Raw genomic sequence first — 57671 nt, 5'->3', positions numbered from 1 at the left:
TGCAGACGCTCTTCAGGGGCGTGTCAGTGGCGTTCATGTTGAGAACAGCGGCGTCCCCGGGGGAAGCGTGAAAATCCGCATCCGCGGTGCTAACTCCATCAGCAAAAGCAACGACCCTTTGTATGTGGTTGACGGAATCGTCCGCGAAAGCGGTTTGGACGGTATCAATCCCGAGGACATCCGTTCGATGCAGGTTCTCAAAGATGCATCGTCCACTGCCATATACGGTTCCAGGGGTTCGAACGGAGTCGTTCTGATCACTACCAAGAGTGGTAAGGCCGGTGTGCGTGAAATTATGTTCGACGCATCAGTGGGAGTTTCCAATGTATATAAGAGATACGATATCCTTGGAGCATACGATTACGCTCTGGCGCTCAAGGAGGTCAAAGGTATTGATTTCTCAAACGAAGAGATGCAATCCTATCAGAACGGAACGGCGGGCATCGACTGGCAGGATGAGATTTTCCGTACGGGGATCACCCAGAATTACAAGTTGGCTCTTTCCAATGGTAGCGAGAAGACCCAATATTACATTTCCGCCAACTACATGAGCCAGGAAGGTGTGGTCATTGAATCGAAGAACGAGCGTTATCAGGCGAAGGCGAATCTTTCCTCACAGCTTACCGACTGGCTGCATATCACGGCTGACATCAATGCTTCCCACGGTGTGCGTCGCGGGGGATCTTTTGCCTCCGGTAAGGATAATCCGATCTGGATTGCTTTGAACTATTCGCCTACCATGACGATGATGGCCGAAAACGGGAACTATAACACCGATACTTATAATTCCATAGCTTCCAACCCGGTCGGTATCCTAAAGCTGCAGTCGGGAGAGACAATGACCAATGTTTTCAACGGACGTGTTGATTTGCGCCTTGATATAATGAAGGGGCTGACATTCACCACAACCAATGGCGTGGACTATTATGACGGGAAAAGTTATAGTTTCAGCTCCAAACGAGTGGGGACCAAGAGTGGTATGGGCAACAATGACACTTACCGCCTGATGCTGCAGAGTTCCAACAACCTGACATATACGGGTTCTTGGAACGACCATCATCTGACAGCCACGGCCGTATATGAGGTGACCTCCTCCGAAACCAGGACAATGGGTATAACCGGTAACAACCTCCTGACCGAGGGTGTGGGCTGGTGGAATGTGGGTATGGCTTCCTCTCGTGATGCAAACAATGGTTACGAGCAATGGGCGTTGATGTCGGGAGTGGCCCGTGTCATGTACAATTATAAGGATCGTTATATGCTTACCGGAACATTTCGTGCCGACGGTTCTTCTCGCTTTGCCAAAAAGAAATGGGGGTACTTTCCTTCTATTGCCGCAGCTTGGACGTTGAGCAATGAGGATTTCATGAAGGATGTTTCCTCGGTTCAGGACATTAAACTTCGCGCCAGTTATGGTATTGTGGGTAGCCAGGCTATCAGTCCTTACGCGACCATGGGCCTTATGAGTGCTACTGCATACAATTTTGGAACCAACAGTAATTTTACCGGTTATTGGGCAAATGACATAGCGACTCCTGAGCTTACGTGGGAGAAGACCAAACAGTTCGACCTGGGCTTGGAGTTCTCCCTGTTTGACAGGCGGCTGAATTTCAGTGTGGACTATTTCTATAAGCGTACTACAGATGCGTTGCTTAAAAGAAGTATCCCCGGATATGTCGGCGGTAACTCTTTTTGGGTGAATGACGGCGAAATCAGTAATCGTGGTATTGATTTGAGCGTGACCGCCCGGATTATGCAGAATGACCGGTTCCAATGGACCTCCACCTTGAACGGTACTTATTTGAAGAACCGCGTGGAACGCCTTTCCGGTGGTGAGAATGATTTCATCAACGGCTCCAGTCCGGCTGCCGGTATGGTTGATTATGCCACCATTATCAAGCCGGGTGAGGCCATCGGTACTTTTTGGGGATATGAATGGACCGGCTTAGATGAAAAGGGACATGACACTTACACGGATGTAGATGGAAATCAGATGATAGACGGTGGCGACCGCAAGGTCATCGGCAAGGCCAATCCCGATTTCACCCTGGGATGGAATAACTCCCTGTCTTATAAAAACTGGGATCTGAACCTGTTCTTCAACGGATCTTTCGGAGCCAAACGTTTGAATCTTGTAAGATATACGATGGCTTCGGCCGAAGGGAATTCCCGCTTTGTAACTCTGGCAGACGCCTATCTGAAGGGATTCGACAAGATTGGCTCTTCGGCAACATACCCGAGCCTGACCGAAGGTGGAAATAATCTGCAGCCGGTTTCAACCAAATGGCTGGAGAACGCGGACTTCCTTCGTCTGGAGAATATCAGTCTTTCATACACTTTCCCCAAAAAGACAACGGGATTCGCTGATTTGCGGCTTACTTTCAGCTGTCAGAACCTTTTTACAATAACCGGGTACAAGGGGATGGATCCGGCCGGTACTACCTTCTCGAACAGCAGCGTTGACGTTGACGCGGGTATTGACATGGGAGCCTATCCTTCCCCAAGAACATTCACATTCGGTCTCCGGATGAATTTTTAAATCTAAAATAGAAGAACTTATGAAAATAAAAATAATAGCAGGCACTATGGTTGCCCTGTCATTTTCACTGATGTCGTGCAGTGATTTCTTAACGGAAGATCCCAGGGGAAAACTCACTCCGGAAAACTTCTTCTCTACCCAGGATGAATTGAACATGAGCATATATGCCCTTTACCAGAAAGTCAATCTTTCACAGATATATACGAACATGCAGCTGCCCCAGTGGCAGGGGGATGATATAACGACCAATCCGGGGAGCAACAAACAGCCTGCCGCAGAAATGGACAAGTTTGCCGCAGCAAACAACAACAAGGGTGTCAAAGATGCGTGGAACATGCATTATGCCATTGTAAAGGCTGCCAATTTGATCATACAGGGGGCCTCTAAAACACCTACCACTCAAGATGAGATAAATATCGCCCTCGGGCAGGCTAAATTCTGGAGGGCATACGCTTATTTTACCTTGGTGCGACTTTGGGGACCGCTGCCGATGAATCTGGACAATGTCAACGATGATTATACCAAACCTCTATCCCCCGTGGAAGAAGTGTATGGTCATATTGTGCAGGACCTGACCGAAGCTGAGGCCGTATTGCCTACGGGTTACAGTGGCAGCCCCCGCTTTCTGAACGGAGTGAATGTGTATGTAACCCGGCAGGCAGCCAAATCTACTTTGGCAGCAGTGTATATGGCTATGGCCGGCTGGCCGATGAACAAAACGGAATATTACGCAAAGGCTGCTGAAAAGGCGAAGGAGGTCATTGAGGGTGTGAACAGAGGTGAATACGAGTATAAGCTCGATAAGGATTACAAAGATGTGTATGCTATGAGCAATAACTATAATAATGAGACGGTGCTCGGCATAAACTATTCACCGTTCGTGGATTGGGCCCAGGATTCGGAGCTTACTTCATGTAACCAGTTTGAATCGCTGGGCGGTTGGGGAGACGCCTGGGGTGAAATTCGTTTCTGGAAGGAGTTTCCTGACGGTCCGAGAAAAGATGCGACTTATGATCCCAAGATTCGTCTGAAAGACGGAACGTTGGTTGACTGGTGGGAGTTGAAGGAGGACGGTACCCCTGTCGTTCCGGAACATCACCCCATGTTCAGTATATTCTCCGTCAACTGGGATCCTGCGTCAAAAGTGAATACCAGTGCCCCGTATGATTATACAAAACCGGCCAGTCAGAACATGTGTAATGACCATCGGCATAGAATCATTCGTTATTCGGAGGTTTTGTTGTGGTATGCGGAGGCCAAGGCCAGGACGGGGCAGACGGACGAGTTGGCATTCAAGTGTCTGAATGATGTCCGCGAGCGTGCCGGACTGGAACCGCTCACCGGACTTTCTGCAGATGACCTTGCCGAAGCGGCTTATAAGGAGCATGGTTGGGAGGTGGCAGGCTACTGGGTGGCCCTTGTCACACGCCGTGCGGACCAGTTCCGTATGAACAGGCTGAAAGACACCTTTAAGGAAAGAGCGGAGAACACGGCTGTTGAAGTCGCCGACGGGATCCTGGTAAAGGAGTCTGTAGAATATACGAACAGGACATGGAGTGACAATCTGATGTATCTTCCATATCCTGATATGGATTCCCAGAAAAACCCGAATCTGGTAAGGTGATTTTTTATTTTAAGCCAGAGGGCTACCCGCCAATCACCCGTTGATTGGCGGGTAGCTCCTCTGATTTTCAATGTATAATTTTTTAATATCATGTACTAAATTTTGAATTGTTTTTTCCGTGTTCTCTGCTCCTGCCTTTCCGGTCATATGTTTTCGGAAAGAAGGGTATGTGACTTGCACGTGACTTTTAAGCTGATAGGGGAATGGGGTGTGGAGATCGTTCCCGTGGCATTATTGTTCATTCTTATGTTTTTCTCCCTTTTGGAAACTCAGGAGGTATCATTCCTGTCCCCATTGATATCCATGTTTGCGGATAGTCATTTGTAACGTGCTTGCGGCATGATAATGTCGGAAATCACGGACAAACGCATAATAGGTACACATTCGATTTTTAGTAATAACGGATTGGAATCATGAACATTCTGAAGTTACAAGGATTGGACGGTCGGCTTTTTGACCTTGTCGCCCCTTTGGTAATGAACCCGGCCGTATTGCGGCAAAATAATAATTACCCTTTCAAAACGACGCGTAACCATGTCTGGTACATTGCCATGGATGAGCAAAGGGTGTTGGGATTCATGCCCGTGAAAATGACCTTGACAAACAATTGCATAGATAACTACTATATTAGCGGGGATAACTCCTCTGTAATAGAGGTGTTATTGGACCGTATTATCCATGATTTTTCTTCTGATGGTTCCCTTGTGGCCGTTGTACACGAACGCCACGTGGAAGACTTTTCAATGAAGAATTTTATCCCCTGTGTCGAGTGGAAGAAGTATGTCAAGATGCGTTATCATGAAGGAGGTGGGGCATGATGCGCCGGATGGATGTCCACGAGGCCGCCAACCGGAGATTGAAGATCATCTTTGACTATTTTGATTACGTGTATGTCTCTTTTTCCGGTGGCAAGGATAGCGGTATCCTTCTCCATTTGTGCATGGATTATATCCGCATGCATGCACCCGGTAGAAAACTGGGTGTGTTCCACATGGATTACGAGGTGCAGTACCGCCAGAGCACGGAGTACGTGGAAAGGATGTTTTCCAACAACCGGGATATCCTTGAAGTGTTCCACTGTTGTGTCCCCTTCAAGGTACCCACATGTACTTCCATGTACCAGCAGTACTGGCGTCCCTGGCAAGAGGGGTACCAGAATATCTGGGTTCGCCAGATGCCGGGCACCGCTCTTAGCGTGAAAGATTTTGATTTCTGGAACGACAGCCTGTGGGATTACGACTTCCAGTCTCTTTTCCCTTCCTGGATACGTCGTAAGAAGGGATGCAAGCGTGTTTGCTGCCTCGTGGGGATCCGCACGCAGGAGAGCTTCAACCGGTGGCGGGCGATTCATTCCGACAAGAATTACCGTAAGCTGGCCAACTACAAGTGGACTCACCGTGTAGGATATTACACTTATAACGCCTACCCGATATACGACTGGAAGACAACGGACGTGTGGACGGGGTATGCCCGGTATGGTTGGGATTATAACCGTTTGTATGACTTGTATTACCAGGCCGGGATTCCCTTGTCCCGCCAGAGGGTGGCCAGCCCGTTTATCTCACAGGCCGTTTCGACCCTGCATCTTTATAAAGTTATTGATCCGGATACCTGGGGACGCATGGTCAGCCGGGTCAACGGCGTCAGTTTCGCCGGAATGTACGGGAACACGGTTGCGATGGGCTGGCGCTCCATCAGTTGTCCGGACGGGTTCACGTGGAAAGAGTACATGTACTTCCTCCTTGACACGCTTCCCCGGGCGACAAGGGAGAACTACCTGGAGAAACTGAGGGTGAGCCAGAAATTCTGGAGGGAAAAAGGAGGCTGCCTGAGAGAGGAAACGATTGGGAAGCTGCGTGCGGCCGGTGTACCGTTCACGGTGGAAGAATGCACGGCATACCGGACTGACAAGAGGCCCGTCCGCATGGAGTATATAGACGAGATAGATATCCCTGAATTTCGTGAAATACCCACTTACAAACGAATGTGCGTCTGCATCCTGAAAAACGATCATACCTGCAAGTATATGGGTTTCACGCAGACCAAACGGGAGAGGGAGATGAAAGAGAGAGTTTTGAAAAGATATAAATTGTGATTGTCATGTCAAGTTTTAAAAGTCCGGCGTATAACGTCAAGGCCGTGCCAGTCGAGAAAATCGTGGCCAACAGCTATAACCCGAATGTCGTTGCTCCCCCGGAGATGAAACTGTTGGAACTGTCCATCTGGGAAGACGGTTACACGATGCCCCTCGTGTGTTATTACCGGGAAGAAGAGGATATCTACGAGCTGGTTGACGGTTACCACCGCTATCTGGTTATGAAAACATCCGGCAGGATTTACAAGCGCGAGAACGGATTGCTGCCTGTAACGGTCATAAACAAAGACATCTCGAACAGGATGGCCTCGACTATCCGTCATAACAGGGCCAGGGGAATGCACTCGCTGGAACTTATGACAGGTATTGTGGCGGAACTGTCAAAATCGGGTATGTCCGACAGCTGGATCATGCGCAACATAGGCATGGACAAGAACGAGTTACTCCGTTTCAAACAAATCTCAGGTCTGGCTGAATTGTTTCGTGACAGGAGTTTCGGGCTCTCAGACGACTGGTTGGAGGAATAAAACGGTCTGTCTGGTATCCGTAACAAATATACATGGTGTTTATGCTTGCAAATCATTATTTGTAGGTATTGCGAGTGATGATTAAAACCGTTAATTTTGCAAACTAATGGATCGTACGAAAAAAAGACAGAGACAGCGGGCTGTCATAGCATGTATGTTGTTGCTGACATTGATGCCCTTTTTCCTCGTGAAAGCTTTTCATGTTCACGGGGAACATTCGTGCGTATCCTATAACGAACAGGGACACTCCCGTCACGATTCTCCTGAAAATTGTACCATCTGTCTCTTTACGCTCTCCCCGTTTGTCGAGGCAGGGATTTTTATATACGATTATATTCCGACTAGCAGGCCTGTAAGGTATCTTATCTCCGGGGAAACAGATGTCATCGTCATTCTTTTCCCGCATTTCCTCCGTGCACCCCCTGTGTGTTTGTCATAACTCCCTTGAGGGATTCGCATGCCATCACTGTGATTGCGTGCAGGGGCTTTTCATGTCCTGTCTTAACAGATTATAACCCGTTTATATTTTTTCAAGTATGACATTTCATGCATATCTCCAGTATGTGTGCCTGCTTGTTGTCTGCCTATGTACCCTCCCTTCTCCCATGGAAGCACGGGTACAGGCTGACCGGCAATCGACGGGTACACGCGATACTCTGCTGGTCATTGACCAGGAAAGCGGGCTTCCCATTGAAGGGGCCTATATCCTGACCGGGGAACGGTTACTTGTCAGCTCCCCCCGTGGAATGATTGTTTTCGGTCATGGAACGTGTTTCATGGATACGGTCCTCGTGCAGTGCCTGGGTTACGGTTCCCGGCGTGTGCCTTTGAACGAGGTATTCAAAGAAAGCAGCATACATACCGTATGTCTCTCCCCGGACATACAAAAACTCGGGGAAGTGGTCGTGACCGGTGAACGTGCCGGGGCGTCACCCAACGTGGTGAGCCGGCGCCTTTCATCTCCCGAGATCAGGAACGCGCTGGGAACCTCGCTTGCCACCCTGCTCGAACGTGTCAGCGGGGTAAGTTCCATCAGCACGGGAACCACTGTATCCAAACCCGTTATCCAAGGAATGTACGGGAACCGGATACTGATCATCCATAACGGTGCCCGCCAGACTGGGCAGCAATGGGGGGCCGACCACGCTCCCGAAGTGGACATGAACGGCAGCTCCTCTGTTTCGGTAATCAAGGGCTCCGATGCGGTAAGATACGGTTCGGATGCCCTTGGAGGGATTATCGTCATGGAGCAGTCTCCGCTTCCTTTCAGAAAACGCTCCCTTCAAGGGGGAATCTCCGCACTTTACGGAAGTAACGGGCGTCGCTACGTGGCTACCGGACAGCTCGAAGGTGCTTTTCCCGGTGATTTCGCTTGGCGTCTGCAGGGAACCTGGTCAAATTCCGGGGACCGTTCCACTGCGCACTATCTTCTGAACAACACGGGAACCAGAGAGTATCACGCTTCTGCCTCTCTGGGCTATGACCGCGGACGTCTGAGAGTGGAAGGTTTCTACAGCCGCTTCTACAGCCGGACAGGGGTGATGCTCAGCGCCCAGATGGGTAGCGAGGACCTGCTGGCGGAACGTATCCGGCTTGGTCGCCCCCTGCACACGGATCCCTTCTCCCGTGGTATCAGGGCTCCCTGCCAGGAGGTCACCCATCAGATCGCATTCGGCAGGATGCGGCTCGGCATGAAGAAGGGGGGAAGTCTTCACTGGCAAAGTACCTGGCAGAAGGACGATAGGCAGGAAAACCGTGTCCGGCGGCTGGATTCTAACATTCCGGCGGTTTCCCTGCACCTGAATTCATTCCAGCATCTTCTGCGCTGGAAGCGGGATTACCGCTCCTGGCAGGTCGAGGCGGGAGGTCAGGTCATGTTCATCGAGAACCACAGCCGCGCGGGTACCGGATTCGTGCCCGTTATCCCGAACTACACGGAGACACAGGCAGGGATATACGGAATCGGGAAATATCACCTGGCCAGGGGAGGCGTTGAAGCAGGCCTCCGCCTGGATATGCAGGAAACCCGTGCCAGTGGTTATGACTGGACGGGAAGCCCCTATGGCGGGATAAGAAAGTTTAACAACGTGTCCTACAGCCTGGGAGGACACTATCAACTTTCCAGACGCTGGAGGCTCACCTCCAACTTCGGTCTGGCTTGGCGTGCCCCTCACGTGTATGAACTGTACAGCAACGGGAACGAGCTCGGGTCTGGGATGTTTGTCAGGGGAGACTCTGCGATGCACTCGGAAAGAAGCTACAAATGGATATCTTCCCTCCGTTACGGCGACGGGATGTTCAGCGTCTGTCTGGACGGTTACCTGCAATGGGTGGACGGCTATATCTATGACGGGCCGGAGAAAGAGACAGTCACCGTGATTTCGGGGGCATACCCGGTCTTCCAGTACAGGCAGACCCCGGCTTTCTTCCGCGGTATGGACTTTGACCTGCGTTTCACTCCGGGCGGTTCATGGGACTACCATGCCGTCGTCTCCTTTATACGGGCAAACGAACGGACAAAGGGTAATTATCTTCCTTATATTCCCTCCTTCCGTTTCAGCCATGAACTTGCGTGGATCCACGAGACGAAATCGCATCTCAGGCTGCGTCTGAACATCAGGCACCGTTTCACCGCAAAACAGAGGCGGTTTGATCCGGACACGGATCTTATCCCGTATACTCCCCCGGCGTACCATCTCCTCGGGTTCGACGCTGGTCTTGAACTTCCCGTGAAACGGGGACACCAGGTCCGGTTCATGCTGTCGGCAGACAACCTCCTGAACCGTGAGTACAAGGAATACACCAACCGCTCGCGTTACTATGCGCATGATATAGGACGTGATGTGCGTTGCGGTGTAAACTGGATTTTTTAATTTATAAGAACTATAATCAACACTAATAAATAAAAAGAAAAATGAGAACAATTGCATGTAAAACCGTGTGGGCACTTCTGATAGGAGTGTCCCTTGTCCTGTCGCTGAACTCTTGCAGCAAGGATCCTGTAATACCAGAAGACGAGACGAAGAACAAACTGCATGAGGACCCGGCAAAAATGACCGTCCGCCTCGTTGAATGCCACCTGCACGCTGACTGGAACGAGATACAGAAGGCCGGAGGTCCCCACCAAAATCCGGAATCCCCGGCCAGGTATATGAAACGTGTCCAGGAGATCACTTATGAACTGAAGACCGGCAGTGGATGGACCCTTGCTGAAGGAAGCCAGGGCAAGTTTTACGTTCAGAAAAACGGCGAATATAAAAATGGAAACAACTTTACCCCGGCCCCGGTTTACCTGATGTTTATCTATTACTACAATTCCAAAGGAGAGTTGATGAACGGCCAGTTTGTGGAGAACGGGCAGGAGAATATCCACCAGCATTTCTTCACCCCGGAGAACGTGAGACCTACCTTTGACGGGAAACCAGAAGCTGACGACAATGATCCGGATGCACTGGTGGATTATCTCTACGTGGATACCACGCCCTGGGACAAGACCAAACATGACAACGAGGCGGAAATTACGGGAGGCACTAACCCGGTAGGATTAAAAGGAGTTATCCGGTTCCTGAAGGACCGCAAGGAGTTTGATCTGAAACTCCGCCTGTATCACGGCTACAATTCTAAAAGGAACCCGCAGACAAACGGCTTTGACCCGTTCTACAAGCCCTCCGGGGTATTGATCCAGCGTGGAACATGGGATATTAACCTGAGCATCCCGGTAGTGGTGTTTTGGAGCCGCGAGGAGTTTGTTGATGTGGACCCGGAGGCAGATGTGAACCTGATCGGGGAGGATAGCCTGGATGAAGACAGCAACCGCACGCTACACTCCATCATGAAAACCTTCAATCTTACATGGAAGAAGGCGCTTGAGGAGTTCATCTCCTATACCTACCAGACGGGGGATGTGGAAGCTGGATCCATATGGCTTTGATCATCTCGCGTAGGATGGAATTCTCTCTTTATCAATCTACAGGCGGCAGGTGGGGCCGCCTTTTTTCTCTTGTGCAGCGAAAAAATCCCATCTGCCATGTTTAATCCCCGTGGTTTACTTGGGGATGTATTGGGACATGCTTTACCATCTCACCCTGTTCCATTTTTCATGTTTGGCAAGTTGAAAAAAATCCTATACATACAAGACGTACCGTTCCCTTACCGACGGGTCTGGAACCGACTTCCCGTCTTTCGTGCAATTTTCCCGCTTGGTTACTGAACTTTTTTGGTCTTTTTCCGATTTGATGCATATAAGTTTATGCTTCCTTTCCAGGAAACAAGGAAGCGTCAAATGTCTAACTAATAAAAAACTTATGGCAACAGTTAAAACAGTATTGGTAAAAGGAAGGAGCAACCGGTCCGGCAAATTCCCGTTAGTCGTGCAGGTTCTTCACAAGGAAGGAAAAAGGTTGTTTATACAGGATTCAGTATCTCGGATACCCTGTTTGATCCCGTAAAAGGGAGGGTTATCGACGGCGGGGAAAACACCCTGGAGTCGATTCGGAGGATTAACCACAGGTGCGAAAGTATCTCAAGGGTACTGTTAAAGTGTATTTCAATGATAGAGAAGAAATCCCGGGAATACGAAATAGAGGACGTGTTCAGGACTTACGGCGTGTTAACCCGCGAAGCCGGTTTTTATTTCTATTTTTCACGGAAAATCCGGGAACTTCGTGAAAGCGGTCATGAGGGAACAGCCCGGGCATACGCCTCCAGCCTGCGTTCCATGCAGAGGTACCTGGGAAAAAAGGATTTTCCTTTCATAAAACTCTCTTCCCGGATCATTTCCGACTACCAGGGGAAACTACTCGCTTCGGGTATATGCGATAACACCATTGGTTTTTATCTGCATAATATCAAGGCTCTTTTCAGGAAGGGATGTCGGGAGATGGGCCTGGAACTTCCTTGCCCATTTCGCGATATAAGCATTAAAACGGAAAAAACTCTCAAACGCTCCCTTGATCCGGTTGTGATTAAAACACTATCCGCAATTGAACTGGAAAAGGACAGCCCGTTATCTCTTGCCCGGGACATTTTCATGTTCAGCTTTTACACGCGTGGAATGTCATTCGTCGATATTGCATTGCTAAAAAAGAGGCATGTTTTCCCGGGTGAAATCTGTTACAGGCGTCACAAGACCGATCAATTGATGCGGGTAGGTATAAACAAGGAGATCAGTCGTATCCTGGAAAGATACAAGAATGTACCGGGAGAATATATCTTCCCGTTGTTTCCGGCAGAACGGGATCCGTACGCTGGTTATAGAAACGCCTACCATAGGATTCGTTACTCCCTGGGAAAGATTTCCCGGGTCATTGGTTTGGAATTCCCGCTGAGACTTCACGCGGCCCGTCATTCATGGGCCACGATAGCCAAGGTGAACGGTGCCTCGCTTCATGTTATTGGTGAGTGTCTGGGGCATACGTCGGAAAAAACGACCCGAATCTATCTGAAAGAACTGGATCATTCCGCACTGGATGCGGTTAATAATCAAGTGGCTGACTTCATTTTAGCGGTGGATGATTGACCGGGCCCGACCGCGAAAGATATCAGCTCAAATTCTTCAGTTCCCGTCTGGACGATGGACGGCGGTTAACCATTCCCAAAGAGGCTTTTACCACCGATAATTTAACCATTCCCGGATGTTTCTGTAAATCCCGCCTTGGTGCACGTGGCGGGATTATACAGGAAAAAAGGAACACCTTTATTTAGCTAATTTATCTTATACCGTCTTCAATTGAAAGATGGCTACGAGAGGGATTTACATGTTATGGTATCTACGTTTTGGACCGGCGTCTGTTGGGTAAACAAATGATTTAATGGAGTAATAATATTTTTCTACATTAGTTAAATTCTATTATCTAAGATATTTTTTTACTTTAATTATAGTATATTATCACAATATACGTATATTTGTTCTGTTTCTTCACTCTCTCCCGTAGAGAGTGGAAAATCAAAAAAACTTACAGCATGTGTTAAAAAATAGCGTAATCCTTTTTTTTATTTGGATTACGCTGCAAATTTAAAGACAATAATTTTGTTGGCTGTTTCCGTTTTGGCTTTATTATTTATCAATTTCTTATCTCCCCCATTCAGAGATTGTTTAACCGCCTTTTATCTGCTGTCTTAACTCTCTGGGAGAACATCCCAGACATCTTTTGCAAAATCTGGAGAAGTGTGCAAGAGAGGAAAACTCCAGTTCATTGGCAATGGTTCCCAACGGCAGGTCTGTAACTGAAAGTTTGTATTTGATTTCTCCCAACAACTGTTTCTGCATCCATTCGGCTGGAGCCTCTCCAAACTCCGCGGAAAACTGTCTTTTGAAGGCGGAAAGGGAGATATCACAGGCCGATGCGAGTTCTTTTACGGTCCTGCAACTTTTGTAATTGTTCAAGACCTTATTTTTGAAGTCTTGCGAACGGCCTATAATCATATAGAAAAAATTCGCAAGTTCCTGTCTGGAATAGTAAAAGCGAATGTTCCAGAAAAGTTCCTTGAGTTTTATTTCGTGAAAATGGATACAGTTCGCTCCATCTTCCAGATAACACACCAGTAGTTCAAGAAATTTGCATAACCGATCCCTGATTTCAAGAGGTTCCATACGATATTCGACAATTTCCCTCAGGTGGTATAACTCTGAAAAGGAGGCCCTTTGACAGGGCCATACCCCCCCCTCGAACAGGGCAGCCACGACTTCACATTTTTCCAGTGATTGGGTGTTAAACAGGCTGTCACGGCAAAAAAAGACCATCTCTCCTGATGAAACAGTGAACTGAAAACCGTTGCAGGAGAATTGCAGACTTCCCTTGAGTACGAACAGGATACAATCTTTTACCAATTCCTCCTCGTGGTTCAATCCTTCGTCAAATTTATAATACCGGAATCCCTCCTGCATAGATTTTGAGTAATTATAACAAGACGTGTGCTCGTTCAAATAAAAAAGTTCCATTGTTTCTGTTTTTGTTGCCTAATGAAAATATTAGTAATCTTATTTTCAGTTAGTTATATGATAAAATCTGTCCATGTTTCATCTTTTATTTCTTTTTGGCATCTATAACCGCTTTCCAGAGCGGATTTTGAAAAATTTTCCACTCTCTACGGGAGAGAGTGGAAAATAAGAAAGTCATCGAATAAAGGTTTACATTATGCGAATGAGTCATGAGATATTCAACATGGAATGGTCCAACAGGGATTCGATTTACCTGCATACTCGGGACGGTGTCCTCTATTCGGCTTTCGCCGGATCGGCTGAAAGACTTTTAAGTCTCGTGGGCGGGTTGCGTCCCTGCAGGTCCTTCTGGTGCGGGCAGGAGTTTCCGGCCGTCCACTCTATACGTGCAAGAAAGATTCTGGAGTTTTTTCCGGGAAGCTGCATTTTTATTAATGATTATTACATAAGGATAACTTTGGCTTGTCCTCTTATAAAATAAAGTAACGAAACAATGAATAACAGTATGATGAAACCGTTTTTTCTTCTGGTGTTTTTGCTTTGTTCGGCTGGTGCCTTCTCTCAAAAGGTTGCCTTGAAGAACAATCTGGCCTACGATGCCTTGAAAACTCCCAACCTCTCCTTGGAGTTCTCCATGGGGCGTAAATGGACCCTTGACACACAGGTGGGTATGAATTTCTTTTTCTACACGCGGGACGCCACGTCTTCCCGGTACAAGGCAAAGAAGTTCAGTCACTGGCTTGTCCAGCCGGAGCTCCGTTATTGGACCTGTGACGTTTTCAACGGCTGGTTCTTCGGGTTGCATGCCCATGGCGGCCAGATGAATATCGGAGGTGTCGATGTCCCCTTCGTGCTTCAGAAAGGGGACGGAAACATGAAGGACCACCGTTACGAGGGTTATTTCTGGGGAGGCGGGTTGAGCGCCGGTTACCAGTGGGTGCTTTCCAACCGTTTCAATATCGAGGCCTCCTTGGGTATCGGTTACGTGCACGCCCGTTATGACAAGTACAAGTGTACCACCTGCGGGCAGAAGCTGGGCAAGGGGGATGCGGACTACATAGGTCCCACCAGGGCCGCCATTTCAATTATTTACATGTTGAAATAACTCCCTGAATCCGGGGACACAATTTTTTATTCTATCATGCTAAAAATGTATATCAATGAAACCTTACCATATTAACAAGAAGCAAATCCTTATCATGGGCTGCCTGGGAATGTTTCCCTTGTTTTCTTCCGCCCAGGACATTTTATCAACGTCAGGTACCTCGCGTTGGGATTATTCAAACAGCCGTGTGGAGCGTGAACCGGGTAGAGATGCGTTGGATATTACTTTCAGTGTCTTCCCTCTGGCAGGGCTTGGAAGCCAGGAAGTCGCTTACCTGTTCCCCGTCTATGTCTCGGCTGACGGGCGTGACAGCGTCCGCCTCGAACCGGTCTGCGTGGCCGGCAAGAGAAGATATAAGGTGATCAAGCGTCGAAAGGCGTTGGGCAACCTGAAACCCGGTAACCCCGGATCCGGCGAGGTCCGTTCCGCCAAGGTGCTGGAAAGTTCGGGCCTGACTGTGAAAAGGAGCGTCCCTTTTGAACGGTGGATGGCTGACGGGCGTCTCGTTGTCAGGGAGGTGTCGTACGGCTGTGCCGAGTGCGGCACGAACGAGAGCGAGGATATTGCCTTTCAGGCCGGTATCCCCCTCTTCGGGGAAAAGGATTATGCTTACAGTTTCATCGAACCGGAAAAGGTCATGATCAAATGCTACAAGGATTCCTTCGACTGTAAGGTGGTCTTTCCTGTTGCACGCCACGACCTGCAGGAAGATTTTGCAGGCAATGCTCAGGAGCTTGACAGGCTGAAGAAGTTTCTCTCGGAGAACCTGAATATTCAAGGAACGTCACTCAAGGAGGTACATATAAAAGGCTATGCCTCTCCCGAGGGGAGCTTCGATTACAACAGGTCCCTCGCGCAACGACGCACCCAAACCCTTTCAGATTATATTTCGCGTCAATACCCCGCCTTGAAAAATGCACCGGTTTATCGTACCGAGGGTATCGGGGAGGACTGGGAGGGTCTTAAATCGATGGTCAGCGGCTCCACCCTCGTCAACAGGGACGAAATTCTTTTTATCATCGGACATAACGAGCGTGACACGGAACGCGAGGAGGCCATCCGTGCCTTGGATGACGGCAGGAGCTATCGCCTCCTCCTCGAAGAGTTCTACCCGGGACTGCGGCGCACGACTTTCAGTCTCAGTTTTGACGTGAGACCTTACACGGTGGAGGAACTTCCCGAAATTTTTGAAACGAAACCCGAGTGTCTCAGTCAGCACGAGATGTACCAGCTGGCCGGACTGTACGCTTCCCGGGGGATGTCTCCCCTTCCGGTGTACGAGAGGGCCTACGGGCAGTTCCCGGATGACGCCGTGGCAATCCTGAATTACGCCAACGCCCTGTTGAAATACGGGCAGGATGCGGACGGCGCGTTGCGGGTGTTGGAACCGGTAACGAATGACAGCCGTGCTTTCTTTCCCATGGCCGTTGCCTATAACATGAAAGGTGACTGGAGGAAGGCGGAAGAATTGATCAAGAAAGCCGGTATGGCCCAGGGCAAACAAAAACTCTCAGGGGAGCCCGGGGACGGTGGAAACAATCAGCAGATAGAGATGTAACTCAGACATAGTTATATATAGTATTAGTAATCTTAATTTAAAAACAATTCGAATTATGAAAGTAATGAAGTATTTTGCAGTGGCCTCGTTGGCGTTGTTCGCTGCATGTAACAACGAAGAGAATCCGGTAGCGCCGGAGAGTGGCAACCAACCGGTTGATGTGGTGATGTCAGTGGCATTACCCGGTCCGGGCACACGTGCCGCCATGGGCGAATTGCAGAACACCGCCAACGACCAGGATGCGGCATCGGTTGAAAAACTGCATGTGTACTTGGTGGCTGGGGAAGACATTGTCCTGTCGAAGGAATTTACAAAAGATACTGATGATTTTACCAAGCTGACTTCGGCTACTGCCGTGGGTGCAGAGGCAACGACGGGAGGTTATAAATTCCTTGACGTGGACAATGGCGTGACAAAGGCACTTGTTATCGCTAACCCTCAGGGAGCGTTGATTGACGGTGAGGGAAAGACTGTTGCTGAAATCAGCAAACAACAGCTGAAAGCCCAAATTAATGAAGTGATTTATGCCGGTTCTGAAACACTTACCACTGTTGGCGCCGAGCCTTATGGCGTCAATCCTCAGGAAGACAAACGTACCGTGAAGAAGGCCGAGCTCACCTTGACCGCCAGCATGAACCGCTTCCAGGTGACCGGTACCAAGTTTGTTAAGGTTATCTGGAAAGACGGGAAAAAGACCGAGGCTGAACAATGGTGCACGACTTGGCTGGCCAAGGATGAAAATAAGGGAAAGAGCAGTGCCGAAGCGTGGGCCGCTTTCAAGGCTGATGCCGCAGGCTTCAACGGCCAGACATGGGACGGCAAGTCCGACATTGCCCAACAGGCCAGCCTGAGTCAATGGCTGCAGGTTGTCGAAGTGACCACTGCAAACCAAGGTATCCTGATGAACCGTTTCAGCAGAACGCTCTCTGTTCCTCAACTTACAGTGGAAGAAGAGGCAAACTGGTTCTGGGCCAAGACCTACGCCGGAGACCGCTATAAATTCGAAGACGGCACGTTCAAACCCGACGGTAACACGGACTTGTCGGAAGTGGCCTCCTATTTCAATGCAGCGGGTTTCGATTTCGCACAGGGGGCAAAGGCCGCAGCGTTTAACTTCTTCGTGAACGGCATTACGGGTTACGGTAAGGAAAACAACGCTCCAAAACTTGCTTTCGTTTTCAAGACAGGTGACGACGGCGTATCCGCCGACAGACGTTTTGTCGTTATATCCGGTTACGCGAAGGCAGAAGGTGAAACTGCAGGCACGACGGATCTGGAAGCCGGCAAGGGCGGTTACCTGATCAATCTGGATCTCGCTGCGCTGAACGGGGGCCAGGGTATCCTCGTGGATGTTGACCCGAGCATTCCTGAAGGTGTGACTCCCGAACCGGGCGGACAGGGGGATTTGGAGGACGAGAACGTGAACGTCATCGTCCGTGTCGAGGTGCAGCCTTGGACCGCTGTGAACGTATTCCCCATCCTTGACTGATACAGATAGAGAGTAATAGCCGCTTGCCGGAGCGCTTTTCCCGTATCGGCCCTGACAGGCCGGTACCGGAATCCGCCCCGCACTCTCGGGGAGGGGAAAGTTTGTCCCCTCCCTTTTTTATTACCCGCGGGAGGGAAACGTGTCCTCTCTTTCGGGAAAATTACAGTATTGATTTATAATAATTAGTGTAAAGTATGAACATAAGAAACATACCGACCTGGCTGGGCCTGTTGGCCGCTTTATACCTCGTGACCGCATGTGACCGGGTGTATGACGACCTGAGCGGCTGCCTTGGCAACACGATCGTCTTCTCCTACCTGGCCGATGACAACCGGGAACATCTGCAGGAATACGTGGATGACATTGACGTCTTCATCTTTGACGTCGGGAACGGGGCCTTGGTGGAGAAACACCACCTGGAGGGAGAACAGCTGCTTTCACCGCTGGAGGTCAGGCTCCCGGAAGGTGATTATAAAGTAGTGGCCGTGGGCAACGCGTTGAACGAGACGGTTATCGGGGATGGTGCTTACGGTGAAGCGTCGGTTTCCCGGCCCGAACTGGCGGAAAAGGACGGACCGGCGGCCGGCACGTTTGACAGGCTATACCTTGGGGAAACCACCATCACGTCGAAGGTCATGAACGACTCCCGTGACGTGGTAAGACTTTATTCCCAGCACGTGAAAATCCATGCGGTAGTCCTTCCCGACGACGATGAGAACGCCGGGACCTGGTACGAACAGAACAAGGGGACGGGCTTCCGCCTGACGATGGAAACGCTCTCAGCCCGTTTCTCCTTTTCCGGGCAGCGTTCCGGAGAAACATCCTTCGACCTTCCGTTTTACACGGGAGGAAAAAACGACCGTTTCGTGCTTGATTTCAATACCCTGCGCTTCAAGGACGGGGACCCGCTGACGATCCGTCTTATGCAGGGAGATAAGGTTCTCTGCACGGTAGATGTCGCGGAATATATCGCTCTGTATCCCGACCAGATACGGATAACGGGGCGGCAGGAAGCGGTGCTTCCACTGTTCTTCCGCCAGAATCCCCGTTCTCTGACAGTAAGTGTAAAACCCTGGGAAGCCGTTGACGTGGTTCCCATAACCGATTGATGAATATTATGCTGAAAGATACTAAATATACTTGCACGGTAAGGGCCTTGAGGAACTTTGTGATGATGGTGTTGCCGCTCTTTTTCCTTGCCCTGACAGGATGCCGGAACGAAGAAGATATCCCGGAACGGCTTTCCGGAGAGGATGACGTGACCGTCAGGCTGAACCTGTCAACCCGTGGCGTAACAGCCGGGGGAAGTGAGATGCTGGACCTTTATTCCTCCGATCCGGCCAACTGGTATAAAACCGGCACACTGTTTCCCCAAGCCCCCGCACAGCCCAGAATAGCACTTATGGTTTTCAACAAGGAGCAGAACCGGTATGTGTACAGTCGCCTGCTTCCTTTCAGTTCGGGCAACGCGGAGGGGGAATATCAAACCAAGATACGCATCCCCAAAGGCGAGAGTGAATTCTATGCTTTCTATGCCCCCAACCAGACAGGAAAGGACCTGCCCTATTATACGCCCGGAGGAATCCTGCAGAACGCGGTTCCATGGGACTTCCTCGGGGAAGGCATGGAGGAGGTGGACAGGGAGGATATTGTCGAAGCCGCATTCCCTGCCATCATCAGGGAGCAGGATGATGGCAGTCTCGGCATTCCGGTGGACAACCCGTATGATGGTGTGACTCCTTCCCCGTCGGATGAGAAGATTATAGATTGGACAACAACTTCCAATATCTCTTGGGATGACGCTCCCGGAATATCCAACAGTTTGCATATGGGCATGCTTTCGGGAAAGCTGTCCACGGCCGTCCAGCCCGCTTCCGGGGAGCAGGTGCAGGATATCACAATCCCGCTGTTCCGTGATTTCTCCCGTGTCAGGATATACATCGCAAGCATTGCCCCCTTTGAGCAGATCATTTATAATTATAAAAGGATTGCCTTTTTGAACTTTCCGGTACTGATGTCTCCCTCTTTCAGGGAGAATGACTCGGACGGCGGCCAGCTTGCAGGATCCACCCCGGGAGCGGGAAAGAACACGGAGCATACGGGCACGTATTCCTATGGAATAAAAAATGAAGCGCAACTGACCATCTACGAGGCCCCCCTCAATGCCGGCGGAGAGATTGACTATACGAAAATGGACGCCCAAAAATACGAGCAGTTCTTCCTTCCCCAGTACCTGGCCCCGTATATTCCGGAAGCCAATTCCTGGCAGGAAGGACACCCTCACCCGAAGATACAGCTGACAGTGGAGTATTATACAGGAGGAGACATCTCACAGACCAGGACAAGGACCTTTTTGCTTGACATTGGCGAGGAAAGTTCTCCCGGGGTGTATTCCGGCCCCATTTACCCGAACCGGGATTATAAGGTATTCATGGTCTTGCCGGAAGCCGCGGACAGAGAGATTATCTACCGGGTCGAATCCTGGGAGCGGAAGGATGTGGAGTTCCCTCCTTTTCAGTGATGTTCACGATTTTGTCATTATAAATTTTTATTATATATGAAAGCATATAGGCTGAAAATAACTTGTTTCATTCTTTTGTTACTGCCCGTTCTTACCTGCTGTACGGACGAGGAGCTGCTTCGGGGCAGCGGTGTCCCGGAAGGCGTGCCCACGACGGTAGACATCAGCGTAGGTACGGCAGCCAACAGGTCCAAGACACGTTCGGGCCTGCCGGAAGGCGAGGAGAGAAAGATATACGACCTTTACCTGTGGGTTTTCGATTCCCGCGGCGGCGTGGAGTTCTCCCGGGAGTATCCCCGTGCGGAGCTTTATCAGGCCGCTGCTGCCTTGGAAACGGCAACCGGCGAGAAGGACACGGATGCACCCACGAGCATGGGATTGCTGAAAAACATCCCCATTACCTCGGGAGAGAAGACGCTGGTCCTGCTGGCGAACTATAAATCGGATGGTGACGGGCTGTTTCAGGTAGAGCCCGGGATCCTGGCTGGCGTGTCGTCCCTTTCGGACATTCAGAGGGTCAAGGCGGAGATGACCGCCCGTACCCTGTTCCGACCGAACGGGAACCTGCTGATGTCAGTTACCAAGACGGAGGAGATCAGTCCCGACACCAGGCGTCTCGAGGTCTCCCTGAAACGTGCGGAGGCGAAAATCACGGTCAACCTGAAAACCGGGGAGGGGCTCACGTTCGTGCCCGGGACATGGAGAGTCGGTAACGTGCCGGCTTCGACCTTTGTCACCGAGCATGTTAAGGGCAGTGACGCCGGGGCTCCTTGGGATGCCGGCGGGATGGAGATGGATTCGTACTGGTTGTCCGAATTATTCCAGTTCGAGGGCGACGCTACTACTACTACTACTACGTTTTACCTTCCGGAGAACCGGAAATTGGCAAAAAAAATGATAACTCCCGCCTCTCCCGGTTACAATGCGGAGAGGAAGGGGTATGACCTGCGGCAGAAACAAGTGAAGTCTCCCGTTCCCGATGCTACGGAGAAGCCGAACGTGCAGAACGGAGCTACAGAATACGCTCCGGATCTGGCTCCCTACATCGAGTTCACGGGTGAGTTACGCCAGGATATGACAACCGGTGAAGTCTCAACGGAGCGTTTCGGGAGGGTGACCTACCGCGTTTACTTGGGATACACGGCGGAGAATGATCCGGTCAACGATTATGATATAGAACGTAACGTGCACTATACCTATAACGTGACGATCAAGGGGATGAACGACCTGGTAGTGGAGGCGATGTCCGACAAGGACCGGGAAGAGGAGCCCGCTCCCGGGGTGGAAGGCCTTGTATATGACGCTCACCGCTCCTTCAGTTTTGACTGCCATTATGAACAGGGCCTGATGCGTTTCAACAAGGACGAGCTTGCCATCTTCAATCCGGATGGCAGTTTGAAGGACGACGCGATGATCTCCTTTGCCATACGCACCCCGTTCTGTGACAAGATAGTCTCTTACACGAGGGCGGAGCTGGAACAGCTGGAGGATAACGGATACGTTCCTTCAGGGGAGAAGAAGGCAGACACTGGTTGGCTCGCGTTCTTCATCCACCCGAGCACCCTGTCTGACAATGGAAACGAAACCATGGAATATTACTCCAACACGGGGGTGCATCTGCTTTCGCTGGAACAGTTTCTTTACCGACTTGTCAAAGAGCCCGATTATGTATTTAATGCCTCCACGGGGCTTTGCAAGGTGACGGTTTACGCCAACGAGTATTTCTACGAGCGGAACCCCATGCAGGATGGCGCCCCCGAGGACAAGAACTTGTGGAAAACCTTTGCCAACGCCCCGGATCGGACTTTCGACCTGCTGGTGAACACGTCGCATGAAATCTCCCCCGACGGGCAGTCACGTTATCACCAGGCTGTCGTTTCCATCCGTCAGATGTCCATCAAGACGGTGTTTACGGAGGGACCCGAAGGCATGCGTGTCTGGGGGGTGGAAAACGTGAACGAGACACCGGACCTGGACTTTATGACACCTGCAGTCAGTGAGGCACGCTATTATTATAACAAATATTATTCCAACGGCTGGTCGAATACCTGGAAACTGATCGGAAAGTCGGGATTGATCGGCGGGTTCACGGGGGAAGTCATGAACGACCCGATCAGGAGCAATCATGACCGGTTGTGGCAGGCTATGACGAAAGTGGAGAACGGGAAGTTGACGCTCAACAAGGATTATTACCAAGTCGCTCTGAGAAACTATCACACGGAATACGCCATCTATACTCCGTTTATACGAAACCGGGACAATGACCGTGACGGGAGGATGCAGGCTTCCGAAATGCAGTGGTACATCCCCTCGGTAGCCGAGAGTAACATGCTTCTCGTGGGGGAACGGGCGTTGCCGTTACATTCCAGGCTGCACGGGCACGCCCCCTCGGACAACGCCACTGCATTTTATACATCAAAAGCCTTTATGGGAAGCACGAACATTTCTGGTTTTAGCGCTAACACTTATATCAACATTATGGAGAGTCGTAGCATGACTCCCATGGACAACTTTGATTATTACAAGGGAGGGAACTCACCCGGGGACCGTACCCCCTACTCGGAGGTGAGGCTGATCAGGGATCTGGGGATACTGGAGCCTGGGGGAACAAGCTATCATATAGATGAACTGGACAAAGAGTTGAACACGACTTTAGTCAACAACAGGACGAGAGAGGAATACCTGGTCTTCAGGGCGGATAACCTGCCATATAGTGTGGTCAGATCGGTGAGAGCCATTTACGAGTTACCCGCACACGACGAGCACTCCCAGTCCAATACTATTTACAAGAACGGGTTCGAGGTGGCCAAGTATATTGCCAATAAGACAGATAAGCCCAAGGATTTGAATAATCCCAATAGGGAGAGCGAGTATTACTTCGAGGATTGGAGCACGCTGATGGCGGACATCGAACAGGGAAACAGCCCGTGCGCCTATTATTACCAGGAGGCGGACAAGAGCGATCAGGGAACCTGGCGCGTGCCCAACGAGGTGGAGTTGAAAATCATGTGCGGGAGCCTGTTTGACTGGGATGACCGTGAGAAAAATGAGGTTTACACATTCGGTAATGACCTTCTTTCCCTGAAAACGACAGATACCAAGGTTTACCATTCCCGAACGGGATTCTCCAAGCGAAACATGGACGGGGCAAGATCGTTCAGTGCCGGCTACCAGATGTATTTTGACGGTTATGTCCGATGGGTCACGACCGTGGATACCCAATGGGCGGGTGACAATGACAGGCTTGTGAATAACAGGAAGGGATACGTGCGTTGCGTGAGGGACCTTGAATAGTCTGGCCCGGGGATTGGGGAAGAAATTTCCCAGTTTTGTAAGTGTGACCGGAGGAAGCCGTATCATGGCTTTTCTCCGGTCTTTTCGATATGAGGAAAAGGTTTTTCATCGTAAAGGGCCGAAAGGAAAAACTGCGACCGAATCAAGCGAAGCATAAAAATAAACCGGGCAGCGTGAAGGCACTCACGTGCCCCATAATTAAGGAATAACATGATAGAAACGTACTTTAACAACTTGATGCAGGAGGTCGAACGTAAGATGGGCATCGAATCTTCCCGTATGGAGGGAGAGCAAGTGATACGGACTTGTCAGGAGATGGTTTCTTTTTGAGGGAGCGATCCCGTGAGTTGAAGGACTATGTCCTGAACCACCCATTCTCCAACGTGGAAGAGGAAATCTGCTTTTTCAAGTATTACAAGCCTGCCCTGACGGGACGCCTGCTGTATTATTACCGGGTATACCAGATCGAGAGCGGTTGTTCATGTTGCCCGGAGATTGCCCGGATGCATTACCGCAAGGCCATGAAAGAATACCAGCGGAAACTGGAACGATACCTTCCCTTTTACCAGTATTACCGGAGCGGGGCGACTTACCGGGACCATTACTATTTCTGCCGTGCCAAAAAGGAGCTGAGCCCGGAAAGCGGAAGTTTTATGCTGGAGGAGGATTCGGTAATGTCAACCGGTTATGACTTGTTGGCCCCAAGACTGATAGCGGCGGAAATGTTACTTGGTTATCTGAACCGGAAAGTGCTGCTGGCAATGGAGGGGGCGTATGCCGTGCAGGAAAAGGAGCACCATTGGACGGACCGGAAGGCGGCTGCCGTGGAACTGATATATGGCATTTGGGCGATGGGTAGCGTGGATAACGGGAGGGTGAGCATTGTCGAGCTCGTGATGCTGTTCGAACAAATGTTCCATATCGACTTGGGAGACGTGTACCACACGTTTATCTCCATGCGTAACCGGAAGAACAGCCGGACAACTTACCTTGATCAAATGAAGGAACGTTTGTTGAAACGAATGGACGAAACGGACGGATAACCTTTTGTAAAACAAGGAAGGGACTGGCAGGTTCATAGCAAGTTGCCAAATCACCTTCCCCGATACGCCATTTGGTGAAAATACAGTATATAGCCACCGTATATAGCCCGAATAAGGCCCCGCGGCGTTTTTTTATGGAAAAATGTAATATGTTTATGGATACATTTTTTGGTATTTTTTATTTATACAAAAACAATGTTCTGCCTTCCAATGCAGCATCATTCGACAGCTTCCTTACCATCAAGAAAAATTATGCAATGCTCGTACGTTTTGAAACCGTAACTTAGTCACAAAGCAGACTGAAAGGAAGTAAGGAATAGCACTACCATCCAACTAAAGAAGCCATAGAAGCGAAGATGATTCATCACTTCGTCTTGTTCATGTTTGTGCCCTATCAAATTTGTCGATGTTTTTTCAATTGCTCGGTTTGTTTATTGAGCAAGTTGATTATTTCACTCTTCTGCCTGCTTTCTGCTGCGGTACTCAAAATCGCCTATAGAATCGGTCAGGTTTTAGATGAATCTGTCATTCTTCTGCTTGTCCCTGCATCAGCATATAGGGTATTTCATACTGTTGTCCTGTTAATATTGCATGCGTTCAGTTCAAGAGTATGAAAGCATAACAGAGAACCAACATTGCAGGAAGGAGCAATACCAAACCTTTGCCTTGATTGAAATTAGGTAACGGGCTGTTACGCTGATAAGCTCAGCGATGCGAAATATTGTCATTAAGATAGCTATTAGCTGATTCCCTGAAATATCCTTTTTCGACAATGCTTATTTATTTTATAAAAGGAAAAAAAGGAAATAAATGGTAAATGATAGAACTAAAATGATAATTGGTTTTTATTACAAATTGCTTTTATTTGCAAAATAATTTGCTATTTTATTAATATTATGAGAACATTTCGTTTAGGGATAGCTGGTGGAAAAGTTTTGTCTCGTGCCTGTTTTTCACTGCTCGTCATCAGTAATATTTACTTTTCTTCTTGTGAGGATGATTTGGATCGGGGGCGTATTTCCGCAAACATATTTTTTACTCCTGAAATACGTGCTTACTGGGATCTATTGATCCGTTCCATGGCCAGCACAGAGGTACCACAGGATAGTGTCGCTTCTTTACAAGGTGGTTATCCTCTCTTTTTATCTTTACACCTTATATACCGCAGTATTACCGTTCCTTCAATAGTCAGAGAGGAGGAGGCAACGGGTCGGAAGACTCGTGTCACGTCTGTAACGACAAACAATATACACGATTATTTTAGGGTACTGGCTTATGCTTACACAAGTAGGTGGAGCGAGAACCAGCCCTGAGCTATTTCTACAATGCTATTGCCAGCAAGTCCCCGGTAGCAACTATACGCTTTCGTCTGAAGCAAGAGTACATAATGAACTGAAACTCTCTTTTGGAGAGTTCATAGTCTTTTGACTAAGGGCGTATAATCCGGGAAAATACAAATTGTATATTTAAAAAAGTATAATGTCTCTGTAGGAAATATTCCTTTTTATATGTGGAATTATTCCACATATGTGTTGTTCTATTCCACATGCAACTCTGTTGTTGTTAGATAATAATTATCTGATTACAAATGTATTACACTCTATTAATCTTTGCGTAACGTTTTGGCATACGTTTTATTCTATGATTTAATGCGGAATAGAAATAGATATTAATTATACAATAAGATATAAATAATAATATTTTATAAATAAAAATATGCTATGTCTCTTTTTTATTTGAATGAACATACGTCCTGTTATAATTATTCAAATTTTATAGAGGAAGGATTTCGCTACTATAAATTTGATAAAGGAATAAACTATGAAGAGCGACTGATAAAAGATTGTATTTTGTTTGTTCTGAAAGGAAATCTGCAGTTCTTGTATAACGAATTTGAGTTCACAGTTTCAGAGGGGAAAATGTTCTTTTGGAGCCGTGATAGCCTCTTCAACATGTATTCGTCGGAAGAAAGTGAAGTTGTTGTCGCCCTATTTGAAGGAGGTATATCGCCCTGCCAAAAAGCTTCTTTTTCAGATCTGTTCCATTTAAAAAAAATTATCAAATATCACATGGAATCTCTTGTAATAAAGGACGAGTTACGAAAATTTCTTGAACTTTTGGTTTGTTATCTGGAAGACGGAGCAAACTGTATACACTTTCATGAGACTAAGCTCAAAGAACTGTTTTGGAACATTCGTTTTTATTATTCTAGGGAGGAACAGGCAAACTTTTTCTACACAATTATCGGTCGATCCCAGGATTTAAGAAATAAGGTTCTGAACAATTACAAAGAATGCAGTACCGTAAAGGAACTAGCATCGTTGTGTGGGCTCTCTCTTCCTGCTTTTAAAAGGCAATTCATTGCGGAATTCGGGGAAACACCGAGCAAATGGATGAAGATGCAATTGTTAGGAGAAATTAAATATAGACTCTCGGTTACAGATTTGTCGTTAGGGAGCATTGCCGATGAATTCGACTTTGCTTCTTTAGCTCATTTTTCCAGATATTGTAAAAGATATCTGGGATGTCCTCCTAAAGAATGGAGAGAACAAATAAATAGACGTACAGAGAACTGATTTTAGGAGAGTTTTCAGATCCTGTTTATATGATGAATCGATTCGGATTGTTCAATGAGATTTCCGACTGTGTTATCCGTACTTTTTCTGCTTTATATGTCTGTTTTTTATATGTTATGTAATGCTACTTATGAAAAAGTTTTTTAGTTAGGTCTGAATCGTAGTTTCTCTGATGCACAAAATAAATTTTTGACTTTATGCTTGATAGTCAGAGTAAGATTTTGTTTAGATGTTCTGTCTTTTATCTTTTATAGTCACAAAAAGTTTCATTATTCATCAAATTGTCAGAGGCTTGTATTTTCATCGGGTTCGTATGAAACTAAATCCGATTCTATTATGAAAATACAATTATCTTTATAGGCAATCGTCTTGTTTATGGGGTTTACTGCGCAGGTTCAGGAATCAAATGAACATTAGATTTAAGTAGCTGAAAACATCCGAAGTGGAAATCGTACCGAACAAAATCCATTATCTCATTGAGATTCGAGAATATTCCGGAAGAGAGTTTGGCGGGAAATCTAAATCGGAAAAATATTGTACCAAAGTAGCATTGAGCCGAATTGAACAAGGTTTGATACAAACGCTAAACGAAGGGGATCCCGAAGGATACCATCCAGACACAAGAATGCGGTGACTTTTGGCGGTGACTGAAGCAAGACTTTTTAGTGGCTAAGAGTTTGACATTACACTGACAGATTTCAATCAGATAGATGAAGTACTCAAGCTGATAGACACGAAAGGGATCAACATCATGTGCATAGGTGATAAAAACAAAGCTATGTCGATGTACCACCCAAAAGTGAAGATCGAAGCATTAAAGGCGGCGTACCTGAAAGCGCTTTAGCTAATAGAGGCATTGGTCAATAAATTAGGACATGTGAGATGCATTGTGAAAGAAAAGCGCAGTATCATTTTCCCTTTTGCACAAAGCAATGTCAATGTCTCATCCTCCGATGCGGCATCGTTGGGCAATTTTCGTATTATTAAGGAGAGCTCCTCAATACTTGTGCGTTTTGAGATGTAGATTAGCCATAAAGTATCTCAAAAGACGTGGACGAATAGTGTTGTCGCCTAACTAAATCAGCCGAAACGGGGAATATGGTTCATTACTTCAGCTTTTCCTGTCCATGGCTTGGCGCACCTACCGACTTCCTTTTTCAACCGCTCGCCTGTTCATTGGTCAGCCTTGCACGTTCCAACACTCCCCCTATTTCCTGCTACAGTACTCAAAATCGATCATAGAATCGGTCCGGTTCCGGATAAAGCCGTTATCCCTCTGTCGGTTGAATTTGGTTTCCAGTTTATCTTAGGTTTCTTCCTCTACTTTTCCCCGCATCAACCAATAACAGTATTTCATAGCGTTGTCTTGCAATTGCTGCATGCATTCAGTCAAACAAATATTAAAACAACAGGAAACGAAACAGTGATCTAACAGACGCCAAAGAACAATCCCCAGCCGATATCTTTCGTTGTCAATTGGAATCAGTTTAGTTTGCTTTGGATATATAGATAAAAAGGAGTAATCTTGAGTGTAAATGGTAAATAATAGAGCCGAAATGACAATATATGTCTGACTTTAATTATTTTTCTTTGCGCTGTAATTTTTGACACAAATCATAAATAATTATTAAGCCGTAGTATTCCATGAAAACATTTTACAAATTAAACTTTTTATCTCTTTTTTCCTGTCTTATCAGCTTCTCTTTGATTATAATAAATAATTAAAATAAATATGAGATTTTTTTTATTTTTCTGTTTTTTGTCCTGCTCTATCTGGAAGATGGATGCGGCAGTTTACGGAAGTGATACGTTGCGTTGCCGTATCTGCTTTCCTGTGGGCAGTTCCGTTGTGGATCTTTCCTATGGGGAGAACGGTTCGCGCCTGGATGCCTTTGTGGCAGGGATTCATGCCCGGCAAGCAACAGCCGTGCTGTGCCGTTTGAGTCTGCATTCCGGTGCCTCTCCCGAAGGGGGCTTGACCTTTAACCGACGTCTGTCAGATAAACGGCTCGCCTCTTTCCGTTCCATTCTTCAGGAGTGTCTTTTCTTGCCGGATTCGGTATTTACAACCGTCTCTTTGGGGGAGGATTGGGAGGGCTTAACCTCTCTTGTCGAGGAATCGGATATGCCCTGTCGGGAGGAAGTGTTGCGTATCCTTCGCAATACCCCTGTATGGGTGACCCGTAACGGTGTTGTTGTGGATTCCCGCAAACGGCAGTTGATGAATTTAAGAGGCGGACAGGCATGGCGATACATGCATGCACATTTTTTCCCCGAGCTCCGCAACACTTCGGTGGTCGAATGCGAATTTGCTCCTGTTGGGATGGAAAAAGAGCTAGCCCCCCCGGTGGGAGCAACGGAAGGCCAACCGGCTGATACGGTAATTGTTCGTGATACGGTTGAGAGGGTGATTGTTTTTCGTGATACGGTCCAACTCCCCGTCCCTGTTGCCGGACCTTCCAAACCGTTCTACATGGGGCTCAAGACGAACCTTGTCTATGACGCCCTGCTTGTGCCGAACATCGGCGTGGAGTTCGCTCTTGGCAAGGGATGGACACTGGGGGGCAACTGGATGTACGGCTGGTGGAAAAATGACAGGCGCCACCGTTACTGGCGGGTGTACGGCGGGGAAGTCGGCCTGCGCAAATATTTCGGTCAGCGTGCATCCGATAAACCACTGACCGGCCACCACGTCGGTGTTTACGGCCAGTTGTTAACCTATGATTTCGAATTCGGGGGGCGCGGTTATATGGGTGGCCGTCCCGGAGGGACATTGTGGGATAAGGCCCATTACGGTGTCGGTTTTGAATATGGCTATTCCCTGCCCGTGGCCAGAAGGCTGAACCTTGATTTCTCACTGGGCCTGGGATATTTGGGCGGAACATGTTACGAGTATGTTCCGGTTGATGCCTGCTACGTTTGGGAGAAAACGAGGACACGGCAGTGGGTGGGCCCGACCAAAGCGGAGATCTCGCTGGTATGGTTATTGGGCCGGGGCAATTACAATCAGGAGAAAGGAGGTAAACAATGAACAAGATGACTTATATCCTGCAAGCGTTCCTCATTTTAGCGGTTCTGGTATTCAGTTCATGCGAGCATAAGGAACTGTGTGATGACCATTCCCATACAGCCGGGCTGCACGTGGTTTTCGACTGGGTGCACGCACCCGATGCCAAACCGGAGACCATGCGCCTGTACCTGTTCCCTTTGGATGGCGGCAAGGCGCAGGCCTACGAATTCACGGATTACCGGGGAGGATATATTAACGTACCGGCAGGCCGTTATAGGGCCTTGTGTGTCAATTCGGACACGGAGTCCGTTCTTTACCGCAACATAGACCTCTTTGACAGCTTTGAGGCTTACGCTCCGGACGGCCCTCTGGCAGTAGGTTCATCAACCTCGGTTCCCCGGGCAGAAGGCACGTGGGACGAACGCATTGCCAGGTCTCCGGACCGGCTATACAGCGATCGCCTGGACGATCTGGCCATTGAAATATCCAAGGAAGAGCAGACGGTAACCCTTTATCCGGAACTTTCGGTGTGCCGTTACCGGGTGGAGATCCGGAACGTGTCTAACCTGAAGTATCTTTCTCCGGAGGGTCTTTCCGGATCCTTATCGGGCCTGTCGGGAGGATTTCGGGTCGGTCGGAACGAACTTACGCCGGATCCGGCGACCGTTCCATTCGAGGTGGTTTCCGACGGGATCTCCACGCTAACGGCGGAATTTCTGGCTTTCGGCCAAGTGGGGATGGGAGAACCGGCGCACAAGCTGGTGATTTACGCTATCATGGCTGACGGCAGCAAGAATTATTACACCTTTGACGTCAGCAAACAGGTTGACGAAGCGGCCGATCCGCGGGATGTCTACATCTTATTGGATGGTCTCTCCCTGCCGAAGCCGATCGTAAATGGTGGAGGATTCCACCCTTCGGTCGATGAATGGCAGAATATAGACGTGGATGTTATAATGTGATGTAAAATGTGTATTTATTGATATAGAATCTTCGAAATTTTATTCATTAAACCTTTTTAATTTTTTATGAAAAAGTATTTTTTATTTTCGGCTATGACTGCTGTAGCCTTAGCCTCGTGTACCAACGACGATGTTGTTGACGTGAACAAAGGAGGAGGTATTTCTTTCCGCGCGTCTTTGGATAAGGCGCGTACCAAGGCGGTAACAAGCTTGAGCAATCTGAATGCGTTCAATGTGACAGCCATTGGTAATAGCAGCAATTATTTCACGGATCTGGGCGTTACATCCTCGGATAATGGGTCTACCTGGACAACCGCTTCCACTTATTATTGGCCGGGTTATGAGCTCGCCTTTTTCGCATATGCGCCCCAAACTCCCGGTGGTACAGTAGGGATAAGCGGTACGGAAAAGAAAATATCCGACTTTTCTCCCGCGCAGGATGTCTCAGCGCAAAACGACCTTGTCATCGCTTACAATACGGGAACCAAAGCCGCTAATGAAGGATCGGGAGTGCCGTTGAATTTCAAGCATGCCCTTTCTCAGATCGAAGTACAGGCTAAATGTTCCAATGAAAAGATCAAAATTGAGATTTTAGGGGTCCGGATGGTGAATGCGGCGACAAAGGCGGACTTCACATTCCCGGAAGCAGAAACTACATCAGCATATGTTTTAGCACAATCTCAATGGGCTGGTTGGTCAGGAGCAGATGGAGGCCACGCGACAGCTTATTATATCAAGGGAGAGCAACCTGTAACACTGACGGATAATGCCCAATCCATCATGTTCGGGGATGACAATTTCATGCTTTTGCCGCAACAGTTGACGGCATGGGATGGCACTGCTTCTCAAACCGGAGCTTACTTGTCCGTACTTTGCCGTATTTACAGCGTGGATGGCGGCAATGAAATATTATTGTATCCACAACCGACAGATACGAATAACAAGGATGGAAAATATGCATTCTCCGCAGTGAGCATTGATACGAATTGGGAACCGGGCAAGAAATACACCTATACGCTGAACTTCTGTGACAACGGAGGAGGAGCCGGCAAGGGGGATCCTGATCCGGATCCGGATGAACCGGTAGATCCCGATCCGGGTGTAGATCCCGGCGAACCGATCTTAGGGCCTATCTTCTTCACTGTAACAGTAGATGACTGGACAGATCAATCAGTAAATGTTAATATGTAGTTTAGTTTTTTTGTGATTCATTTCAATGAGAATTGACTTTCTCAGTGTCCGGATTGGATTGGACGGGGATTGCTCTTGATATAGAGGGTAAGTGAAGGGTGCCGCCGTATATCTTTCACCCTGTCCGTTCCTTTTCCGGATATCTTACGAGATAATTATTTTCGATGTTTATATTATTGATACACATTTTTTAATCTTATATGCATATGAGACGATTTATATTTCTTTCTGGCAGAGCAGACCTTTCGCGTCTGCTGCCTTTCGTCTTTGTCGCCGGTATTTTTTGTCTTTCCTCCTGTGAGGATGATCTGGAACGTGACAAAACTTCCACAAGTATCTCTTTTACCCCTGTAATACAATCCAGCTGGGATCCACTGGCACGTTCCATGACCGGTACAGACATGCCGCGGGGCAGTGTCTCTCCCTTACAAGGCGGCCGCACGCCCCTTTACCTGCACACCTTATACACCGACAGCATCGCCGTTTCTTCCTTCTCCAAAGGTAAGGATGCTGCTGTCCGGATGACCCGCGCCGCGCGAGTGAGTGCAGAGAATATGTACGATCATTTCGGGGTATCGGCCTACGCCTACACGGGGGACTGGGACGAGAGCCGGACGACACCCAACTATTTCTACAACGCCACAGCCAGCAAGTCCGGCAGCGACTATACACTATCTTCCGCCTATTATTGGCCGGGAGCTTCCTACAAGATGAGGTTCTTCGCCTATGCACCCAAAGGGAACGCCCGGTACGTGTTTTCCGGGCAAGGGCAGGCCGGCTCCCCCCGTATCAGCGTGACCGTGCCGGAAGAGGTGAGCCAACAGGAGGACCTGCTGGTAGCCCGGTCATCCGAGCTCGGGGGAAACAGCAACACGGCCGTTGCGCTGACCTTCAACCATGCCCTGACCGCCGTCAGATTCGTGTGCGGGAATGATATGCGGGGAGGTACCGTAAAGAGCGTCAGTTTGAAAAACGTTTATTCCAAAGGGACTTATAACATGGGCACACAGTCATGGAGCAATGTAGGGAGTCCCGCCACCTTCTCACAGACATTGGATAAAGTGACGACAGGAACAGCTGACGAGGCGCTCACGAGTGAGGCGCAGACCTTTATGATGCTGCCCCAGCAGCTTCCTGAGGACGCGCAGATAGAAGTCTTATTCACAGACGACACCCATACGGACCACACTTTAACAGCCGATATAAAAGGAAGTGAGTGGCCGATGGGCAAGACTGTCACCTACAAAATATCCAGTAGTTCCCTCAACTGGACTTACACGCTTGATGTCACTGCCCTGGCCGATTTTACATATGCCGGTGGTACACAGCAATATCGTGTTACCAGTTACAGGCAAAACGCCCAGGGGGAAAAAGAGGCTGCCGAATGGACCGCACAATATGCAGAAGACGGAACCACGTGGACAGACACCAAACCGGGGTGGCTTACCACATTCACGGCATCCGGTACCGGCGGCGACTCGGCGCAACCTTGTGATGCGACGGTCGAGGCGCAGACCGGAATATCAAATGATTTCCATACGGCTGCCTTGAAAGCGGCCACGGCCAAGGGTTCTGAAACCACACCGTACAACCTTTCCAGCAGCACCGGGGGGAGCAGCGTTGAGAACACGGCCAACTGTTACGTGGTCAGCGCTCCCGGTCACTATTCTTTGCCGCTGGTATATGGCAATGCGATCAAGAACGCGGCCACGAACGTTTCGGCGTATACCTCCACGGCAACAGGGACCAATATCCTGAATCCTTTCATCAACCATGCCGGGAACGGGATCACGGATCCATACATCGCTAATAATAATGGATGTACGCCGGCCAAGGCCGAACTGGTCTGGCAGGATGCGATGAACCTGGTTACGGATATAGAATACAATGCCGGTTCCAATGGCGGCAATATCTCTTTCAAAGTGGACCGTTCTTCTATCCGGCAAGGCAATGCCGTCATTGCGATCAAGGATGCGAGTGATGCCATCCTCTGGTCCTGGCATGTCTGGGTCACGGACGAAGATATCAACGATGTGATTGAGATAACCAACCATCAAAACGTAAAATACAATTTTATGCCCGTTAATCTGGGGCAGTGCGACGGCAATACCATTACCTATGCCGAACGGAGTTGCAAGGTAAAATTCACTGCCGGAGACCAGAGTAAGGAAATAACCATCAAGCAGTTGGCGAACGTAATCGCTACCGGAGACAACCATCCTTATTATGAATGGGGGCGTAAAGATCCCTTCTATCCTTCGAACGGAATGGATAACACAACCAAAACCTGGTATGACAAGGAGGGAATACCATCTACGGACAATCCTGCGAAGGCAAATCTTTCTACAGGTGCAGCTTGTATCAAGAATTATATCCTTAAACCCAATGTGATGCATGCTACAAATACGGCGGACAAATTATTCTTGAATCTGTGGTCTGCGAATAATAGCTCAGTTTCATTCTCTGATCCATCTGTTACTATCAAGACTATTTACGATCCGTGTCCTGTTGGTTTTAGACTCCCTGTTTCCAACTGTTTTTCTGGATTTACTACAACAGGAGAGTCTGTAGAATCTACATCTGAAATTAATGGTTTTTATGATGATAATAGAATCGGTTGGTGTCTATACACGGATGCAACAAGAAGTCGTACCATCTTTTTTCCGTCCACTGGATGGCGTAATTATGTCACTAGCGCAGTCAAAGGAGTCAATGTTTGGGGTTACTATTGGTATGGAATTCCATACGATATGCAGGATGCTCAAGGAATGGATATAGGCAAAGACTACTTAAGGAATCGGAATAAGACCCATCGGGCATTTGCAGGAAGTATCCGTCCTTGCAGCGATTAAAGAGAGAAAAATGGGTGAAAGAAGGGATATGTTTGGTTGATGTTATTTCCCGAGGGTTCTCAAAGCAGCCTTCGGGGAATATATGTCTATGACAAGAATAGAGAGGCAGGGCAGGAAGTTTATAAAGATATTATAAAATGTAAGCCTATGAAATTTACAGTACGCATATTAGAAGGCAATTCTTCCGAACTCTATCAGGTCGTGGGACATTTAGTGTTTAGCTAGGCATACCTGAGGGCGAATAATATCTACCCTTACAAATCCTTTTGGAGGTTTTCATGGCGTGTCCTATATCAGGGAGAAAAGGTGATGGCATTCATGTCTGTGGAAAGAAAGACTGGCGGAGGTGACAAAATAGACAATTATTGTGTTTCTTCCGTCAGGGAGAGGAACGGTCCTTATTAAAGCTCCTGACAAGTGTTGTTGCTGTCGTCCGTAAGGACCTTGCTGAACGATGGCTTCTACTATACGTCATAACCGTGCCCGCGGGATGCACAAGATTGAGCTTATACACGGCTGGTAAGGGAACTTACGTGATCGGGAATGTCGGACATGTGGATACGCAGGAACTCAGGCATGAACAAGGATGAGTTGCTTCGTTTGAAACAGGTATTGGGATTGGCGGAACTGTTTGCCGATAAAGAGTTCCGAATGGCTGTGGAATAAGCAATCTTACACAGGTATTGGAAATGTTTAGCACTGAAAAATACAGAAGGAGATAAGCCGGTTATAATAATTTTATGAATCTACAAGATGGAAATTACAGATTTAATCAAGGAAAGGGAAAGTGTAAATGTGTCAGACATTTATATCTACCTTTATGAAGATGGTCCCGTCGTTTTCGATGTTTCTGCCGTCCACTTGCAGTTTTACTTTCCTGAAATGGAGATGGAAAGTGTGCTTTGCAGCGACAGGAGACATCACAAGCTCATACGAGGGTTTTCGCTGGAACCAATGCTGAAACGTTTGGCACAATACCCATGTCTGGTTGACGGCGAGTGTATCAGGGTGATGGAAGTATTGTGATCCTTAGGGCATGGGAAACGCAACCGATGAATTTGTCGAAACAATCAGTCTGAATCCGAACAGTACGACTACCGATCGCCATGTCTGGATACTTTTCAGGTATGCAGAGGTATTGTTGAACTATACGGAAGCTTTTGGCTTATGGTAATCCAGATTATACCGATAATGCGTTTATGTCATCCCCACGGGCAGCCATCGACAAACTGAGGGCACATGCCGGAATGCCGGGAGTTGCTTCGGATGATTTTCTTGAACGGATCAGGAATGAACGCCGAGTGGAACTCGCTTTTGAAGGGCACCGGTTCTGTGATACCAGAAGATGGAAAATCGCTCCTCAGACAATGGATATCTATGTGGTGGAGATTGAGAAACAGGACGACAGATTGATTTATTCCCGTCAGTTTGTTGACAAATGTATACGGAGTGACAAGGAATACCTGTATTCTATATCCGATGAAGAATTACTTAAAAATCCGCTTTTAAACAGAATCTTAGTTGGAAAAAATTAAATGAGTTGAGAAGTTACTTCAATTTTGTTTGTGGTGGCGTCTTTTTTGCGGGCTATTGCCTACTCTTTATGGAATAATATTTTTGACATATCAAATACACCTTCCCGATTTATCCCAATGATATTTATTCATAACAGTAGATGACATGAAATGTTATAAGAAAGCAAGCTCCACAATCTTTTCAATCACTCATTGAATAAGATTGTGCACTCAATTTCTATGTAATATTTTTACAGATTATATGCTCCATAAAAAGTTTTCTGATTTTTTAAATATGGTAAATTGCTTCTGTTTTTAATGCGATTGTCTTTCCACTTACAAACATACCGACTCTGGAGGCAAAGGCTGAAATGGTTTGTCGGCGTATTCGCCGTTAAACCGTTCGTTTTCGGTTAAACGAAAACACAACTTGCTGTCCGCAGGAGCGGACCACGTTTCTCCAATAATTATTGTGTATCAGGTTGTTGTGTGGATATTTTCCTGTGGTTTGTGGTTTTTTTCCATTAGATATTTGCCGGCTGTTCTCCCCATTAAAGGGTGGATATCTCTTCATAACCATGTGACTTACGCCCATAATTCGGGGATGAGGAGGCGAATATACGGGAAATCAACTCTTTCCATACCTTATTCTCCATTAACGGATTGTTACTTCTACACTTCTGCAAATGGAGAACGGACATATAGCCGTGTACAATTTATGGTTTTCCTTCATTGTCTCCATTAACGGATTGCTACTTCTACACTTCTGCAAATGGAGAACGGACATATAGCCGTGTATGACTTATGTTTTTTCTTCATTGTCTCCATTAATGGATTGCTACTTCTACACTTCTGCAAATGGAGAACGGGCATATAGCCGTGTACGTCTTATTGATTTCTTATCATTGTCTCCATTAATAGATTGCCACTTCTACACTTCTATAAATGGAGAACGGACATATAGCCGTGTACGACTTATGATTTTCCTTCATGTCTCCATTGATGGATTACCACTTCTACACTTCTGCAAATGGAGAACGGGCATGTAACCGTGTACGCCTTATGGCTTCTTTTCATCGTCTCCATTAACGGGTTACTACTTATACACTTCTGCAGACCGATAATTTAAGAATCCGTATCAGGACGGATGTGTGCTCCCACACCTGCCCATAAGGATTTAAAAGGACCGGTGGACAAGGAAACGGAATCCCGCCGCTTCTCCACGCCGCTACGGCAGCGGGCCTCTGACGTCACCTCCGCATAGGAATAACCGTTCGAACGCAGCGTCATGTGTATCATGACAATAACCGACTTTGGATGACTATAAGTGACAGGTGGTTCCGTCCTGTCCTCTTCTTCCTTTATTTTGTATTCCGATACAATACCAGTTGTGTAATTTAATAATTTAAGATTTTAAGATATGAACTCAGAAAAAGAAAAGAACCGGCTTTCCGATATCGTTCTCGAGAGGGTCGGACTCACGGGGAACCTTCTGTCAGATCCCGTTTCCCCATCCCCGGAACCGGCGATGAGGATGCCGGGGTATGAAAGGCCGGTGGGGGCAGGGAAAGTGACAGACCCGGAAGAATACAAGAGGAGGTTTCTGGTTCCCGCTCCCAAGGCCGCTGAGTGGAAGACCGCATACATTGACGGGAGACTGCACCGCCGGATCGCCATGCTGGTCAGGGCCGCCGGTTGTGGCAGCATCTCCGGCTTTATCATCCGGCTGCTGGAGCTCCATATGGAGGAACACAGGGAGGATATCGCCGCCCTGCTCGGTGAGGTCTACCGTCCCTGGGATGAGGACGGGCAGCCGGGAGGAACGGCCCGCCGATAAAACGTTGTCATCAAGAAGGCATATCATGACAGGAAAGAACGTAAAAGACCGGATGGGTCCCGGCGGGATGGACGCAGACCGCATCCGTGAGATCATGGGGGAAGCGCCAGCCTGTCCCCGGCAGGGACGTGGAACGTCCGGTAACGACATTATGCGGCCCGCAAGGAAAAACGGCCCCATGCAGCCGTCCGTCTACGGGAAGGAATACCTGCATGGCATTGCGGGCGTGCAGCGCCGGTCGTTGCATATTCCCGCCGCCCTGCACCGGAAACTGTCCATTCTGGCGGGAGCCTCGAGAAACGGGAAGGTCACGCTGGAGGGGTTCATCAACCACCTTGTCTCGCGGCATCTGGAAGAATACAGGGAAACGGTGGACATGATTCTGGAGGAGTCCCTGCCCGGCCGGTCATAAAGGCCCGTTCCCCATGACAGGGGATCTCCCCCGGTGTGAGCATCGTTTTTTTGCTTCAGAAACAATAGTGTTTAACATTTAATGGAAAAAGAAGTATGATGAAAAAAGAAAAAGAGTTGTTGGTTGCCATCGCCAGCCAGAAGGGTGGCGTGGGAAAATCCGTCTTTACGGTACTGCTGGCCAGTGTCCTGCATTACCGCAAAGGCTTGCGTGTGGCGGTTGTGGACTGTGACTCCCCGCAGCACAGCATCGCCCTGATGCGTGAGAGGGACATGGAGAGTGTCATGAAAAATGACGACCTGAAGGTAAACCTGTACCGGCAGTACGAGAGAATCCGGAAGCCTGCCTATCCGGTCATCAAAAGCGACCCGGAAAAGGCAGTGGAAGACCTGCGGCGTTATATGGACGAAAAAGGGGAGACTTTCGATATCGTGCTCTTCGACCTTCCCGGAACGCTCCGCAGCGAGGGGGTGGTCCATACCGTCTCCGCGATGGACTATATCTTTGTCCCGCTCAAGGCGGACAACATCGTCATGCAGAGTTCCCTGCAGTTTGCCAAGGTGCTGGAGGAGGAGCTGATCGCCAAGGGGAACTGCAACCTGAAAGGGATCCGGCTGTTCTGGAACATGGTGGACAGGCGGGGCCGGAAGGACTTGTATGATGCCTGGAACCGTGTCATCCACAGGATGGGGCTGCGGCTGCTGTCCTCACACATCCCGAACACCCTCCGCTACAACAGGGAGGCGGATACTGTCTGCAAGGGTATCTTCCGCTCCACGCTGTTCCCGCCCGATCCCCGTCAGGAGAAAGGCTCCGGCCTTCCTGAACTGGTGGAGGAGATATGCCCCGCCATCGGTCTGGAGGAATCCGACACCGACCGGTAGCGGATGATAGGGTACAGACACCTTAAATAAGGACTTTTAGCCTAAGACAAAGTAAGCTAATAGCATGATAATAAGGCTCTTATAATTACGACTTCTCCTATAAAAGCATTACCTTAGCAGTATAATAATAAAGGAGGTAACAAATTATGAACGAGCAAGTTAGAAGCATTTTAGCACAAGAAACAACAAAGACAAGCAAGATCCGGCAGCTGTTCCTTCTGGGAGTTCCCCGTGCGGAAATCGTAAGAGTGGTGACCAACGGCAATTACGGTTTTGTAGTGAACGCCCTGCGCCGGATGAGTGAGCGTGAGAGCGGTCTGAATACCCATCCGGCGACAGTCGCACTGGATTACACTTTCAACCGCAAGTTCGGTATCGAGATCGAGGCTTACAACTGCTCCCGTGAACGGCTCGCCCGCGAGCTTAGGGAAGCCGGTATCGAGGTTACGGTAGAAGGCTACAACCATACCACCCGTCCGCATTGGAAGCTCGTGACGGACAGCAGTCTGAACGGCAACGACACCTTCGAGCTGGTCAGTCCGATCCTGGTCGGTGAAACCGGGTTACGGGAACTGGAGAAGGTCTGCTGGGTGCTTGACCTGTGTGACGTGAAAGTGAACGAGAGCTGCGGGCTTCACGTGCATATCGATGCCGCCGGTTTCAGCATGGCGACCTGGCGTAACCTGGCCCTGAGTTACAAACATCTGGAATCGGTCATCGACAGGTTCATGCCGGCATCCCGCAGGGATAACTACTATTGCAAGGGATTGGGCCATGTATCTGATGAGACGATACGCTCGGCCAGGACGGTGGACGAGCTGAAAAACAGAATCGGCAACCGTTACCACAAGGTGAATCTCGAAGCTTATTCACGGCACAAGACGGTCGAGTTCCGCCAGCATTCGGGAACGACCAACTTCACAAAAATGCGTAACTGGGTGCTGTTTCTCCATAAATTGGTTACCTTTGCCACAAGGGGACAGGTGCCCGCAGCCACCGCGCTCCGTGACATCCCTTTCCTGGACGATGAACAGAAACTATATTATAAACTGAGGACTAAAAAATTATCGGCATGAACAAGCATATGTATATTTTGGCAGACGGCGGCAGGATTGCCGCCTCCGACCCTTCCGAGTTTGTACGCGTCCTGCGTGAGGGCAGCTGGTTTGACAGCGGGTGCACCGACGGGGAGTACATGGTGAATTTCTCCGGGCGGTACAGGGAACTGCACGGGGTGACGGTGAGGACCGACACGCCGGAGCATTTCATGGACGACCTGAAAAAGTACGGTTATATCAAGGGCTGAGAAGTCCGCCCCTTTATTATTGCGATCCCCGCCGGTCTTGAAATGTGCTGGCGGGGATTTTTTCTTTTTCCATGGAACCGGATGTCCTCCGTATCCTGTTTTCCAAAGGGAGGCTGGCTTCACGACTCCCTTCGGGAAAGCATTTTTTTCTTTTCACCGCCCCTTCCTCCATGACAAAAACTGACTATCCATGACAATACATGACAGGGTATTTGAGGTCATTCCGCTTGTTATTTCCTTTGTGGCATGAAACGGCAGGAAAGCTTGCCGGAAATAACCATAAAAAAGAAATGCACATGAAAAAAGAACCTTTGTTTATCGCATTTGCCAGCCAGAAGGGAGGAGTCGGCAAGACTGCCTTCACCGTGCTCACGGCCGGTATCCTGCGTTACCAGCGGGGATACAACGTTGCCGTGGTGGATTGTGACCCGCCCCAGCACAGTATCGGTCTGATGCGGGACCGTGACCTGGAATGCGTCAAGGAAAACGATTCCCTGAAAATGGCCCTTTACCGCCAGTACAAACAAAAACCGCAAAAGGCCTATCCGATCATCAAAAGCGAGCCGGAGAACGCGGTGGAGAACTTTTACCGTTATATGAGAGAACAGGAGACAGAGTTCGATATCGTGCTGTTCGATCTGCCCCGCGCATTCCGCTACATGGGGATGATCCGTACCCTGGCCTTGATGCACCACATTTTCATTCCGCTAAAAGCGGACGATGCCGTGATGCAGAGCACACTGCAGTTTGCCTCTGTAATCCGGGAGGAACTGGTTTCCCATGAGGACTATCCCCTGAAAGGAATCCATCTTTTCTGGAACATGATCGACAAGCGGGAGGACAAAGGGACCTTCGAGGCGTGGAACAAAACCATATGTGACTCAAAACTGCACCTGATGACAACCTGCGTCCCGGAGACCAAACGTTACAATCGGGAAGCAAGCAGCATGCGAGGCGGCATTTTCCGTTCCACCTTGTTGTTACCCGACAACCAGCAGGTAAAAGGTTCGGGACTCATGGAGCTGGTGGATGAGATATGCGGTATCATCGGTCTTGCGGAAAAACAAGGGGAATCCCCCATGACAAACCTTATGTAGACCGGTATGGAGTACGCATTCATCCTTCTGTTCCTGTACACCTCTTACCTGAGCGTAGAGAAGTACGTCCACACGGGCAGCGTCCTTAAATGGAGGGGCGGACAGCGTCCTGCCTCCGGTCTTCCGGTGAAGGAAGAACCGGCGGAACCACGGGAGGAAACGTCCGAGGAAGCTGTCATCGGTAGAAGCCGGTACCGGTTATGGCAATCCCCGCCTATGGACGAGGAATACGCGATGAGCGAAAAGCGGACGGATACGACCATGAAAGGGAGAAAGGCACCCGTGCCCGAATTCCCCGCCCCTTTCGGAAGACCGGAGGACGGTGAGGTGCCGGAACGCTACGAGATCACCGGTTATGTGGAACGTCCCGATCCGCACCGCGCCAGAGGCGTGACCTTTGACGACATGGACCTGCTCTCCAGGTTCATGGCCACGGACCGCCTTTCGGAACCGGAACGGTCCCATGCCCGCCAGACACTGGAACGGCTGGAAGGGACCGACATGGAACGCATCCTGCAGGCCGGCATCCTGGGCAGCGACGAGACATTGAAACGGTACATGGAACTGTACGTGGACAGTGACAGGGAGCCGCTCCTGCTGGCGGGAAAGGACAGGGAAAGCATAATCAGAGATTTCGATATCATGGATTTCATACCCCGATAACCAATAATATTATAATGTATGGCGAAGTATCATGATTCAAGCTGATCCGCATCGCGGACATTTTTCCAAGAAAGCAAAAGCCGCCGAGCGGCAAAGTCGGATTTAAAAGAAGGAGGTAACGATGACCGGATATTACGATTCGGGATGATCCCGGAATCCCGTCCCCGAAGAAAACTGACATTACGTTAAACAGGTAAAAAAAGAAGTATGACAAACGGATATTTCGACTCAGGATGATTTCCTCCGGTAGCGGAAAGGGAAAAATACAACCATCCAAAGAAAAAGTACAATGACAAACGGATATTATGACTCGGGATGATCCGGCGGACATCCCATTCTGAAGAGAGAATAACACGAGTGACGAACAATTAAGGAAGGAGGTAACTATGCGAGGTTATTATGATTCCGGCTGATGCCGGTAGTAAACATGTGGTTGCAAGGACAAGCCGCGGGCATCCGGCCTGCGGCCTGTTAAAAAAGAAAGTCTAACATTTTAATCATACAGGTATAAAAACAATGATACATTCAAGATCCCATTCATTTTTAAGATTCTCCCCTATGGGCAAAGTGACGGACGTATTTGTATCCCTTATCGGGCGCATACCGGCAAAAACGGTCTTCCTGCTGGCATGACTGGCCACATGAACAGCCCCCGCGTTCGCCGTCGGTGACGGGTCCGCCGGGCTGGTACAGGCCACGCAGATGGTGACCTCGTACTTTGATCCCGCCACCAAGCTGATCTATGCGGCCGGTGCGCTCTGCGGGCTTATCGGAGCCATAAAAGTGTATTCAAAGTTCTCGTCAGGCGATCCCGATACGGGTAAAGTTGCCGGCAGCTGGTTCGGAGCCTGCGTGTTCCTGATCGTGGCCGCCACCGTCCTGAGGGCGTTCTTCCTGTAATCCGGCGGTCATGGAACATAAAGTGAACAAAGGGGCCGACCGGGGCGTGGAATTCAGCGGGCTGCAGGCGCAGTATCTCTATGTCCTTGCCGGGGGCCTACTCTCCGTCTTCCTCGTGTTCGTCATCCTGTACATGGCCGGGGTGAACCGGTGGTTCTGCATCCTCTTCGGGATAGTCTCGGCCTCGACCCTGGTCCTCACGGTCTTCCGCCTGGGCAGGAAGTACGGTCCCCACGGACTGATGAAACTGGCCGCGGCAAAGTGCCGCCCCTTCCATATTATCAATCGTAAACGTATCATTTCACTCTTTAAACGAAGCAGTCATGAGAAACATCCTGAAAGCGGCAACACTGGAAAGTAAGTTCCCGGTCCTCTCGGTCGAAAGGGGATGCATCCTCTCCAAGGATGCGGACGTGACCGTCGGCTTCAAGGTACGCCTGCCGGAGCTGTTCACCCTCACCTCGGCGGAGTACGCCGCCATGCACGGGGCGTGGGTGAAAGCCATAAAGGTGCTGCCCTGTTACACGGTCGTCCACCGACAGGACTGGTTCCTGGAGGAAAAATACAGGGCCGTAACTGGCCGGGACGACATGGGATTCCTGGACCGCAGCTTCGAGCTGCATTTCAACGAGCGTCCCTTCCTGAACCATTACGCCTACCTGTTCATTACCCGGACTACCCGCGAAAGAAGCCTGCAGCAGAGCAACTTCTCCATCCTTTGCCGGGGGGCCATCATTCCCCGGGAGGCAAGGGACAGGGAGGCGGTGGTCCGGTTCATGGAGAGCGTGGACCAGTTCGAACGCATCATGGGCGATTCAGGGCTGGTGGGGCTTGAACGCCTCACGACGGACGAGATTGTCGGTACCGGAAAGAAGGCCGGCATCATCGAGAAGTATTTCTCCCTCTCGCAGGAGAACACCACCACACTGAAAGACATCAGCCTTTCCCCCGCGGAAATGCGTATCGGAGACGAGATCCTCTCGGTGCATACGCTTTCCGACGCGGACGACCTGCCCGCCGCGGTGCGGACGGACGGGCGGTTCGAGAAGTATTCCACCGACCGCAGCGACTGCCGCCTCTCCTTTGCCGCCCCCGTGGGGCTGATGCTTTCCCATAACCATATCTATAACCAGTACGTGTTCATGGACGATCCGGCCGACACCCTTCAGCGTCTTGAGAAGACGGCCCGGAACATGCAGTCCCTCTCACGCTACAGCCGCACCAACCAGATCAACCGCCAGTGGATCGAGGAATACCTGAACGAGGCGCATTCCTTCGGCCTGATCCCCGTACGCTGCCACTGCAACGTCATGTCCTGGGCGGACAGCCGGGAAAGACTAAGGAATGTCAAGAACGACACCGGTTCGGCACTGGCACAGATGGGCTGCAAGCCCCGGTACAATACCGTGGACGCGCCGACCCTCTACTGGGCGGGCATCCCCGGCGGGGAGGGTGATTTTCCCGCTGAGGAGTCTTTCCATACGTTCATCGAGCAGGCGGCATGCCTCTTCATCGGGGAGACGAACTATGCGTCCTCTCCCTCGCCATTCGGCATCAAGATGGCGGACCGGCTGAGCGGCAGGCCGCTGCACCTGGACATCTCGGACGAGCCGATGAGGCGGGGCATCACGACCAACCGCAACAAATTCATCCTGGGACCTTCGGGCAGCGGCAAGTCCTTCTTCACCAACCATCTCGTGCGCAACTATTACGAGCAGGGCGCGCACATCCTGCTGGTGGACACGGGAAACAGCTACAAGGGGCTGTGCCGGCTCATCCATGAGCGTACCCGCGGGGAGGACGGGATCTACATAACGTATGAGGAGGACCGCCCGATCACCTTCAATCCCTTCTACAGCGAGGACCGGCAGTTCGACGTGGAAAAGAGGGAGAGCATCAAGACGCTGATCCTGACGCTTTGGAAGCGGGAAGACGAGGTGCCGAAACGCTCCGAGGAGGTCGCCCTTTCCGGCGCAGTGAACGCCTATATCCGCAGGATTACGGAAAACCCGGAGCTCCGGTCGGACTTCAACGGGTTCTACGAGTTCGTCCGTGACGACTACCGCCGGATGATGGAGAAAAAGAGGGTGCGCGAGAAGGACTTCGACATCGACGGGTTCCTGAACGTGCTGGAGCCGTTCTACAAGGGAGGGGACTATGACTTCCTCCTGAACTCGGACAAGGAGATCGATCTGACCCACAAACGGTTCATCGTCTTCGAACTGGACAACATATCATCGAACAAGGTGCTGCTTCCGGTGGTGACGCTCATCATCATGGAGACGTTCATCTCCAAGATGCGCCGCCTGAAGGGCATCCGGAAGATGATACTGATCGAAGAATGTTGGAAAGCCCTGATGTCGGCCAATATGAGTGCCTATGTCTTGTACCTTTTCAAGACGGTCAGAAAGTATTTCGGGGAGGCGGTGGTGGTCACGCAGGAGGTGGACGACATCATCTCGTCCCCGATCGTGAAGGAGGCCATCATCAACAACTCGGACTGCAAGATCCTGCTGGACCAGAGGAAGTACCTCAATAAGTTCGAACGGATACAGACCCTTTTAGGACTGACCGACAAGGAATGCTCGCAGATCCTCTCCATCAACCGTGCCAACGACCCCTCACGCCGGTACAAGGAGGTATGAATTGGACTGGGAGGCGTGCAGTCGGCTGTCTATGCCACGGAGACCTCCACAGCCGAGTACCTTACCTACACGACGGAGGAGAGCGAGAAGCTGGAAGTGGAACGGATGGCGGCAAAGACCGGCAGCATGGAACAGGCCATACGGGTACTGGCCGCCGAAAAGAACAGCGGCAGGAAATAATCTTTGTAAAACATTTAAAAGAACGATTCAATGAGACGAAAAATTTTCAGCGCATTGTGCGCCTTTTTACTTACCGTACCGGCCATGCACGCGCAATGGGTGGTGACCGACCCGGGCAATCTGGCGCAGGGCATCGTGAACAGCGTCAACGAGATGGTGGAGACCTCCGAGACGGCGCAGAACGCCATGTCCACCTTCAAGGAGGCCTCGAAGATCTATGAGCAAAGCCGGAAATACTACGACATGCTCAAGAGCGTGAACTCGCTGGTGAGCGGGAGCCTGAAGGTCAAGGAGTCCGTGCTGATGCTCTCGGAAATCTCGGAGAGCTATGTGACGAACTACGGGAAGATGCTCACCGACGAGAACTACACGCAGCGGGAGCTGGAGGCCATCGCCTTCGGCTACAACAACATCATGAAAAAAAGCAGCGCGTCCGTGGCCGAGCTGAAGGACATCATCAACCCCACCGGCATGTCCATGACCGACAAGGAGCGGCTGGACCTCATAGAAAGGGTGTACCGCGAGATGCGGCATTACAGGACGCTGGTGAACTACTATACCCGAAAGAACCTGCGCGTCTCCTACCTGCGGGTCAGGGAGAAGGGCGAGACCGAACAGGTCCTGAAGCTTTACGGGGAGAACGAACGCTATTGGTAAACCTTTAAAAAGATACAGACTATATGGTATTGCTATCCCTATCTTTCGACAGCCTGCACGGTATCCTGCGCCGGCTGTATGACGAGATGACCGAACTCTGCCAGCCGATGATGACGCTGGCCACGGCCATCGCCGCCCTGGGTGCGCTCTTCTACATAGCCTACCGCGTGTGGCAGTCCCTCTCGCGTGCCGAGCCGGTGGACGTGTTCGGCATGCTGCGCCCTTTCTGTCTGGGCATCTGCATCCTGTTCTTTGACGTGATCGTGCTGGGGAGCCTGAACGGTATCCTGAGCCCCGTCGTGCAGGGAACGGGTGCCATGCTCCACGACCAGACCTTCGACGTGAGGAAGTTCCAGGAGGAAAAGGACAGGCTGCTCGCCGAGATGCCCCTGAAGGTGGCCGTGACCGGGGAGTTCAATCCCACGGACGAGGAGCTGGAGAAGGAGATCGCCGACATGGGCTGGAACGGGGAGGACTACGCGGTGATGCAGCGGATGTCTCATTCCTGTTACTCGTTCTCCCTGCAAAGCATCGTGCAGACCATCATGCGCAAGGTGATGGAGTTCCTTTTCCGCGCCGCCTCGCTGGTGGTGGACACGATCCGCACCTTCTTTCTCATCGTCCTCTCCGTGCTGGGGCCTATAGCCTTCGCTATCTCGGTCTTCGACGGTTTCCAGGGCACGCTCGTCCAGTGGCTGGCACGGTATATCAGCGTATATCTCTGGCTGCCCATCTCCGACCTGCTGGGGGTGATGCTCGCCAGGATACAGACGCTGGTGCTGCAAAGCGAGATGGAAATGATACAGGATCCCCTGAGCGTCTTCTCCCCGGACGGATCGACAGCCATCTATCTGGTGTTCATGCTCATAGGGCTGGTGGGATATTTCTGCGTCCCTACCGTGGCGAACTGGGTGGTCCAGGCCGGAGGCATGGGGGCGTACAACCGGAACATGAACAACACGGCAAGCAAGGCCGCCAACGTGGGCGGGGCCGTAGCCGGGGCATCCACGGGCAACGTGGCCGGAGTGCTGCTGAAAAAGTAAAAACGACTGAATAATAACATTCATTCATTTCAAGACATGGAATTCAAGAGCTTAAAAAACATCGAGTCCTCGTTCAGGCAGATCCGCCTGTTCAGTATCGTCTTTCTCGCCTCCTGCACCCTCCTGACCGTTTTCTCCGTCTGGAAGTCCTACCGGTTCGCCGAGGAGCAGCGGGAGAAGATCTACGTGCTGGACGAGGGAAAGTCGCTTATCATGGCCCTCTCTCAGGACGCCGAGCGCAACCGCCCGGTGGAAGCGAGGGAGCACGTGCGCCGCCTGCACGAGCTGTTCTTCACGCTGGCCCCCGACAAGGCGGCCATCGAGTCGAACATAAACCGGGCGATGTACCTGGCCGACAAGAGCCTGTACGGGTATTACCGGGACTGGAACGAGAAAGGTTTCTACAACCGGCTCATCAGCGGGAGCGTCAACCAGACGGTGGTGGTGGACAGCATGAGCTGCGATTTCGACAGCTATCCCTACCGCGTCACCACCTATGCCCGGCAGATGATCATCCGGGGGAGCAACATCACCGAACGCTCCCTGGTGACACGCTGCCGCCTGCAGAGCACGGTCCGCTCGGACAACAACCCGCAAGGGTTCCTTGCGGAGCATTTCGAGATTCTGGAAAACAGGGACCTACGTACCGTGGAAAGGTAACGGTGTCCCGCAGTAATCAATCATTCAATAATATCTGGAAAATGGATATAAAATCAACGGCAAGGGAAAGGCTGAAGGCATATTTGGACGGCCTTTCCGAGAAACAGAGACGGGGCATCCTCGTGGCGATGCTGGCCTTCACCTGCATCGCATCGGGTATCGTCCTGCTGCGCGCCGCCGGCCGGCTGACACCGGCAAGGGAGCGCATGGAGCTTCCCTTCGGGGAAGGCAGCCTCACGGATACCCTGCGCAGGCTGCCCGATCCCCTGAAAGGACAAGTAACAAGTATTTACCGGACCATTAAACAACCCCAGCAGAATGGAAAACAGGAAGAGTAACATGGAAGAAGGACACGTGCCCGCCGGGGAAGCCCCGGAAGGCACACGGCCGGCGGAAGCCGGGGATATCCCCTCCAAAGGGACAAAACCGGAAAAGCGGCTTAGCGGGGAGGAAATCCTGCGCCGCAGGAAATACATCGTCATACCGGTCTTCGTGCTGGTATTCCTGGCTGTCCTCTACTGAATATTCGCCCCTTCCGGTGACAACGGGGAAACGGTGGCGGGCGGTTCCGGATTCAACGTGAACGTACCGGACCCGGCAGCGGTCCAACTGGAAGGGAATAAAACGGACGTTTATGAAAGACAGCAGGTCCGGCGTGAGAAAGACAGACGGATGCAGTCGCTCTCCGACCTTGCCGGAAGGTTATTGGAAGGTAAGGGACAGACGGACAGCGTATCCGGCCCGGACGGAAGCATACGGCAGTCGGCGGACACCTACGAAAGGATCACCGAGCAACTGGAAAGTTTCTACGAGACACCGCAGGGAACAGCCGATGGTACCCTGAAGGAAAAAGTGGACGAACTGAGCCTCCGGCTGGAAGAGGCAGAAGCGGAAAACCGGCGAGCGGAATCCCGCGAGCGGATGATGGAACAGTCCTACCGGATGGCCGCCAGGTACCTGACCCCCAACCCGGAAGGCTCGCCCGGCGAGGCGAAGGAGGAAGAAAAGCCGGAGCCTGTCCCTGTCAGCCGGGCGGAGAGCGGAACGACCTCCGCCCTGGAGCAGCCGCTGACGGATTCCGCGTTTGTCGCCTCACTGGCCGTGGAGAGGAACTACGGTTTCAACACGGCGGTGGGCAGCAGCTACCGGATGGGGATGAACACCATCCCGGCCTGCATTTCCGAGAGCCAGACCCTCGAGCAGGGAGGACGGGTGAAGCTGCGCCTGCTCGAGCCCCTGCAGGCCGGAAGCGTCACCATACCGGCCAACAGCCTGGTGACCGGTACGGCCGACATCCGGGGGGAACGTCTGGACATCCTAGTAAGCAGCATCGAATATGCCGGGAATATCATCCCGGTAGAACTAGCCACATATGACATTGACGGGCAGCGGGGCATCTTCGTGCCGGGATCGGAAAGCCGGACGGCCGCCAAGGAAGTATTGGGGGACGTGAGCCAGAGCATGGGAGGCAGCATCTCCTTCGCCGGTTCCGCCGGGCAGCAGGTGGCGATGGACCTCACGCGGGGTGTCCTGCAAGGCGGGACACGGTTCATCTCGCAGCGGGTCAAGGCGGTCAAGGTAAAGCTGAAGGCCGGGTACAAGGTGCTGCTGGTCACAAAAAAGCAATAACAAAGTTTAACTGTAATTTTTAAGCAATCATTCAAGATGAGAACATTCATTCTTTTAATCATGGCTGCGCTGGCGGGGATGACCTGCCGGGCGCAGGAGCGCAAGCCGGAGGGCGGAGTCAGGATTCTGACCGCCGGCCAGCACATCACGCCCTACAGGATCGGCGTGCCGTTCAGCAAGACGGTTCATATCCTTTTCCCCTCGGAGGTCCGCTATGTCGACCTGGGCAGCACGGACATCATCGCGGGCAAGGCGGACGGCGTGGAGAACGTGGTGCGCGTAAAGGCGGCTGTCCGGGATTTCCCCGGCGAGACGAACTTCTCGGTCATCACGGGCGACGGCTCGTTCTATTCGTTCCTCGTCTCCTACGAGGAGGAGCCGGAAGCGTTGAACATCAATATGGACAGCCGGTTTCCGGCAGAACCCTCCACTGAGGGAAGCGCCGTCCGTGTGACCGAGCTCGGCGAGGAGGACCCTTCGGTCATCGCCAGCCTGATGTACACCGTACACCGTCTGGACCGCAGGGACGTGAAGCACATCGGCTGCCGCCAGTTCGGGATGCAGGCCCTGCTCAAGGGCGTCTATGTGCATAAGGACCTGCTGTTCCTCCACATCTCATTGGCCAACTCCTCGCATGTGCCCTTCGACATTGACTTCGTGCGCTTCAAGGTGGTGGACAAGAAAGTGGCCAAGCGAACGGCACAGCAGGAGACCTACATCGAGCCGGTGCGCGCGCTCAACGAGCTGAGGCGCATAGAGGGCAAGGGGGAAGGACGCATCGTCTATGCTTTCCACAAGGTGGTCATCCCCGATGACAAGCTCATCGAGGTGGAGATTTACGAGAAAGGCGGCGGACGCCACCAGCGGTTCCATATCGAGAACAGTGACCTGGTGGACGCCAGACTGGTGGACGAACTGATAAAGGAGTAATTCTATGAGGAAATATCTGTTTATAATAATGATGTGCGTCTTCCTGTCCTCTTTGGCGGGCAAGGTTTCCGCCCAACGCTACCTGCCCGGGCAGATGGGGCTTGAACTGAGGCTGGGCGGCGTGGATGACTTCGGAAGGAACGTAAGGCACCTGAGGGGGAATTTCCAGATCGGACTGGCCCTGAGCCGTTACAACCGCAACCGCTCGCGCTGGGTATTCGGGGCGGATTATGTGAAGAAGCATTACGCCTATAAGAAAATAGCGATTCCCAAGGAGCAGTTCACCGCGGAGGCGGGCTGTCTCTTCCCGTTCCTCTCGGACAGGGGCAGGAACGTGTTCCTCTCCGCCGGCCTGTCCGCGCTGGCCGGTTATGAGAGGGTAAACCGGAATGGCAGGCTCCTTTATGACGGGGCGACCCTGCTGCACAAAGGTGCCTTCATCTACGGCTTCGCCCCGGCATTCGAGATGGAGGCGTACCTGACCGACCGCTGGGCTTTTCTTTTCAATGTCCGGCAGCGTGTCTTCTTCGGATCGTCCGTAGGACATTTCCATACGGTAGTGGCCGTCGGACTGAAATATATCATCGATTAATCTTTTAAGAACTGGAAACAATGAAATTAGGAACATTCATCATGGGATGCGCGCTGGCTCTGCTGGCGTACACCCTCGCCGGCTGCGACGACCGTCTGGAAGTGCGGCAGGCATACGACTTCTCGCTCTCTTCCTGGTACCTGCAGGAAGGCATCGCACCCGACGAGACGGTGGAGATCCGTCTGACGCTTGACCGCGAGGGGGATTACCGGGAGGCCCGTTACCGCATCGGATACATACAGCTGGAGGGTGACGGTGAGGTGTTCGCTGCGGACGGCACCAGACTGGTGAACCGCGAGCTGACGGAGCTCTCCGGCATCGCGGGGCTGGACACGACGGACATCCTCCGTCAGATATTCACCCTCTTTTACCGGAACACGGGAGAAGATAATCCCGGGATCCGATTCGTGGCGGTGGACAACTTCGGCGTGGAACGGACACTGGACATCCCGTTCTCCATAGAGGATAAAGATATGGCCGACATCGTTAAAAATAAGTTATCATATGTTGATTAGGAGAGTTTGGCAAATGCCCAACAGTCGTACATTCAGTATCAAGCCTATTCGGGAACTCATTCAAAAATACGCAAACGGCTATATCATAGATCCGTTTGCGGCCGGGAACAGGCTTGCGAACGTAACGAATGATATTGATCCCCAGTATGATACTGATTTTCATATGGATGCCACGGATTTCCTGAATTTATTTAAACTGGATAGTGTGGATACGGTTCTATATGATCCTCCTTATTCTCCACGGCAAGTTGCGGAATGTTATAAAGCGTTAGGGATCACGGTCAATATGCAAACCACCCAGGCTTCATACTGAAGCAGGCAGAAAGAGGCCATCGGCCGAATTGTAAAAAAAGGAGGCATTGTAATCACCTGCGGATGGAACTCTGGTGGAATAGGCAAGAAATACGGTTTTGAAATCATAGAGATCCTATTGGTCGCCCATGGCGGGTGGCATAATGATACGATCGTGACAGTGGAAAAAAAAGTATTATAGAATATGACGGAAGAGGAAAAATACGGCATGGAGCGGCTTGCCGAGTATCTGGACATGCGGATACGGAACGAGGAAAAAAGCATAAAGGAGAACCGGGATAAACTGGACCGGGATTACCTTTATCACTTTGCGTGGAACGGGGAGGAGCTGTTCAAGTCCCATTTCATGGTAAAGCGATACGGGGAACTCCGGCAGGTAATCAGGCAGGCGGAAGCTCCCGGAGAGGTACATGGATATATACGGCATAAACGGGAGGAATGCCTGAAGGAGCTGGTCAGCGGGAGTATCCGCAGGCGTAGCACGGACGACATTTTCAATCTGGCACATACCTACCGGCTGGAATGTATGCAGAGACTGGTCAAGGATTATGCGGGCTTCGAACGGCTTCTGTCCATGAAGGCTCCCCAAAAGGAGATAAAAACGAAGAAGGCCCCTGAAAGAAAGAGGCAGGACGGATTAAAGATGTAACGTATATGAGGCAGGAAAACTGGATCGTCCGCAAACTACGGAAATTGCTGGACAACAAGATCGCAGCCGTCGAGAATGCCATGCGCGAGGGGTTGGAGTCCGCCTCTACGGACTACTGCCGTTTCTTTGAGTGGAAAGCCGCGTACCTGTACAAGGGGGAGCTACTGCGCGGGCATTACCGCCTGTTACGTAATAAAGTCAGCAGGACGGATGACGTGGAGGATCTGAAGAGGTATTTCGGGGATATCGCCATGTACCACAGGGAAAGGCTGGCGGGCGGACGTCGGCGGGAAGCGGCACCCACCCGATGGCGGACACCTGCCGCGCGCTGTCGCTGGAATGCTCGCGGCAGGTGCTGAAAGATTGCATGGAGTTCTCGCGTATCCTTTCCCTGGACAGCCGGAAGAGGACATGAAAAAGGAAAACAGACAACCCATAAGACATAGGACAAACGGATTAAAACGATAAGGTATGGAAAGACAGAACCCAGGCATGGTCCGGTTTATGGACCGGCTGAATGAGAAAATGGAACTCCTGGACGAAAAGATCCAGAACAAGGCGGCAAAAGCCGGTGAGGATTACCTCTCCTTTTTCGAGTCACACGCGGAAGAGGCGTACAAGGAGTATTACCTGTACAAATGTTTCAGGGACTTGAGACAGAAGGCAAGGGAATCGGGCAGTCCGGAAAAAGTGTTGGAGTATCTGAAAAAGAGGCAGAATGTCTGCCTGGACACGTTGCTCAGGCAGGACATCGCCGCCCGCAGTACAAGCCCGATGGCGAACATGGCGCACACGCTGCGGCTCGAATGCGTCCAGCAGCTCGTGGAGGATTACGGGCATTTCATCCGGATACTTGCCGACACGCTACGGCAGCAGGAGACGCGGCGGGATACCCGGACACTCAGGGAAAAGGAAAACCGGAGGGGGCCAAAACTATAGCCTTCCCGTTCCCGGATGAGTACGGGAATAAAGAAAAATAAGGTACTGATATACATATCTACACTGGAAAGTTGGAAAAGTAACGAATAAAAAAAAATAGAATGGTAAAAATTCCACCATTCTATTTTTTTTATTCGTTACTTAGATTCACCATCTATTTCTGATTGCAACTCAGGCTTCGGAACAGCTTGAGTACTCCATGAAGTTTCTAATAATACAACACATGATTTTTCTATACTTGATAATGTGGAAGTCAATCCCCAATAATAAAAGTATGTTGTGGACCCATCTTCATTTACAGAATTTCCTTTTTCACCTTGTTTAGTATATAAAACAACTAAATCTCCAGCTTTTAATTCTTTATCTGGAAACCAATATAAATTTTGTAATTTAGAAGAAAAACTGGTGTCATTTATGGTAATGCTTTGAGCAACCATATATTTACCTAAATCGCCATTTTCGATAACTTTGAAAATAACTCTTTCTTTTTCCAAATTACCTGAATCTTTAATGCTATCTATTTCAATAATCATTTGTGTACAATTTTAGTTATGATTCCACCTATAAATAAAAGCCCTCCAATAATGGGTAATATCCATTTAGAAATATCATCAGATATTGAAGGTGCAACTCCAATAAGTGCTGAACCTGCAGATAAAGAAAGACTGTACAAAATGTCAAAAGACGTACTGTTTTTCAATTTTTCTTCAATTACAGATTTCTCTTTATCACAGTTATAGAATTTCTCTTTATAATCATCTAATTGTTTAATGCACTCTTCATATTTATCGTGTTCATTTAATAACCAACGAAGAGTACCCAATGATTTTAAATCGGATTCAGAAACTTGTCTATCTATCAGAGAAAAAGCATCTTTCTTTTTCACAGAATCTGTACTAATAGAATCTGTATTTACAGAATCAATTTTCCCTAATTTTTTTGGTTCTTCATCTATTTGCTTTCGTTCAAATTCCATTTTGAAATTGATTTTATTGCAAATATACGAAAAGTTCCGATTGATGATTATACATTTTGTATTAAAAACGTTTATCATAAATATCTTGTTCAATCTTTAAAGACAAAATAATAACTTTAAGCATTCACGTTATATATTTAGTATTAATCATTAAAAATTACTGAATATGAAATTAGACGAAAACATTTTGAAAGCCTGCAAAGGCTTGGTTATGAACTGTAATTGCAAGGTTCTAATCCTTGACGTGTTGGGTGAACACCGTGTATTCCTTGTGAATGACGTACACCTTAAAACTCGTGAATGCCGATTTAACGAAGTCCATGATGCGCAAGACATCACTACTCTTGTCTTGAATGTCGGTCACAACTTTGCCAATGGTATGACCGAACAGACTTTATTGGAACGTACCCAATCTATCCATAAAGAAGATTTCAAATTTGGAACGGACAATTACCTGTGGATAACAAAAGTTGATTTGAATAGATAGCCATTTTAATATTGAAGAGTATGAAAAAGAATTTTATTACAGTAACTCCCGATAGTGGAACATCAGGTAGCAGCAATACCATTAGTGTAGCAGCTGAACCTAATATACTCCTGAAAGAACGTTCTGAAATACTGAATTTTAATGCAAGCGGTGGAGTTTCTAAGTCTGTTCAAGTTATCCAAAATGCGATGCCTTACTTTCCAATCAGATTTCCCTTTGTACTGAATATGAACAAATTCATTGGAAATCTTAAAGTGGATTCATCGGGTGTATTACAAGGAGCTTATTCGATATCAGAAATAAAAAGTATAGATCCTTCCGCTTATGACTCTTCTTTAGGAGAAGGGTGGGGAATGGGAAGTACTCAAAAAATGCTCATCTACGACCCTTTCAGTAATGTAACCGAAATCGTAGCTCATATTATTGACAGTAGTGGAACCTATGATGCAAACTTTATCTCTTCAAATGCAAATATGGGGAGAATATGGGGTGACCCTGGATTATTATACCAAAAATTACTCAAGATTATTTCAGAAGATTATACAAAAGGAGGCTACGAGATTCGCATAAATTCAGTGCTTGCAATGAAATTTGTTTTTGTGGAATAAAGGCAATTATATCTATTTGAATGATGTAAATATCAATATAATTGCCTTAGTATTGATGAATATAAGTCAAAAACAGCTATCTTTGCAGTAGCCTTCCGAGGCTAAACATTGTGGATAATAAAAGGAAGTGCCTTGATACTCGAAGAATCGCCAATTCAACAAAAAGTACAAACGAGGCACAGTGGGCAACCTATATCAAGTGGGCTGTTCATCTGTGTGTTTGTACAAGCGTTTGGCGATGCTTTCGAGTTCACACAGGTGGCAGTCCACTTTCTTTGTAATAACGTAATTTCTCACTGGCTGTCTGAGAAAAACTCGAAAAATTTCGCCATTATGAAAAAGTATTTCGTTTTATCAGTATTTATTATGCTGATTGGAGCATTTACAAATGTTCAAGGTCAAAATTCTGCAACTCCCGATAAAGGAGTGTTAGTTCATGGAAACGTCCGTTTATGCAACTATGAAAGAGGCTGTTTAATAACAGACAACGACATGAAGCATTGGACGCAAAAACTTGAAATCTCCTACGACGGCTCGGACAAGACATACGGCATCTATATCAATGTCCGAGGGGATATTATCAATTTGGGTGTCAAATATAAAAGTAGCGGAACAGAATCTTATACATACGAAGGAACGGACAGGGTAACAGGACGAAAGGTTGTTGTCGTAACAAAACAAAAGTTGAGTTGGTATTTGAATAACAATGGAGTTGATTCTCATACAGAGGTTGAAAGTCCAAAGGGGATAATCGTTACCGTTCCTGCCACTTATACAGTGTTTTCAGTAGTTCCTATTAAGAATAAGTAGCAACGGAAAAGAATACGTTATAAGAGGATGTAAATTAAACTGTGTCAGCAAGGAATAAAGTATTAACTTTGCTAACACAGTTTTTTTTATGAAAGAAGAA

Annotated in this window: 51 protein-coding genes and 4 pseudogenes (1 of these 55 running past the window's edge); 51 read left to right on the top strand and 4 right to left on the bottom strand. The window is 49.5% G+C overall.

The features are described from left to right. The 9 genes and pseudogenes from ACESTD_RS13255 to ACESTD_RS13215 form a co-directional block, all read left to right on the top strand. A protein-coding gene (locus tag ACESTD_RS13255; RefSeq protein ID WP_032534162.1) for a TonB-dependent receptor crosses the window boundary here: on the top strand, positions 1-2539 show its 3' portion. It extends 458 nt beyond the left edge of the window; the window shows 2539 of its 2997 coding nt (coding positions 459-2997); its start codon lies beyond the left edge, outside the window; its stop codon occupies positions 2537-2539. Between the two features lie 19 nt (positions 2540-2558). Next, positions 2559-4163, top strand: a complete 1605-nt coding sequence (locus tag ACESTD_RS13250) for a RagB/SusD family nutrient uptake outer membrane protein (RefSeq protein ID WP_074908918.1) — start codon at positions 2559-2561, stop codon at positions 4161-4163. Between the two features lie 413 nt (positions 4164-4576). Then, positions 4577-4981 (top strand): hypothetical protein, encoded by a 405-nt coding sequence (locus tag ACESTD_RS13245; RefSeq protein ID WP_005798039.1) that lies wholly within the window; start codon positions 4577-4579, stop codon positions 4979-4981. Next, a complete protein-coding gene (locus ACESTD_RS13240; RefSeq protein ID WP_074908912.1) occupies positions 4978-6258 on the top strand; it encodes a DUF3440 domain-containing protein in 1281 nt (426 codons plus the stop codon). The genes ACESTD_RS13245 and ACESTD_RS13240 overlap by 4 nt, the downstream gene beginning before the upstream one ends. Before the next feature lie 5 nt (positions 6259-6263). Beyond that, entirely contained in the window at positions 6264-6785 is a 522-nt protein-coding gene (locus ACESTD_RS13235) for a ParB/RepB/Spo0J family partition protein (RefSeq protein ID WP_074908909.1), read from the top strand. Between the two features lie 106 nt (positions 6786-6891). Next, positions 6892-7224, top strand: a complete 333-nt coding sequence (locus ACESTD_RS13230) for a hypothetical protein (RefSeq protein WP_373158934.1) — start codon at positions 6892-6894, stop codon at positions 7222-7224. 97 nt (positions 7225-7321) lie between these two features. Next, on the top strand, positions 7322-9658 hold the full coding sequence (locus tag ACESTD_RS13225) for a TonB-dependent receptor (RefSeq protein WP_074908904.1): 2337 nt from the start codon (positions 7322-7324) through the stop codon (positions 9656-9658). A 41-nt stretch (positions 9659-9699) separates the two neighbouring features. Beyond that, the gene (locus ACESTD_RS13220; protein ID WP_373158933.1) at positions 9700-10716 is read left to right on the top strand and encodes a hypothetical protein; all 1017 of its coding nucleotides are present in this window, start codon (positions 9700-9702) and stop codon (positions 10714-10716) included. 373 nt (positions 10717-11089) lie between these two features. Further along, positions 11090-12303, top strand: a pseudogene (locus ACESTD_RS13215) (tyrosine-type recombinase/integrase). Between the two features lie 576 nt (positions 12304-12879). Here the strand turns inward: ACESTD_RS13215 and ACESTD_RS13210 are convergent. Further along, on the bottom strand, positions 12880-13725 hold the full coding sequence (locus ACESTD_RS13210; protein WP_005805222.1) for an AraC family transcriptional regulator: 846 nt from the start codon (positions 13723-13725) through the stop codon (positions 12880-12882). A 508-nt stretch (positions 13726-14233) separates the two neighbouring features. Between ACESTD_RS13210 and ACESTD_RS13205 the strand changes: the two genes are divergently transcribed. The 16 genes and pseudogenes from ACESTD_RS13205 (at position 14234) to ACESTD_RS13130 (ending at position 36861) form a co-directional block, all read left to right on the top strand. Next, entirely contained in the window at positions 14234-14830 is a 597-nt protein-coding gene (locus ACESTD_RS13205; protein WP_008760201.1) for a DUF3575 domain-containing protein, read from the top strand. Positions 14831-14885: 55 nt separating this feature from the next. Further along, the gene (locus ACESTD_RS13200; RefSeq protein WP_065849806.1) at positions 14886-16388 is read left to right on the top strand and encodes a hypothetical protein; all 1503 of its coding nucleotides are present in this window, start codon (positions 14886-14888) and stop codon (positions 16386-16388) included. Positions 16389-16443: 55 nt separating this feature from the next. Continuing rightward, positions 16444-17877, top strand: coding sequence for a hypothetical protein (locus ACESTD_RS13195; protein WP_373158931.1), 1434 nt, complete (start codon positions 16444-16446; stop codon positions 17875-17877). A gap of 194 nt (positions 17878-18071) precedes the next feature. Further along, entirely contained in the window at positions 18072-18986 is a 915-nt protein-coding gene (locus ACESTD_RS13190; protein WP_008760204.1) for a FimB/Mfa2 family fimbrial subunit, read from the top strand. After that, the gene (locus tag ACESTD_RS13185; protein WP_373158935.1) at positions 18986-20398 is read left to right on the top strand and encodes a DUF5042 domain-containing protein; all 1413 of its coding nucleotides are present in this window, start codon (positions 18986-18988) and stop codon (positions 20396-20398) included. Before ACESTD_RS13190 ends, ACESTD_RS13185 begins: the two co-directional genes overlap by 1 nt. A gap of 36 nt (positions 20399-20434) precedes the next feature. Next, positions 20435-23692 (top strand): fimbrial protein, encoded by a 3258-nt coding sequence (locus tag ACESTD_RS13180; protein WP_103877861.1) that lies wholly within the window; start codon positions 20435-20437, stop codon positions 23690-23692. 210 nt (positions 23693-23902) lie between these two features. After that, positions 23903-24735, top strand: a pseudogene (locus tag ACESTD_RS13175) (RteC domain-containing protein). A 1721-nt stretch (positions 24736-26456) separates the two neighbouring features. After that, on the top strand, positions 26457-27311 hold the full coding sequence (locus tag ACESTD_RS13170; RefSeq protein ID WP_046452333.1) for an AraC family transcriptional regulator: 855 nt from the start codon (positions 26457-26459) through the stop codon (positions 27309-27311). Between the two features lie 1732 nt (positions 27312-29043). After that, positions 29044-30342: a DUF3575 domain-containing protein gene (locus tag ACESTD_RS13165; RefSeq protein WP_373158930.1), complete on the top strand. Its 1299-nt coding sequence runs from the start codon at positions 29044-29046 to the stop codon at positions 30340-30342. Next, positions 30339-31283, top strand: a complete 945-nt coding sequence (locus tag ACESTD_RS13160) for a DUF5119 domain-containing protein (protein ID WP_373158929.1) — start codon at positions 30339-30341, stop codon at positions 31281-31283. The genes ACESTD_RS13165 and ACESTD_RS13160 overlap by 4 nt, the downstream gene beginning before the upstream one ends. Before the next feature lie 66 nt (positions 31284-31349). After that, the gene (locus ACESTD_RS13155) at positions 31350-32474 is read left to right on the top strand and encodes a fimbrillin family protein (RefSeq protein WP_373158928.1); all 1125 of its coding nucleotides are present in this window, start codon (positions 31350-31352) and stop codon (positions 32472-32474) included. A 200-nt stretch (positions 32475-32674) separates the two neighbouring features. Then, positions 32675-35326 carry a fimbrillin family protein gene (locus tag ACESTD_RS13150; protein WP_373158927.1) on the top strand — a complete coding sequence of 884 codons (2652 nt, stop codon included), beginning with the start codon at positions 32675-32677 and terminating at the stop codon, positions 35324-35326. Between the two features lie 422 nt (positions 35327-35748). Further along, a pseudogene (locus ACESTD_RS13145) lies at positions 35749-35992 on the top strand (chromosome partitioning protein ParB); the annotation flags it as partial. Positions 35993-36070: 78 nt separating this feature from the next. Further along, on the top strand, positions 36071-36352 hold the full coding sequence (locus tag ACESTD_RS13140; protein ID WP_181035911.1) for a hypothetical protein: 282 nt from the start codon (positions 36071-36073) through the stop codon (positions 36350-36352). A gap of 10 nt (positions 36353-36362) precedes the next feature. Further along, on the top strand, positions 36363-36500 hold the full coding sequence (locus ACESTD_RS13135) for a RagB/SusD family nutrient uptake outer membrane protein (RefSeq protein ID WP_252199434.1): 138 nt from the start codon (positions 36363-36365) through the stop codon (positions 36498-36500). Positions 36501-36525: 25 nt separating this feature from the next. Beyond that, on the top strand, positions 36526-36861 hold the full coding sequence (locus ACESTD_RS13130; RefSeq protein WP_229040303.1) for a RagB/SusD family nutrient uptake outer membrane protein: 336 nt from the start codon (positions 36526-36528) through the stop codon (positions 36859-36861). 1104 nt (positions 36862-37965) lie between these two features. On the opposite strand, the gene ACESTD_RS13125 is transcribed toward ACESTD_RS13130, so the two are convergent. Beyond that, entirely contained in the window at positions 37966-38139 is a 174-nt protein-coding gene (locus tag ACESTD_RS13125; RefSeq protein ID WP_164674624.1) for a hypothetical protein, read from the bottom strand. Between the two features lie 121 nt (positions 38140-38260). On the opposite strand from ACESTD_RS13125, the gene ACESTD_RS13120 reads away from it, so the two are divergent. The 23 genes and pseudogenes from ACESTD_RS13120 to ACESTD_RS13010 all read left to right on the top strand — a co-directional run bounded on the left by ACESTD_RS13120 (position 38261) and on the right by ACESTD_RS13010 (position 54690). Beyond that, positions 38261-38677: a DUF3408 domain-containing protein gene (locus ACESTD_RS13120; protein WP_074908871.1), complete on the top strand. Its 417-nt coding sequence runs from the start codon at positions 38261-38263 to the stop codon at positions 38675-38677. A gap of 25 nt (positions 38678-38702) precedes the next feature. Further along, on the top strand, positions 38703-39089 hold the full coding sequence (locus ACESTD_RS13115; RefSeq protein ID WP_074908868.1) for a DUF3408 domain-containing protein: 387 nt from the start codon (positions 38703-38705) through the stop codon (positions 39087-39089). Positions 39090-39184: 95 nt separating this feature from the next. Continuing rightward, positions 39185-39973 (top strand): ParA family protein, encoded by a 789-nt coding sequence (locus ACESTD_RS13110; RefSeq protein WP_074908865.1) that lies wholly within the window; start codon positions 39185-39187, stop codon positions 39971-39973. 146 nt (positions 39974-40119) lie between these two features. Then, positions 40120-41049, top strand: a complete 930-nt coding sequence (locus tag ACESTD_RS13105; protein ID WP_373158926.1) for an amidoligase family protein — start codon at positions 40120-40122, stop codon at positions 41047-41049. Then, entirely contained in the window at positions 41046-41279 is a 234-nt protein-coding gene (locus ACESTD_RS13100) for a hypothetical protein (protein ID WP_008766505.1), read from the top strand. Before ACESTD_RS13105 ends, ACESTD_RS13100 begins: the two co-directional genes overlap by 4 nt. A gap of 296 nt (positions 41280-41575) precedes the next feature. Beyond that, positions 41576-42376 (top strand): ParA family protein, encoded by an 801-nt coding sequence (locus tag ACESTD_RS13095; RefSeq protein ID WP_195286656.1) that lies wholly within the window; start codon positions 41576-41578, stop codon positions 42374-42376. Positions 42377-42382: 6 nt separating this feature from the next. Beyond that, positions 42383-43039, top strand: a complete 657-nt coding sequence (locus tag ACESTD_RS13090) for a hypothetical protein (RefSeq protein ID WP_103877990.1) — start codon at positions 42383-42385, stop codon at positions 43037-43039. 684 nt (positions 43040-43723) lie between these two features. Next, positions 43724-43939 carry a DUF4134 domain-containing protein gene (locus ACESTD_RS13085; protein WP_085938935.1) on the top strand — a complete coding sequence of 72 codons (216 nt, stop codon included), beginning with the start codon at positions 43724-43726 and terminating at the stop codon, positions 43937-43939. Between the two features lie 10 nt (positions 43940-43949). Further along, the gene (locus tag ACESTD_RS13080) at positions 43950-44300 is read left to right on the top strand and encodes a DUF4133 domain-containing protein (RefSeq protein ID WP_074908856.1); all 351 of its coding nucleotides are present in this window, start codon (positions 43950-43952) and stop codon (positions 44298-44300) included. Continuing rightward, positions 44263-46764 (top strand): annotated as a pseudogene (locus tag ACESTD_RS13075) (TraG family conjugative transposon ATPase). The gene ACESTD_RS13080 and the pseudogene ACESTD_RS13075 overlap by 38 nt, the downstream one beginning before the upstream one ends. Before the next feature lie 30 nt (positions 46765-46794). Then, complete coding sequence (locus tag ACESTD_RS13070) at positions 46795-47421, top strand: DUF4141 domain-containing protein (RefSeq protein WP_373158925.1); 627 nt, start codon at positions 46795-46797, stop codon at positions 47419-47421. A 23-nt stretch (positions 47422-47444) separates the two neighbouring features. After that, entirely contained in the window at positions 47445-48464 is a 1020-nt protein-coding gene (gene traJ, locus ACESTD_RS13065) for a conjugative transposon protein TraJ (RefSeq protein WP_074910854.1), read from the top strand. Between the two features lie 36 nt (positions 48465-48500). Further along, positions 48501-49124, top strand: a complete 624-nt coding sequence (traK, locus tag ACESTD_RS13060) for a conjugative transposon protein TraK (RefSeq protein WP_373158924.1) — start codon at positions 48501-48503, stop codon at positions 49122-49124. Between the two features lie 41 nt (positions 49125-49165). Next, positions 49166-49462 (top strand): hypothetical protein, encoded by a 297-nt coding sequence (locus ACESTD_RS13055; protein WP_074910915.1) that lies wholly within the window; start codon positions 49166-49168, stop codon positions 49460-49462. After that, positions 49443-49646 carry a hypothetical protein gene (locus ACESTD_RS13050; protein ID WP_103877992.1) on the top strand — a complete coding sequence of 68 codons (204 nt, stop codon included), beginning with the start codon at positions 49443-49445 and terminating at the stop codon, positions 49644-49646. Before ACESTD_RS13055 ends, ACESTD_RS13050 begins: the two co-directional genes overlap by 20 nt. Next, entirely contained in the window at positions 49647-50753 is a 1107-nt protein-coding gene (gene traM / locus ACESTD_RS13045; RefSeq protein ID WP_074910862.1) for a conjugative transposon protein TraM, read from the top strand. A gap of 36 nt (positions 50754-50789) precedes the next feature. After that, entirely contained in the window at positions 50790-51683 is an 894-nt protein-coding gene (traN, locus tag ACESTD_RS13040) for a conjugative transposon protein TraN (RefSeq protein WP_074910865.1), read from the top strand. Between the two features lie 4 nt (positions 51684-51687). Beyond that, positions 51688-52275 carry a conjugal transfer protein TraO gene (locus ACESTD_RS13035; RefSeq protein ID WP_074910867.1) on the top strand — a complete coding sequence of 196 codons (588 nt, stop codon included), beginning with the start codon at positions 51688-51690 and terminating at the stop codon, positions 52273-52275. A 20-nt stretch (positions 52276-52295) separates the two neighbouring features. Next, positions 52296-52790 (top strand): TraQ conjugal transfer family protein, encoded by a 495-nt coding sequence (locus ACESTD_RS13030; RefSeq protein ID WP_074910870.1) that lies wholly within the window; start codon positions 52296-52298, stop codon positions 52788-52790. Further along, a complete protein-coding gene (locus ACESTD_RS13025; RefSeq protein WP_211435803.1) occupies positions 52780-53103 on the top strand; it encodes a hypothetical protein in 324 nt (107 codons plus the stop codon). Before ACESTD_RS13030 ends, ACESTD_RS13025 begins: the two co-directional genes overlap by 11 nt. A 183-nt stretch (positions 53104-53286) precedes the next feature. After that, complete coding sequence (locus ACESTD_RS13020) at positions 53287-53751, top strand: hypothetical protein (protein WP_074910872.1); 465 nt, start codon at positions 53287-53289, stop codon at positions 53749-53751. Between the two features lie 5 nt (positions 53752-53756). Continuing rightward, positions 53757-54110 carry a hypothetical protein gene (locus ACESTD_RS13015; RefSeq protein WP_225700288.1) on the top strand — a complete coding sequence of 118 codons (354 nt, stop codon included), beginning with the start codon at positions 53757-53759 and terminating at the stop codon, positions 54108-54110. A 112-nt stretch (positions 54111-54222) separates the two neighbouring features. Then, complete coding sequence (locus ACESTD_RS13010; protein ID WP_074910874.1) at positions 54223-54690, top strand: hypothetical protein; 468 nt, start codon at positions 54223-54225, stop codon at positions 54688-54690. 137 nt (positions 54691-54827) lie between these two features. On the opposite strand, the gene ACESTD_RS13005 is transcribed toward ACESTD_RS13010, so the two are convergent. Together ACESTD_RS13005 and ACESTD_RS13000 are read right to left on the bottom strand one after the other, a co-directional pair. Next, complete coding sequence (locus tag ACESTD_RS13005; protein ID WP_042987111.1) at positions 54828-55223, bottom strand: hypothetical protein; 396 nt, start codon at positions 55221-55223, stop codon at positions 54828-54830. Then, complete coding sequence (locus ACESTD_RS13000) at positions 55220-55666, bottom strand: hypothetical protein (RefSeq protein WP_145992493.1); 447 nt, start codon at positions 55664-55666, stop codon at positions 55220-55222. Before ACESTD_RS13000 ends, ACESTD_RS13005 begins: the two co-directional genes overlap by 4 nt. A 166-nt stretch (positions 55667-55832) precedes the next feature. On the opposite strand from ACESTD_RS13000, the gene ACESTD_RS12995 reads away from it, so the two are divergent. The 3 genes from ACESTD_RS12995 to ACESTD_RS12985 all read left to right on the top strand — a co-directional run bounded on the left by ACESTD_RS12995 (position 55833) and on the right by ACESTD_RS12985 (position 57571). Continuing rightward, on the top strand, positions 55833-56153 hold the full coding sequence (locus tag ACESTD_RS12995; protein WP_032542278.1) for a hypothetical protein: 321 nt from the start codon (positions 55833-55835) through the stop codon (positions 56151-56153). Between the two features lie 20 nt (positions 56154-56173). Continuing rightward, positions 56174-56761: a BACON domain-containing protein gene (locus ACESTD_RS12990; RefSeq protein WP_005801104.1), complete on the top strand. Its 588-nt coding sequence runs from the start codon at positions 56174-56176 to the stop codon at positions 56759-56761. Between the two features lie 132 nt (positions 56762-56893). Continuing rightward, entirely contained in the window at positions 56894-57571 is a 678-nt protein-coding gene (locus tag ACESTD_RS12985) for a hypothetical protein (protein WP_225481737.1), read from the top strand. The last annotated feature ends 100 nt before the right edge of the window (positions 57572-57671 follow it).

Origin of the sequence: Bacteroides sp. AR20 (genome assembly GCF_964250605.1) — a bacterium.
Taxonomy (GTDB): Bacteria; Bacteroidota; Bacteroidia; order Bacteroidales; family Bacteroidaceae; genus Bacteroides; species Bacteroides uniformis.
Note: the sequence above shows the minus strand (reverse complement) of the source record. Positions and strands in the feature narration are given on the sequence as shown.

Coding starts and splice junctions, on each gene's coding strand:
- ACESTD_RS13250 (WP_074908918.1), top strand. CDS start 2,559: ATGAAAATAAAAATAATAGCAGGCACTATGGTTGCCCTGTCATTTTCA.
- ACESTD_RS13245 (WP_005798039.1), top strand. CDS start 4,577: ATGAACATTCTGAAGTTACAAGGATTGGACGGTCGGCTTTTTGACCTT.
- ACESTD_RS13240 (WP_074908912.1), top strand. CDS start 4,978: ATGATGCGCCGGATGGATGTCCACGAGGCCGCCAACCGGAGATTGAAG.
- ACESTD_RS13235 (WP_074908909.1), top strand. CDS start 6,264: ATGTCAAGTTTTAAAAGTCCGGCGTATAACGTCAAGGCCGTGCCAGTC.
- ACESTD_RS13230 (WP_373158934.1), top strand. CDS start 6,892: ATGGATCGTACGAAAAAAAGACAGAGACAGCGGGCTGTCATAGCATGT.
- ACESTD_RS13225 (WP_074908904.1), top strand. CDS start 7,322: ATGACATTTCATGCATATCTCCAGTATGTGTGCCTGCTTGTTGTCTGC.
- ACESTD_RS13220 (WP_373158933.1), top strand. CDS start 9,700: ATGAGAACAATTGCATGTAAAACCGTGTGGGCACTTCTGATAGGAGTG.
- ACESTD_RS13210 (WP_005805222.1), bottom strand. CDS start 13,725: ATGGAACTTTTTTATTTGAACGAGCACACGTCTTGTTATAATTACTCA.
- ACESTD_RS13205 (WP_008760201.1), top strand. CDS start 14,234: ATGAAACCGTTTTTTCTTCTGGTGTTTTTGCTTTGTTCGGCTGGTGCC.
- ACESTD_RS13200 (WP_065849806.1), top strand. CDS start 14,886: ATGAAACCTTACCATATTAACAAGAAGCAAATCCTTATCATGGGCTGC.
- ACESTD_RS13195 (WP_373158931.1), top strand. CDS start 16,444: ATGAAAGTAATGAAGTATTTTGCAGTGGCCTCGTTGGCGTTGTTCGCT.
- ACESTD_RS13190 (WP_008760204.1), top strand. CDS start 18,072: ATGAACATAAGAAACATACCGACCTGGCTGGGCCTGTTGGCCGCTTTA.
- ACESTD_RS13185 (WP_373158935.1), top strand. CDS start 18,986: ATGAATATTATGCTGAAAGATACTAAATATACTTGCACGGTAAGGGCC.
- ACESTD_RS13180 (WP_103877861.1), top strand. CDS start 20,435: ATGAAAGCATATAGGCTGAAAATAACTTGTTTCATTCTTTTGTTACTG.
- ACESTD_RS13170 (WP_046452333.1), top strand. CDS start 26,457: ATGTCTCTTTTTTATTTGAATGAACATACGTCCTGTTATAATTATTCA.
- ACESTD_RS13165 (WP_373158930.1), top strand. CDS start 29,044: ATGAGATTTTTTTTATTTTTCTGTTTTTTGTCCTGCTCTATCTGGAAG.
- ACESTD_RS13160 (WP_373158929.1), top strand. CDS start 30,339: ATGAACAAGATGACTTATATCCTGCAAGCGTTCCTCATTTTAGCGGTT.
- ACESTD_RS13155 (WP_373158928.1), top strand. CDS start 31,350: ATGAAAAAGTATTTTTTATTTTCGGCTATGACTGCTGTAGCCTTAGCC.
- ACESTD_RS13150 (WP_373158927.1), top strand. CDS start 32,675: ATGCATATGAGACGATTTATATTTCTTTCTGGCAGAGCAGACCTTTCG.
- ACESTD_RS13135 (WP_252199434.1), top strand. CDS start 36,363: ATGGGAAACGCAACCGATGAATTTGTCGAAACAATCAGTCTGAATCCG.
- ACESTD_RS13130 (WP_229040303.1), top strand. CDS start 36,526: ATGTCATCCCCACGGGCAGCCATCGACAAACTGAGGGCACATGCCGGA.
- ACESTD_RS13125 (WP_164674624.1), bottom strand. CDS start 38,139: ATGATACACATGACGCTGCGTTCGAACGGTTATTCCTATGCGGAGGTG.
- ACESTD_RS13120 (WP_074908871.1), top strand. CDS start 38,261: ATGAACTCAGAAAAAGAAAAGAACCGGCTTTCCGATATCGTTCTCGAG.
- ACESTD_RS13115 (WP_074908868.1), top strand. CDS start 38,703: ATGACAGGAAAGAACGTAAAAGACCGGATGGGTCCCGGCGGGATGGAC.
- ACESTD_RS13110 (WP_074908865.1), top strand. CDS start 39,185: ATGATGAAAAAAGAAAAAGAGTTGTTGGTTGCCATCGCCAGCCAGAAG.
- ACESTD_RS13105 (WP_373158926.1), top strand. CDS start 40,120: ATGAACGAGCAAGTTAGAAGCATTTTAGCACAAGAAACAACAAAGACA.
- ACESTD_RS13100 (WP_008766505.1), top strand. CDS start 41,046: ATGAACAAGCATATGTATATTTTGGCAGACGGCGGCAGGATTGCCGCC.
- ACESTD_RS13095 (WP_195286656.1), top strand. CDS start 41,576: ATGAAAAAAGAACCTTTGTTTATCGCATTTGCCAGCCAGAAGGGAGGA.
- ACESTD_RS13090 (WP_103877990.1), top strand. CDS start 42,383: ATGGAGTACGCATTCATCCTTCTGTTCCTGTACACCTCTTACCTGAGC.
- ACESTD_RS13080 (WP_074908856.1), top strand. CDS start 43,950: ATGGAACATAAAGTGAACAAAGGGGCCGACCGGGGCGTGGAATTCAGC.
- ACESTD_RS13070 (WP_373158925.1), top strand. CDS start 46,795: ATGAGACGAAAAATTTTCAGCGCATTGTGCGCCTTTTTACTTACCGTA.
- traJ (WP_074910854.1), top strand. CDS start 47,445: ATGGTATTGCTATCCCTATCTTTCGACAGCCTGCACGGTATCCTGCGC.
- traK (WP_373158924.1), top strand. CDS start 48,501: ATGGAATTCAAGAGCTTAAAAAACATCGAGTCCTCGTTCAGGCAGATC.
- ACESTD_RS13055 (WP_074910915.1), top strand. CDS start 49,166: ATGGATATAAAATCAACGGCAAGGGAAAGGCTGAAGGCATATTTGGAC.
- ACESTD_RS13050 (WP_103877992.1), top strand. CDS start 49,443: ATGGAAAACAGGAAGAGTAACATGGAAGAAGGACACGTGCCCGCCGGG.
- traN (WP_074910865.1), top strand. CDS start 50,790: ATGAGAACATTCATTCTTTTAATCATGGCTGCGCTGGCGGGGATGACC.
- ACESTD_RS13035 (WP_074910867.1), top strand. CDS start 51,688: ATGAGGAAATATCTGTTTATAATAATGATGTGCGTCTTCCTGTCCTCT.
- ACESTD_RS13030 (WP_074910870.1), top strand. CDS start 52,296: ATGAAATTAGGAACATTCATCATGGGATGCGCGCTGGCTCTGCTGGCG.
- ACESTD_RS13025 (WP_211435803.1), top strand. CDS start 52,780: ATGTTGATTAGGAGAGTTTGGCAAATGCCCAACAGTCGTACATTCAGT.
- ACESTD_RS13020 (WP_074910872.1), top strand. CDS start 53,287: ATGACGGAAGAGGAAAAATACGGCATGGAGCGGCTTGCCGAGTATCTG.
- ACESTD_RS13015 (WP_225700288.1), top strand. CDS start 53,757: ATGAGGCAGGAAAACTGGATCGTCCGCAAACTACGGAAATTGCTGGAC.
- ACESTD_RS13010 (WP_074910874.1), top strand. CDS start 54,223: ATGGAAAGACAGAACCCAGGCATGGTCCGGTTTATGGACCGGCTGAAT.
- ACESTD_RS13005 (WP_042987111.1), bottom strand. CDS start 55,223: ATGATTATTGAAATAGATAGCATTAAAGATTCAGGTAATTTGGAAAAA.
- ACESTD_RS13000 (WP_145992493.1), bottom strand. CDS start 55,666: ATGGAATTTGAACGAAAGCAAATAGATGAAGAACCAAAAAAATTAGGG.
- ACESTD_RS12995 (WP_032542278.1), top strand. CDS start 55,833: ATGAAATTAGACGAAAACATTTTGAAAGCCTGCAAAGGCTTGGTTATG.
- ACESTD_RS12990 (WP_005801104.1), top strand. CDS start 56,174: ATGAAAAAGAATTTTATTACAGTAACTCCCGATAGTGGAACATCAGGT.